This window comes from Variovorax sp. SPNA7 (genome assembly GCF_033807855.1).
GTDB lineage: Bacteria > Pseudomonadota > Gammaproteobacteria > Burkholderiales > Burkholderiaceae_C > Variovorax > Variovorax beijingensis.
This window is the reverse complement of sequence record NZ_CP138513.1, coordinates 5,209,332-5,250,000: the sequence shown is the minus strand read 5'-3', so window position 1 is coordinate 5,250,000 and position 40,669 is coordinate 5,209,332. Positions and strand designations below refer to the sequence as shown.

Annotated in this window: 31 protein-coding genes, 2 tRNA genes and 5 rRNA genes (2 of these 38 only partly in view); 19 read left to right on the top strand and 19 right to left on the bottom strand. The window is 64.6% G+C overall.

The genetic code is table 11. The features are described 5' to 3' along the window. From RZE77_RS24565 to rrf (RZE77_RS24535), 7 genes are all read left to right on the top strand, one after another. Window positions 1-2,521, top strand: a 23S ribosomal RNA gene (locus RZE77_RS24565) (it extends 352 nt beyond the left edge of the window). Window positions 2,522-2,649: 128 nt separating this feature from the next. Continuing rightward, window positions 2,650-2,762, top strand: a 5S ribosomal RNA gene (gene rrf, locus RZE77_RS24560). A 544-nt stretch (window positions 2,763-3,306) separates the two neighbouring features. After that, window positions 3,307-4,841 (top strand): 16S ribosomal RNA (locus RZE77_RS24555). A gap of 79 nt (window positions 4,842-4,920) precedes the next feature. Beyond that, window positions 4,921-4,997 (top strand) — tRNA-Ile (locus RZE77_RS24550). A 28-nt stretch (window positions 4,998-5,025) separates the two neighbouring features. Next, a tRNA-Ala gene (locus RZE77_RS24545) sits at window positions 5,026-5,101 on the top strand. A gap of 324 nt (window positions 5,102-5,425) precedes the next feature. Continuing rightward, window positions 5,426-8,298, top strand: a 23S ribosomal RNA gene (locus RZE77_RS24540). A gap of 128 nt (window positions 8,299-8,426) precedes the next feature. After that, a 5S ribosomal RNA gene (gene rrf / locus RZE77_RS24535) occupies window positions 8,427-8,539 on the top strand. Together the 16S, 23S and 5S rRNA genes with 2 tRNA genes alongside form the textbook arrangement of a ribosomal RNA operon. Before the next feature lie 109 nt (window positions 8,540-8,648). Here rrf (RZE77_RS24535) and RZE77_RS24530 read toward each other — a convergent pair. From RZE77_RS24530 to hppD, 5 genes are all read right to left on the bottom strand, one after another. Then, window positions 8,649-9,578: an MBL fold metallo-hydrolase gene (locus RZE77_RS24530; protein WP_319439660.1), complete on the bottom strand. Its 930-nt coding sequence runs from the start codon at window positions 9,576-9,578 to the stop codon at window positions 8,649-8,651. Beyond that, window positions 9,579-11,270, bottom strand: coding sequence for an AMP-binding protein (locus RZE77_RS24525; protein ID WP_319439659.1), 1,692 nt, complete (start codon window positions 11,268-11,270; stop codon window positions 9,579-9,581). It lies immediately after the preceding gene. 143 nt (window positions 11,271-11,413) lie between these two features. Continuing rightward, window positions 11,414-12,292 (bottom strand): phenylalanine 4-monooxygenase, encoded by an 879-nt coding sequence (phhA, locus tag RZE77_RS24520; RefSeq protein ID WP_319439658.1) that lies wholly within the window; start codon window positions 12,290-12,292, stop codon window positions 11,414-11,416. A gap of 17 nt (window positions 12,293-12,309) precedes the next feature. After that, the gene (locus RZE77_RS24515; protein WP_319439657.1) at window positions 12,310-13,110 is read right to left on the bottom strand and encodes a transporter substrate-binding domain-containing protein; all 801 of its coding nucleotides are present in this window, start codon (window positions 13,108-13,110) and stop codon (window positions 12,310-12,312) included. Between the two features lie 28 nt (window positions 13,111-13,138). Beyond that, window positions 13,139-14,266, bottom strand: a complete 1,128-nt coding sequence (gene hppD / locus RZE77_RS24510) for a 4-hydroxyphenylpyruvate dioxygenase (protein ID WP_319439656.1) — start codon at window positions 14,264-14,266, stop codon at window positions 13,139-13,141. A 155-nt stretch (window positions 14,267-14,421) separates the two neighbouring features. On the opposite strand from hppD, the gene RZE77_RS24505 reads away from it, so the two are divergent. The 4 genes from RZE77_RS24505 to lnt all read left to right on the top strand — a co-directional run bounded on the left by RZE77_RS24505 (window position 14,422) and on the right by lnt (window position 18,290). Beyond that, on the top strand, window positions 14,422-14,895 hold the full coding sequence (locus tag RZE77_RS24505; protein WP_015867526.1) for an Lrp/AsnC family transcriptional regulator: 474 nt from the start codon (window positions 14,422-14,424) through the stop codon (window positions 14,893-14,895). A gap of 109 nt (window positions 14,896-15,004) precedes the next feature. Further along, complete coding sequence (locus RZE77_RS24500) at window positions 15,005-15,733, top strand: GNAT family N-acetyltransferase (RefSeq protein WP_124958811.1); 729 nt, start codon at window positions 15,005-15,007, stop codon at window positions 15,731-15,733. 89 nt (window positions 15,734-15,822) lie between these two features. Then, complete coding sequence (locus RZE77_RS24495; protein WP_021012634.1) at window positions 15,823-16,701, top strand: HlyC/CorC family transporter; 879 nt, start codon at window positions 15,823-15,825, stop codon at window positions 16,699-16,701. Then, complete coding sequence (lnt, locus tag RZE77_RS24490) at window positions 16,701-18,290, top strand: apolipoprotein N-acyltransferase (RefSeq protein WP_405546489.1); 1,590 nt, start codon at window positions 16,701-16,703, stop codon at window positions 18,288-18,290. The genes RZE77_RS24495 and lnt overlap by 1 nt, the downstream gene beginning before the upstream one ends. A gap of 21 nt (window positions 18,291-18,311) precedes the next feature. On the opposite strand, the gene RZE77_RS24485 is transcribed toward lnt, so the two are convergent. The 8 genes from RZE77_RS24485 to RZE77_RS24450 form a co-directional block, all read right to left on the bottom strand. Continuing rightward, window positions 18,312-19,685 (bottom strand): FAD-binding oxidoreductase, encoded by a 1,374-nt coding sequence (locus RZE77_RS24485; protein ID WP_319439654.1) that lies wholly within the window; start codon window positions 19,683-19,685, stop codon window positions 18,312-18,314. Window positions 19,686-19,694: 9 nt separating this feature from the next. Beyond that, window positions 19,695-20,498 (bottom strand): ABC transporter permease, encoded by an 804-nt coding sequence (locus RZE77_RS24480; RefSeq protein WP_319439653.1) that lies wholly within the window; start codon window positions 20,496-20,498, stop codon window positions 19,695-19,697. Then, on the bottom strand, window positions 20,495-21,325 hold the full coding sequence (locus RZE77_RS24475) for an ABC transporter ATP-binding protein (protein ID WP_015867520.1): 831 nt from the start codon (window positions 21,323-21,325) through the stop codon (window positions 20,495-20,497). The genes RZE77_RS24480 and RZE77_RS24475 overlap by 4 nt, the downstream gene beginning before the upstream one ends. 11 nt (window positions 21,326-21,336) lie before the next feature. Then, the gene (locus RZE77_RS24470; RefSeq protein ID WP_319439652.1) at window positions 21,337-22,323 is read right to left on the bottom strand and encodes an ABC transporter substrate-binding protein; all 987 of its coding nucleotides are present in this window, start codon (window positions 22,321-22,323) and stop codon (window positions 21,337-21,339) included. A gap of 72 nt (window positions 22,324-22,395) precedes the next feature. Continuing rightward, window positions 22,396-23,259, bottom strand: coding sequence for a creatininase family protein (locus RZE77_RS24465; protein ID WP_319439651.1), 864 nt, complete (start codon window positions 23,257-23,259; stop codon window positions 22,396-22,398). Window positions 23,260-23,275: 16 nt separating this feature from the next. Next, the gene (locus tag RZE77_RS24460; RefSeq protein WP_319439650.1) at window positions 23,276-24,550 is read right to left on the bottom strand and encodes an amidohydrolase family protein; all 1,275 of its coding nucleotides are present in this window, start codon (window positions 24,548-24,550) and stop codon (window positions 23,276-23,278) included. Continuing rightward, on the bottom strand, window positions 24,547-25,134 hold the full coding sequence (locus RZE77_RS24455) for an NAD(P)H-dependent oxidoreductase (RefSeq protein ID WP_319427854.1): 588 nt from the start codon (window positions 25,132-25,134) through the stop codon (window positions 24,547-24,549). The genes RZE77_RS24460 and RZE77_RS24455 overlap by 4 nt, the downstream gene beginning before the upstream one ends. A gap of 106 nt (window positions 25,135-25,240) precedes the next feature. Beyond that, window positions 25,241-26,461, bottom strand: coding sequence for an MFS transporter (locus tag RZE77_RS24450; protein WP_319439649.1), 1,221 nt, complete (start codon window positions 26,459-26,461; stop codon window positions 25,241-25,243). Window positions 26,462-26,571: 110 nt separating this feature from the next. Between RZE77_RS24450 and RZE77_RS24445 the strand changes: the two genes are divergently transcribed. Further along, window positions 26,572-27,513: a LysR family transcriptional regulator gene (locus RZE77_RS24445; protein ID WP_319439648.1), complete on the top strand. Its 942-nt coding sequence runs from the start codon at window positions 26,572-26,574 to the stop codon at window positions 27,511-27,513. An 18-nt stretch (window positions 27,514-27,531) separates the two neighbouring features. On the opposite strand, the gene RZE77_RS24440 is transcribed toward RZE77_RS24445, so the two are convergent. After that, a complete protein-coding gene (locus RZE77_RS24440; protein WP_319439647.1) occupies window positions 27,532-28,386 on the bottom strand; it encodes a hypothetical protein in 855 nt (284 codons plus the stop codon). 123 nt (window positions 28,387-28,509) lie between these two features. On the opposite strand from RZE77_RS24440, the gene RZE77_RS24435 reads away from it, so the two are divergent. Further along, window positions 28,510-29,229 (top strand): carbonic anhydrase, encoded by a 720-nt coding sequence (locus tag RZE77_RS24435; RefSeq protein ID WP_319439646.1) that lies wholly within the window; start codon window positions 28,510-28,512, stop codon window positions 29,227-29,229. 26 nt (window positions 29,230-29,255) lie between these two features. Here the strand turns inward: RZE77_RS24435 and RZE77_RS24430 are convergent, their stop codons facing one another. Together RZE77_RS24430 and RZE77_RS24425 are read right to left on the bottom strand one after the other, a co-directional pair. Continuing rightward, window positions 29,256-30,386: a hypothetical protein gene (locus RZE77_RS24430; protein ID WP_319439645.1), complete on the bottom strand. Its 1,131-nt coding sequence runs from the start codon at window positions 30,384-30,386 to the stop codon at window positions 29,256-29,258. A gap of 156 nt (window positions 30,387-30,542) precedes the next feature. Further along, on the bottom strand, window positions 30,543-31,220 hold the full coding sequence (locus RZE77_RS24425; RefSeq protein WP_319427848.1) for a TetR family transcriptional regulator C-terminal domain-containing protein: 678 nt from the start codon (window positions 31,218-31,220) through the stop codon (window positions 30,543-30,545). Window positions 31,221-31,372: 152 nt separating this feature from the next. Here RZE77_RS24425 and RZE77_RS24420 point away from each other — a divergent pair, with 152 nt between their 5' ends. Further along, complete coding sequence (locus RZE77_RS24420) at window positions 31,373-32,443, top strand: asparaginase (RefSeq protein WP_319439644.1); 1,071 nt, start codon at window positions 31,373-31,375, stop codon at window positions 32,441-32,443. A 115-nt stretch (window positions 32,444-32,558) separates the two neighbouring features. Here the strand turns inward: RZE77_RS24420 and RZE77_RS24415 are convergent, their stop codons facing one another. Genes RZE77_RS24415 through RZE77_RS24405 form a run of 3 tightly spaced genes read right to left on the bottom strand, consistent with a single transcriptional unit; the run spans window position 32,559 to window position 35,177 of the window. Beyond that, on the bottom strand, window positions 32,559-33,380 hold the full coding sequence (locus RZE77_RS24415; RefSeq protein ID WP_319439643.1) for a phosphatase PAP2 family protein: 822 nt from the start codon (window positions 33,378-33,380) through the stop codon (window positions 32,559-32,561). Window positions 33,381-33,390: 10 nt separating this feature from the next. After that, complete coding sequence (locus tag RZE77_RS24410; protein ID WP_319439642.1) at window positions 33,391-34,215, bottom strand: metallophosphoesterase family protein; 825 nt, start codon at window positions 34,213-34,215, stop codon at window positions 33,391-33,393. Then, on the bottom strand, window positions 34,212-35,177 hold the full coding sequence (locus RZE77_RS24405) for a diacylglycerol/lipid kinase family protein (RefSeq protein WP_319439641.1): 966 nt from the start codon (window positions 35,175-35,177) through the stop codon (window positions 34,212-34,214). The genes RZE77_RS24410 and RZE77_RS24405 overlap by 4 nt, the downstream gene beginning before the upstream one ends. A 249-nt stretch (window positions 35,178-35,426) precedes the next feature. Here RZE77_RS24405 and glyQ point away from each other — a divergent pair, with 249 nt between their 5' ends. The 5 genes in view from glyQ to RZE77_RS24380 are tightly spaced (at most 37 nt apart) and all read left to right on the top strand, a layout consistent with a single transcriptional unit that may run on beyond the window. After that, window positions 35,427-36,332, top strand: a complete 906-nt coding sequence (gene glyQ, locus RZE77_RS24400; RefSeq protein ID WP_021012613.1) for a glycine--tRNA ligase subunit alpha — start codon at window positions 35,427-35,429, stop codon at window positions 36,330-36,332. A 3-nt stretch (window positions 36,333-36,335) separates the two neighbouring features. Beyond that, window positions 36,336-38,474: a glycine--tRNA ligase subunit beta gene (glyS, locus tag RZE77_RS24395; RefSeq protein WP_319439640.1), complete on the top strand. Its 2,139-nt coding sequence runs from the start codon at window positions 36,336-36,338 to the stop codon at window positions 38,472-38,474. 22 nt (window positions 38,475-38,496) lie between these two features. Beyond that, entirely contained in the window at window positions 38,497-39,090 is a 594-nt protein-coding gene (gmhB, locus tag RZE77_RS24390) for a D-glycero-beta-D-manno-heptose 1,7-bisphosphate 7-phosphatase (RefSeq protein ID WP_319439639.1), read from the top strand. Then, window positions 39,090-39,866, top strand: coding sequence for a lysophospholipid acyltransferase family protein (locus RZE77_RS24385; RefSeq protein ID WP_319439638.1), 777 nt, complete (start codon window positions 39,090-39,092; stop codon window positions 39,864-39,866). Before gmhB ends, RZE77_RS24385 begins: the two co-directional genes overlap by 1 nt. A 37-nt stretch (window positions 39,867-39,903) precedes the next feature. After that, window positions 39,904-40,669, top strand: partial view of a M48 family metallopeptidase gene (locus tag RZE77_RS24380; protein WP_319442407.1) — the 5' portion only. 188 nt of this gene lie beyond the right edge of the window; only the first 766 of its 954 coding nucleotides appear in the window; its start codon is at window positions 39,904-39,906; the stop codon falls past the right edge of the window.

Here is a 40,669-nt window from a genome sequence, read left to right as displayed (position 1 = left end):
GAGCTAACGACAAGTAGGGCGGGACACGAGAAATCCTGTCTGAATATGGGGGGACCATCCTCCAAGGCTAAATACTCATCATCGACCGATAGTGAACTAGTACCGTGAGGGAAAGGCGAAAAGAACCCCGGGAGGGGAGTGAAATAGATCCTGAAACCGCGTGCTTACAAAAAGTAGGAGCCTCGTAAGGGGTGACTGCGTACCTTTTGTATAATGGGTCAGCGACTTACATTCAGTGGCAAGGTTAACCGAATAGGGAAGCCGTAGAGAAATCGAGTCCGAATAGGGCGATCAGTCGCTGGGTGTAGACCCGAAACCAAGTGATCTATCCATGGCCAGGATGAAGGTGCCGTAACAGGTACTGGAGGTCCGAACCGACTAGTGTTGCAAAACTAGCGGATGAGCTGTGGATAGGGGTGAAAGGCTAAACAAACTTGGAAATAGCTGGTTCTCTCCGAAAACTATTTAGGTAGTGCCTCAAGTATTACCATCGGGGGTAGAGCACTGTTTTGGCTAGGGGGTCATGGCGACTTACCAAACCAAGGCAAACTCCGAATACCGATGAGTACAGCTTGGGAGACAGAGCACCGGGTGCTAACGTCCGGACTCAAGAGGGAAACAACCCAGACCGCCAGCTAAGGTCCCTAAAATTGGCTAAGTGGGAAACGAAGTGGGAAGGCTAAAACAGTCAGGATGTTGGCTTAGAAGCAGCCATCATTTAAAGAAAGCGTAATAGCTCACTGATCGAGTCGTCCTGCGCGGAAGATGTAACGGGGCTAAGCCAGTTACCGAAGCTGCGGATTTGCAATTTATTGCAAGTGGTAGGAGAGCGTTCTGTAAGCCTGTGAAGGTGCGTTGTAAAGCGTGCTGGAGGTATCAGAAGTGCGAATGCTGACATGAGTAGCGTTAAAGGGGGTGAAAAGCCCCCTCGCCGTAAGCGCAAGGTTTTCTACGCAACGTTCATCGGCGTAGAGTGAGTCGGCCCCTAAGGCGAGGCAGAGATGCGTAGCTGATGGGAAACAGGTCAATATTCCTGTACCGTTATATAGTGCGATGTGGGGACGGATCTTAATAGGTCATCCGGGTGTTGGATATCCCGGTTTAGTTGGATGTAGGCGTGCATTAGGCAAATCCGGTGCACATATACCGAGGCCAACGATCGAGCGAGCTTGCTCGCGAAGTGACTGAACGAGGTTCCAGGAAAAGCCACTAAGCTTCAGCTATATACGACCGTACCGCAAACCGACACTGGTGCGCGAGATGAGTATTCTAAGGCGCTTGAGAGAACTCAGGAGAAGGAACTCGGCAAATTGACACCGTAACTTCGGAAGAAGGTGTGCCCTATTAGTGTGTAGTGAACAACGAAGCATGAATGGGTTGCAAAAAATCGGTGGCTGCGACTGTTTATTAAAAACACAGCACTCTGCAAACACGAAAGTGGACGTATAGGGTGTGACGCCTGCCCGGTGCTGGAAGATTAAATGATGGGGTGCAAGCTCTTGATTGAAGTCCCAGTAAACGGCGGCCGTAACTATAACGGTCCTAAGGTAGCGAAATTCCTTGTCGGGTAAGTTCCGACCTGCACGAATGGCGTAACGATGGCCACACTGTCTCCTCCTGAGACTCAGCGAAGTTGAAATGTTTGTGATGATGCAATCTCCCCGCGGAAAGACGGAAAGACCCCATGAACCTTTACTGTAGCTTTGTATTGGACTTTGAACAGATCTGTGTAGGATAGGTGGGAGGCTTTGAAGCAGGGTCGCTAGATCTTGTGGAGCCAACGTTGAAATACCACCCTGGTGTGTTTGAGGTTCTAACCTAGGTCCATTATCTGGATCGGGGACAGTGCATGGTAGGCAGTTTGACTGGGGCGGTCTCCTCCCAAAGCGTAACGGAGGAGTTCGAAGGTACGCTAGTTACGGTCGGACATCGTGACGATAGTGCAATGGCATAAGCGTGCTTAACTGCGAGACTGACAAGTCGAGCAGATGCGAAAGCAGGACATAGTGATCCGGTGGTTCTGTATGGAAGGGCCATCGCTCAACGGATAAAAGGTACTCTGGGGATAACAGGCTGATACCGCCCAAGAGTTCATATCGACGGCGGTGTTTGGCACCTCGATGTCGGCTCATCTCATCCTGGGGCTGTAGCCGGTCCCAAGGGTATGGCTGTTCGCCATTTAAAGAGGTACGTGAGCTGGGTTTAAAACGTCGTGAGACAGTTTGGTCCCTATCTTCCGTGGGCGCTGCAGATTTGAGGAAGCCTGCTCCTAGTACGAGAGGACCGGAGTGGACACACCTCTGGTGTATCGGTTGTCACGCCAGTGGCATTGCCGAGTAGCTAAGTGTGGAAGAGATAACCGCTGAAAGCATCTAAGCGGGAAACTCGTTTCAAGATGAGATCTGCCGGGGCCTTGAGCCCCCTAAAGAGTCGTTCAAGACCAGGACGTTGATAGGTCAGGTGTGGAAGCGCAGTAATGCGTTAAGCTAACTGATACTAATTGCTCGTGCGGCTTGACCCTATAACTTTGATCAGTCAGATCAAGGTGTTATGCCAAGTTGACGCATTCAAAATAATTCGCCAAAAGCTGATTCCAAACTCTATGAATTCGTTTGATTGATCATGTGATCAGTCAGACAACAAGTTATGCCTGATGACCATAGCGACGTGGTACCACTCCTTCCCATCCCGAACAGGACAGTGAAACGCGTCAGCGCCGATGATAGTGCGGGTTCCCGTGTGAAAGTAGGTCATCGTCAGGCTCTTACAGCCAGGAAAAGCCCAACACGGTGTGTTGGGCTTTCCTTTTTGTGTGAGCACCCAAAAAGTGCTCACACAAAAGGGCAAGCGACGCAGCGTCTCCAGGGGCGTTGCGAGCAGCTCCAGGCAGCAGGCTCCCAGTGAGCGAGCTGCCAGGAGGCCAGAAGAAAAAAATCTTCTTCGAAGTTGACGCGGTTTGAAAAAACAGTGCATAATCGAAGGCTCCGCTGAAGCAGCTTCAGCGTCTCGCAGCGAAGGTTGCGGGGTGCAACAGGAAGTTGAAGAAAGCGAAAAAAGTTTGACGGTACTTAAAAAACCGTGATAGACTACAAGGCTTCGCTGATCACAGCAAGCAAGACGAAGAAAACGAAAGTTTGCTTCGGGGTTCGTTAAAAATTTACAGCCGATAAGCGTGGGCGTTTGAAGGTAATTGCGTAAGTTCTTCGGAACAAGTCGCAAGACTTAAAACGCTCATGAGAATAGAAGTGAAGTTCACTTCAATTCCGTTTTTATGAGTTGCTCGAAAGAGCGAAAAAAATCAAGATCGAACTATAGAGTTTGATCCTGGCTCAGATTGAACGCTGGCGGCATGCCTTACACATGCAAGTCGAACGGCAGCGCGGGAGCAATCCTGGCGGCGAGTGGCGAACGGGTGAGTAATACATCGGAACGTGCCCAATCGTGGGGGATAACGCAGCGAAAGCTGTGCTAATACCGCATACGATCTACGGATGAAAGCAGGGGATCGCAAGACCTTGCGCGAATGGAGCGGCCGATGGCAGATTAGGTAGTTGGTGAGGTAAAGGCTCACCAAGCCTTCGATCTGTAGCTGGTCTGAGAGGACGACCAGCCACACTGGGACTGAGACACGGCCCAGACTCCTACGGGAGGCAGCAGTGGGGAATTTTGGACAATGGGCGAAAGCCTGATCCAGCCATGCCGCGTGCAGGATGAAGGCCTTCGGGTTGTAAACTGCTTTTGTACGGAACGAAACGGCCTTTTCTAATAAAGAGGGCTAATGACGGTACCGTAAGAATAAGCACCGGCTAACTACGTGCCAGCAGCCGCGGTAATACGTAGGGTGCAAGCGTTAATCGGAATTACTGGGCGTAAAGCGTGCGCAGGCGGTAATGTAAGACAGTTGTGAAATCCCCGGGCTCAACCTGGGAACTGCATCTGTGACTGCATTGCTGGAGTACGGCAGAGGGGGATGGAATTCCGCGTGTAGCAGTGAAATGCGTAGATATGCGGAGGAACACCGATGGCGAAGGCAATCCCCTGGGCCTGTACTGACGCTCATGCACGAAAGCGTGGGGAGCAAACAGGATTAGATACCCTGGTAGTCCACGCCCTAAACGATGTCAACTGGTTGTTGGGTCTTCACTGACTCAGTAACGAAGCTAACGCGTGAAGTTGACCGCCTGGGGAGTACGGCCGCAAGGTTGAAACTCAAAGGAATTGACGGGGACCCGCACAAGCGGTGGATGATGTGGTTTAATTCGATGCAACGCGAAAAACCTTACCCACCTTTGACATGTACGGAATCCTTTAGAGATAGAGGAGTGCTCGAAAGAGAACCGTAACACAGGTGCTGCATGGCTGTCGTCAGCTCGTGTCGTGAGATGTTGGGTTAAGTCCCGCAACGAGCGCAACCCTTGTCATTAGTTGCTACATTTAGTTGGGCACTCTAATGAGACTGCCGGTGACAAACCGGAGGAAGGTGGGGATGACGTCAAGTCCTCATGGCCCTTATAGGTGGGGCTACACACGTCATACAATGGCTGGTACAAAGGGTTGCCAACCCGCGAGGGGGAGCTAATCCCATAAAACCAGTCGTAGTCCGGATCGCAGTCTGCAACTCGACTGCGTGAAGTCGGAATCGCTAGTAATCGTGGATCAGAATGTCACGGTGAATACGTTCCCGGGTCTTGTACACACCGCCCGTCACACCATGGGAGCGGGTTCTGCCAGAAGTAGTTAGCTTAACCGCAAGGAGGGCGATTACCACGGCAGGGTTCGTGACTGGGGTGAAGTCGTAACAAGGTAGCCGTATCGGAAGGTGCGGCTGGATCACCTCCTTTCTGGAAACAAGCAATTTAATTTAAACGCCCACACTTATCGGTTGTTGGAAGAAGTCGAAGTCTTCATTGATTCTCGATTGGGTCTGTAGCTCAGCTGGTTAGAGCACCGTCTTGATAAGGCGGGGGTCGTTGGTTCGAGCCCAACTAGACCCACCAAATCTTCTGATTTCTCGTGTGAGAGTTTGGGGGATTAGCTCAGCTGGGAGAGCACCTGCTTTGCAAGCAGGGGGTCGTCGGTTCGATCCCGTCATCCTCCACCAATAATGCGATACTTAAATTCAACACCAAAGCGGCTTCCTGTCTAGGCATGAGGCTTCTTTGTTGTTGATCGAGATCTCTTGATCAATCGGCTGTTCTTTAAAAATTCATAGAGTCGAATCAGCGTTGCTGATGGAAACTGCACATTCGTAAAGGTTTAGTGCAGACCGTGCCATCAGCAACATAGAATTTTTGATTGCGTCAAAAGAAACTTCAATTTCGAGTCAAATCGAATTTTGAATGTAACGGCATAACGCGTCAGGTGAAAGACCTGACATATTCCTTGTGATGATTTTGTAGTTTCGAAAGAAACGTCAAAGTTATAGGGTCAAGTGAATAAGAGCACGTGGTGGATGCCTTGGCGATGATAGGCGACGAAGGACGTGATAGCCTGCGATAAGCTTCGGGGAGCTGGCAAATTAGCTTTGATCCGGAGATTTCCGAATGGGGAAACCCACCGAAAGGTATCGCATGATGAATACATAGTCATGCGAGGCGAACCGGGTGAACTGAAACATCTCAGTAGCTCGAGGAAAAGACATCAACCGAGATTCCGAAAGTAGTGGCGAGCGAAATCGGAGAAGCCTGTTAGTGATAGCACAAGACATAACGGAACAGTTTGGAAAGACTGGCCATAGCGGGTGATAGCCCCGTACGTGAAATGACCTGTGTGGTACTGAGCTAACGACAAGTAGGGCGGGACACGAGAAATCCTGTCTGAATATGGGGGGACCATCCTCCAAGGCTAAATACTCATCATCGACCGATAGTGAACTAGTACCGTGAGGGAAAGGCGAAAAGAACCCCGGGAGGGGAGTGAAATAGATCCTGAAACCGCGTGCTTACAAAAAGTAGGAGCCTCGTAAGGGGTGACTGCGTACCTTTTGTATAATGGGTCAGCGACTTACATTCAGTGGCAAGGTTAACCGAATAGGGAAGCCGTAGAGAAATCGAGTCCGAATAGGGCGATCAGTCGCTGGGTGTAGACCCGAAACCAAGTGATCTATCCATGGCCAGGATGAAGGTGCCGTAACAGGTACTGGAGGTCCGAACCGACTAGTGTTGCAAAACTAGCGGATGAGCTGTGGATAGGGGTGAAAGGCTAAACAAACTTGGAAATAGCTGGTTCTCTCCGAAAACTATTTAGGTAGTGCCTCAAGTATTACCATCGGGGGTAGAGCACTGTTTTGGCTAGGGGGTCATGGCGACTTACCAAACCAAGGCAAACTCCGAATACCGATGAGTACAGCTTGGGAGACAGAGCACCGGGTGCTAACGTCCGGACTCAAGAGGGAAACAACCCAGACCGCCAGCTAAGGTCCCTAAAATTGGCTAAGTGGGAAACGAAGTGGGAAGGCTAAAACAGTCAGGATGTTGGCTTAGAAGCAGCCATCATTTAAAGAAAGCGTAATAGCTCACTGATCGAGTCGTCCTGCGCGGAAGATGTAACGGGGCTAAGCCAGTTACCGAAGCTGCGGATTTGCAATTTATTGCAAGTGGTAGGAGAGCGTTCTGTAAGCCTGTGAAGGTGCGTTGTAAAGCGTGCTGGAGGTATCAGAAGTGCGAATGCTGACATGAGTAGCGTTAAAGGGGGTGAAAAGCCCCCTCGCCGTAAGCGCAAGGTTTTCTACGCAACGTTCATCGGCGTAGAGTGAGTCGGCCCCTAAGGCGAGGCAGAGATGCGTAGCTGATGGGAAACAGGTCAATATTCCTGTACCGTTATATAGTGCGATGTGGGGACGGATCTTAATAGGTCATCCGGGTGTTGGATATCCCGGTTTAGTTGGATGTAGGCGTGCATTAGGCAAATCCGGTGCACATATACCGAGGCCAACGATCGAGCGAGCTTGCTCGCGAAGTGACTGAACGAGGTTCCAGGAAAAGCCACTAAGCTTCAGCTATATACGACCGTACCGCAAACCGACACTGGTGCGCGAGATGAGTATTCTAAGGCGCTTGAGAGAACTCAGGAGAAGGAACTCGGCAAATTGACACCGTAACTTCGGAAGAAGGTGTGCCCTATTAGTGTGTAGTGAACAACGAAGCATGAATGGGTTGCAAAAAATCGGTGGCTGCGACTGTTTATTAAAAACACAGCACTCTGCAAACACGAAAGTGGACGTATAGGGTGTGACGCCTGCCCGGTGCTGGAAGATTAAATGATGGGGTGCAAGCTCTTGATTGAAGTCCCAGTAAACGGCGGCCGTAACTATAACGGTCCTAAGGTAGCGAAATTCCTTGTCGGGTAAGTTCCGACCTGCACGAATGGCGTAACGATGGCCACACTGTCTCCTCCTGAGACTCAGCGAAGTTGAAATGTTTGTGATGATGCAATCTCCCCGCGGAAAGACGGAAAGACCCCATGAACCTTTACTGTAGCTTTGTATTGGACTTTGAACAGATCTGTGTAGGATAGGTGGGAGGCTTTGAAGCAGGGTCGCTAGATCTTGTGGAGCCAACGTTGAAATACCACCCTGGTGTGTTTGAGGTTCTAACCTAGGTCCATTATCTGGATCGGGGACAGTGCATGGTAGGCAGTTTGACTGGGGCGGTCTCCTCCCAAAGCGTAACGGAGGAGTTCGAAGGTACGCTAGTTACGGTCGGACATCGTGACGATAGTGCAATGGCATAAGCGTGCTTAACTGCGAGACTGACAAGTCGAGCAGATGCGAAAGCAGGACATAGTGATCCGGTGGTTCTGTATGGAAGGGCCATCGCTCAACGGATAAAAGGTACTCTGGGGATAACAGGCTGATACCGCCCAAGAGTTCATATCGACGGCGGTGTTTGGCACCTCGATGTCGGCTCATCTCATCCTGGGGCTGTAGCCGGTCCCAAGGGTATGGCTGTTCGCCATTTAAAGAGGTACGTGAGCTGGGTTTAAAACGTCGTGAGACAGTTTGGTCCCTATCTTCCGTGGGCGCTGCAGATTTGAGGAAGCCTGCTCCTAGTACGAGAGGACCGGAGTGGACACACCTCTGGTGTATCGGTTGTCACGCCAGTGGCATTGCCGAGTAGCTAAGTGTGGAAGAGATAACCGCTGAAAGCATCTAAGCGGGAAACTCGTTTCAAGATGAGATCTGCCGGGGCCTTGAGCCCCCTAAAGAGTCGTTCAAGACCAGGACGTTGATAGGTCAGGTGTGGAAGCGCAGTAATGCGTTAAGCTAACTGATACTAATTGCTCGTGCGGCTTGACCCTATAACTTTGATCAGTCAGATCAAGGTGTTATGCCAAGTTGACGCATTCAAAATAATTCGCCAAAAGCTGATTCCAAACTCTATGAATTCGTTTGATTGATCATGTGATCAGTCAGACAACAAGTTATGCCTGATGACCATAGCGACGTGGTACCACTCCTTCCCATCCCGAACAGGACAGTGAAACGCGTCAGCGCCGATGATAGTGCGGGTTCCCGTGTGAAAGTAGGTCATCGTCAGGCTCTTACAGCCAGGAAAAGCCCAACACGGTGTGTTGGGCTTTTTTCTTTGCAGCTTTAAAAAGCGCGTCATCTTTCGGTGGCGCGCTTTTTTTATTCCAGAAGGCAAAGATCAGATGTTGCGGATGCCTGAGGCGTCCATCTCGGCCGCCCCTGCGCCGATCAACTCGTGCAAGACATCCCCGGCCAATTGCTCCAATTCCGCATCGGCAAAGAAGCGCGAGCGAACGATATCCAGATACGACGTGCTGTGGACCCAGGTCTTCCAGTCGTCATGTGCAATGGACTGCACCTCCAGCAGCTTGAACTTCATGAGCACCTTGATGGCGTGCCGCGCGTGCTTCACGGGATCGCGTTGAAGGCCCTCGAGTCGGCGGCGCGCCGTGGCCAAGGCGTTGCCGACATCGCCGAAGACTCGGCCATGGCCGGGAATCACCTGCAGCGGTCCCAGCCTCTCGATCCGATCCAGCGTCGCAGCCAGGTCGCCGAACGACGGCTCGCCCGCAAGTTCAGGAAAGGCAACGCCAAAGCCGTTCTCCCACAGGGCATCCGCCGAGATCAGCGTCCGTGAAACGGGATCGAAGAGGATGATCGAGTGGGGATCGTGGCCAGGCGCGCCGTGCACCTGCCACGGGCTGTCGCCGAGCATGCATTCGGTCCCCGGCTGCAAGAGGCCGGTGAACCGGAATCGTGGACAGGCCTGTCCCGTCGCAAGAAAACTCAGACCGCCCTCATCCCACCGTTCCACCAAGGCCGCCTCGCCGGGCGGAATGTCCGTCCGGATCGCCGGGTAGCGGCCCTGCAGGGCCGCATTGCCACCGCAATGGTCGCTGTGCAGATGCGTATTCACGATCCGGTCGAGCGGCCGGCCGCCCAGCGCCGATTCGACCAGTGCCAGGGTCTGATCGGAATGCGTGGTGTACCCGGTGTCGACCAGCGCGGTTTCGCCGGTCCCGATGAACAGGATGTTGTTCGACGACAGCCAGCCGCGCTCGAAGACCACGAGATTCGCCGGCAGCCCGGCTGCGGCGCGATCGTTCATTCAGGCGCTCGCGCTGGTGCGCAACTCGCGCCGCAGGATCTTCCCGACATTGGTCTTCGGCAGCGAGTCGCGGAATTCGATGTGCTTGGGCCGCTTGTAGCCGGTGAGCTGTCCGTTGCAGTATTGCAGCACAGCCTCCTCGGTGAGCGCCGCATCCTTGCGCACGACAAAGACCTTGATCGCTTCGCCCTGCTTTTCGTCCGGCACACCGATGGCCGCGCACTCGACGACGCCGGGACACAGCGAAATGACGTTCTCCAGTTCGTTCGGAAAGACGTTGAAGCCGCTTACCAGGATCATGTCCTTCTTGCGGTCGACGATGCGGCTGTAGCCGTCCTCCTGCATGACGGCAATGTCGCCGGTGCGCATGAAGCCATCGGCCGTGAAGGCCGCGGCGGTCTCGGCGGGCTGGTTGTAGTAGCCGGCCATGACGTTGGGCCCCTTGATGCAGAGCTCGCCTGGCGCACCGACAGGCAGGGAGTTGCCTTCATCGTCCTTGATGGCGATCTCGATGCTCGGCAGCGGCAAGCCGATGGTGCCTGTGAAGCTGGTGTTCGACACCGGGTTGTTGGTGCCGATCGCGCAGGTCTCGCTCATGCCCCAGCCTTCGATCATCGGGCAGCCGGTGGCCTCGAACCAGCGCCGCGCCGTGCCTTCGGAGGCGGCCATTCCGCCCGCCTGCGAAACGAACAGCGTGGAGAAATCGATCGACTTGAACTCGGGGTGCATCAAGAGCGCATTGAAGAGCGTGTTCACCGCGGGCAGCATGTGGAAGGGACGCTTCTTGAGCACCGCGATGAACTTGTCGAAGTCGCGCGGATTGGGAATCAGCGTCATGTGCGAGCCCTGGCGGATGACCAGGAGGCAGAGCGTGAGCGCGAAGATGTGATAAAGCGGCAGCGCCGCGATGCTGTTGACCTTGGACAGGTCGCCCGCCCGCGACAGTGCCGGCGTGAACCAGGCCTCCGCCTGCAGCGTGGCCGCGACGATGTTGCGGTGGGTCAGCACCGCGCCCTTGGACAGGCCCGTCGTGCCGCCGGTGTATTGCAGGAATGCGATCGAATCGAGCGTGCTCTGGTCCGGCGCCAGCGCGCGCCCGCGCCCCTCCTCGATGACCTTGGAGAAAGGCGTGACGCTGCGGCCGTTGCCCAGGGGCAGCTTGTACGGCGGCACCATCTTCGCCAGGTGGCGGACCGCGACCGTGATCCAGGCGCCATAGAGTCCGCCGAGCAGGTCGCCCATCGAAGTGACGACCACGTGCTTGACGGGCGTGCGCTCGATCACCTGTTCCAGCGTCGCGGCGAAGTTCTCGAGGATGACGATGGCCGTGGCGCCCGAATCCTTGAGCTGGTGCTCGAGCTCGCGCGCCGTATAGAGCGGATTGACGTTGACGCAGGTGTAGCCGGCGCGAAGCACGCCGCACATCGTGACGGCGAACTGGGGCACGTTGGGCAGCATGATGGCGACCCGCGCGCCGGGCTCCAGGCCCAGCGACTGGAGCCAAGCGCCCAAGGCCTTCGACAAGGTGTCGAGCTCCCCATACGACATCCAGCGCTCCATGCAGACCGAGAACGGCCGCTCGGCATAGCGGGCAAAGGCCTCGTCGAACATGTGGGGGAGAGACCGGTACTGCCCGGGATCGATCTCGTGCGGCACGTCGGCCGGGTAGTTCTGTCGCGCGGATGTCTGCATGCAAGCTCCTTTTGCGCGGATTGTGGGAGCCAGACACATCTGGCCGCCAGCGGGCTTGTCCTAGGAGCAGCGCATGCGCTGTCGCGCACGTGATAGTGAACCGCAGCGCATGCTTGCCGCGGCAACCACTCGAAAAGCAGCGCTCAAGCCCGGCCGGACTCACCCGGCAGCAGCACCCCGGCCGGAATGTCGGGCAGGGCGTCGAGCGCCTGGTAGAGCGGCGTGAAGTCGGGTGCCGTGAGGTCGAAGAGCTGCGCGAAGCTCTCGATCACGAAGTAGTTGCTCTGGTAGGTGTCGATCTTGTAGCTCGTGCGCATGGTGCGCAGCAGGTCGAGCGGCAGCCGGTGCGGCTCGCCGCTGCGCACGGCATGCTGCAGTTCGCCGACGGAGCTCAGGATGCCGGCGCCATATGCGCGCAGGCCGTCGGGCTGGCGGATCAGGCCGAACTCGACCGTGTACCAATAGAGCCGCGCGAGCTTCTCGCCCGCGCCGAGCTCGTGCGCCTTGATGCCTCCCTGGCCGTAGCGCTGCACGTAGTCGGCAAAGACCGGGTCGAACAGCATCGGCACATGGCCGAACAGGTCGTGGAACACGTCGGGCTCGACGATGTAGTTGAACTCCTCGGGCTTGCGGATCCAGTCGGTCACCGGAAACTTGCGGTTTGCGAGCAAGGTGAAGAACGGCAGCTCGGGAATCAGCCCCGGCACCGCCACGATTTCCCAACCGGTGGCGCGGTGCAGCCGCTCGTTGATTTCCTCGAAGCGCGGGATGCGGTCCTTCACGCCCAGCAGCGGCAGCGCCTTGATGAATGCGTCGCAGGCGAGGCCCGGCAGCTGCGCGGCCTGCCGTTCGTAGAGCCGCTTGTAGGTCTCGTGGTCGGCCGGCGTATAGCTGGCCCAGTCCTGCGGGCAGGTGTAGTCGGCAAGCACCGCCCCGCCGCGCGAGTAGTCGCCGCGCGGCGGACGGTCCGAGGCGCCGTAGACGGCGGGCGTGACGACAGCGGCTGCTGCAGGAGTGTTCATGGGAATGCTCTCTCGGTTTACTTGAGCCAGCGGTTCATCACGCGCTGGAAGTCGCCGCCGGCTTGCTGCAGGTGCAGCCATTGGTCGACGTACGCCTTGAAGGCCACGTCGTCGCGCGGCAGCATCCAGGCCATTTCGCCGTACTGCAGCGGCTTGTCGGGGTTGATCGCGCACAGGCCCGGCTTGAGCTTCTGCTGCGTGATGGCTTCGGCCGATTCGGTCACGAACACGTCGGCGCGGTTGGCCAGGAGCTCGTCGAAGATCGTCACGTTCTCGCCGTGCAGCGTGAGCTTGGCCTGCTTGAAGTTGGCGCGCGCAAAACGTTCGTTGCTGCCGCCCGGATTGAAGATCACCCGGGTGGAAGGCTTGTCGATGTCGGCCACGCTCTGGTACTTGGCGACGTCGGCGCAGCGCGCAATGGGCGCCTTGCCGTTCACCATGTAGGGCGCGCTGAAGAAGGCGCGCTTCTGCCGGTCGGTGGTCACGGAAACACCGCCCACGGCAATGTCGCACTTGCCCGCGCTGAGGTCGGGCAGCAGGTTGGCCCAGGTGGTCTTGACCCATTCGGGCTTGGCGCCGAGGCTGGCGCTGAAGCCCGCCATGAGATCGACGTCGATGCCTTCGAACGAGCCATCGGCCTTCTGGAAGCTGAAGGGCTTGTAGTCGCCCGGCGTGCAGATGCGCAGCGCCGCCGCCTTCTGCACCGTGTCGAGGTGCGAGCTGGCCGCCGGGGCGGCCGGCGCCATGGCGCAGCCGGAAAGAAGAACAACGGCGGCTGCCGCGGTGAGGGTCAAGCCGATCGAGAACGTGCTGCGCATGGGGGCTCCTGGCCAGTGAAAAAGGCGCTTATTTTGCGGCCGACAGCACGCCGCGGCGCATCTGGTCGAGCTCGATGCTTTCGAACAGCGCCTTGAAGTTGCCGTTGCCGAAGCCGTCGTCGCCCTTGCGCTGGATGAACTCGAAGAAGATCGGCCCGAGCTGGTTTTCGCTGAAGATCTGCAGCAGCAGCGCGTCCTTCTTGCCGTCGATCAGGATCTTGCGCTTCTGCAGTTCGGCCACGCTTTCGCCATGGCCGGGAATGCGCTTGTCGACCAGCTCGTAGTAGGTGTCGATGGTGTCGAGCAGCTTGACGCCATTGGCGCGCAGTGCGTCGACGGTCTCGTACAGGTTGTCCGAGCCCATGGCGATGTGCTGGATGCCTTCGCCGCGGTACATGTCCAGGTATTCCTGGATCTGGCCGGCCTGCTCCTTGCCTTCTTCGTTGATCGGGATGCGGATCTTGCCGCAGGGGCTGGTCATGGCCTTGCTCTTCACGCCGGTGACCTGGCCTTCGATGTCGAAGTACTTGATCTCGCGGAAATTGAAGAGCTTCTCGTAGAAGCCGGCCCAGACGTTCATGCGGCCGCGGTACACGTTGTGCGTGAGGTGGTCGATGTAGGTGAGGCCGTTGCCCTTGGGCGCCAGCGCATCCTGCGAGGCCACGCCGGGCAGCGGCTCGAAGTCGACGTCGTAGAAACCGATGTTGCCGATGTCGCCCGGCTTCGCGCCGTTCTTGCCGGGCCAGCGGTCGACCAGGTAGATCAGGCTGTCGCCGATGCCCTTGATGGCGGGAATGTTCAATTCGCCCGGGCCCGCCTTGTCGGCGAAGCCCCATGCGCCGAGCGAGATCGCCCGTTCGTAGGCCTGCTTGGCGTCCTGCACGCGGAAGGCGATGGCGCAGACGCTCGGGCCGTGTTCGCGCGCAAAGCGCTGCGCGAACGAATCGGGCTCTGCGTTGACGATGAAATTGATCGTGCCCTGGCGGTACAGCAGCACGTTCTTGTGGCGGTGCCTGGCCACGGCCTTGAAGCCCATGCGCTCGAACACCTTGCCCATCGCGACCGGATCCGGGGCCGCGTATTCGATGAATTCGAAGCCGTCGGTTCCCATGGGGTTCTCCCAGGGCGTGAAGGGGGGCGCGTCGGTGTGGCTCATGGGAGTCTCCAGAAGTGGGGTTCGAATGGAAGAAAAAAGCGAACGGGTGGGCGAGAACGACCAGTGCTGCACTGTAGAGCGGATGCCACTCACGTTTTCAGCGTTATTGGGCGCCAAAGAGAGGCATGACGCAGTAAAACTGCGAAAATGACGCCATGGAAGCACTCGACAAGATTGATAGGCTCATTCTGCGCACGCTGCAAGCAGACGGGCGCGCCACCTACGACCAGATCGCCGAGCAGGTCAGCCTTTCCCCGAGCGCCGTGCTCCGGCGCGTCAAGCGGCTCGAGGAGAGCGGCGTCATCGACCGCTATGTCGCGCTCGTGCGCCCCGAGGTCATCGGCCTGGGCCTGACCGCCTATCTCAATGTGCGCCTCGAAAAGCACACCGAAACCCACAAGCGCAACCCCATGGACCTGTTCCGCGCCAGCGTCCAGACCTGGCCCGAAGTGGTCGAGTGCGCCGCCCTCACCGGCGAGATGGACTACCTGCTGCGCGTGGTGGTCGCCGACATGGGGCACTACAGCCGTTTCATCATGGACACCCTGCTCAAGCACCCCAGCGTGGAGGATTGCAAGACAAGCTTCGTGCTCGACCGTGTCAAGGCCACAACAGCCGTGCCGGTTTAGCCACCCGATGGTTGCGCGAACGACACGCTCTCTGGTATTGGTTCACAAATGTCGCTAGAAAGTACCCCTGCGGGCTTGGTGTTTAAGGGAAAACCCTTATATTTGAGCCATGCTTACCGCCAAGACCCTCCTGAAGGCGTCTCTCGGCCTCGGCTCTTTCCTGAAGGCGCCGATGGTTGAGGCGCAACCGCGCGCAGCCTCTGCGCCGCAACCCGTCATGGTGCCGATCCGCTCGATCGGCCCGCGCGAGCGCGACCGCATCGCGCAGCACCTGCTGGCGCTCACGCCGCACGACCGCTACCTGCGCTTCGGCTACGCCGCGGGCGACGAGCAGGTGCAGCGCTACGTCGACGGGCTCGATTTCGAGCGCGACGAGCTCTTCGGCATCTACAACCGCCGGCTCGACCTGATCGCGATGGCCCACCTCGCGTTCGCGCCGGACGAGCAGCACAGCGACTGCGCCGAATTCGGCGTGTCGGTGGCGGCGCATGCGCGCGGCCGCGGCTACGGGGCGCGCCTGTTCGAGCGGGCCGTGGTCGTGGCGCGCAACGAAGGCGTGGGCATGCTCTTCATCCATGCGCTGAGCGAAAACGCCGCCATGCTGAAGATCGCCCGCAACGCCGGCGCCACCGTGGTGCGCAGCGGCTCGGAATCGGAGGCGCACCTGCAGCTGCCGAGCGCCACCTTCGACAGCCGCATGAGCGAAATCGCGCTCGAGCAGTACGCGGCGGTCGACTACCACCTCAAGACCCGCGCCAAGCAGTTCTGGGCCTTCCTGGCCAGCCTGCAGGAAGTGCGCAGCGGCATGCGGGACGCGCGCAGCAAATCCGCGCCCTGAATACCTGAAAAGCGCCTGTGGCGGCCGCGCGGTAGAGCCTGTCACGCGCAATCCGGTATCCTTGTATCTCTTCAACTAAGCCTCCCGCAGTGGCCGAACCTCACCCTGAACGCGCACCCGTCGAACGGGAAGACAAGCGCGGCTTTCTCCAGAAGCTGGCCGAATTCATCCACCCCGGTCCCGATTCGCGCGACGAGCTGATCGAAACCCTCGCGGACGCCGAGGACAACGAGGTGATCGGCGCCGAGTCGCGCGTCATGCTCGAGGGCGTGCTGCGCATGGCCGACATGACGGCCGGCGACGTGATGGTCGCGGCTCCGCGCATGGACCTTGTGAACATCGACGCGCCCTTCGACGCGCTGCTGCACCTGGTCATCGACACCGCGCACTCGCGCTTCCCGGTGTACGAGGGCGAGAAGGAAAACATCATCGGCATCCTGCTCGCGAAGGACCTGCTCAAGCTGCAGCGCGCGCCGGGGCTCAACATCCGCGCACTGCTGCGCCCCGCCACCTTCGTTCCCGAGAGCAAGGGCCTGAACGACCTGCTGCGCGAGTTCCGCGGCAACCGCAACCACCTGGCCATCGTGATCGACGAGTTCGGCCGCGTGGCCGGCCTCATCACCATCGAGGACGTGCTCGAGCAGATCGTCGGCGAGATCGAGGACGAGTTCGACATTGCCGAGGACGAGGGCGACATCTTCGGCCTGGCCGACCACACCTACCGCGTTTCGGGCGACACGCCCATCGAGCGCGTGGCCGAGGCCTTCGGCATCGTCTTCGACGAAGAGCAGCTGAGCGAAGACTTCGACACCATCGGCGGGCTCATCGCGCACGAGATGGGCCACGTGCCCAAGCGCGGCGAACACCACGCGATCGGCGGCTTCGACTTCGTGGTGCTGCACACCAAGGGCGGGGCCGTGCGCTGGTTCAAGGTGTCCCCGGCCCGCGGCAGCGACGCGGCCGACTGATGCCGCTGCCGGCAGCGGCCACGCTCCGCACGTCTCCTGCCTTTTCCGCCATGGGCCTGCTGCGCCTGCTGGGCTTTGCCTTCGCGGGCCTCGCGCAGGCCGCGGCCATTGCCTGGCCCGTGAACGGCCGGCCGCTGTGGTGGCTGCAGCTCGTTTCGCTGGCGGCGCTCGTCGGCCTGCTGGACTGGCTGCGCGCCGAAGGTGCGGGCTGGCGCCGCGCCGGGCTGCATGGCTGGCTCTTCTCGACCGCCTGGCTCACCGGCAGCTTCTGGTGGCTCTTCATTTCGATGCACACCTATGGCGGGCTGGCGGCGCCGCTCGCGGCCATTGCGGTGCTGCTGCTGGCGGCCGCGCTCGGGCTGTACTACGCGGCGGCCTGTGCCTGGTTCGTCGTTCGCGGGCCGCGCGGGCCAGTGGCCGGGGCGCTGGTGTTCGCCGCGCTGTGGACGCTGGCCGAACTCGTGCGCGGCAGCTGGTTCACCGGCTTTCCCTGGGGTGCGGGCGGCTATGCGCACGTCGAGGGGCCGCTGGCGGCTTGGGCGCCGTGGATCGGCGTGTACGGCATCGGCGCGGTGGCCGCGCTGGTGGCCGCGCTGGTGGCGCTGACCCGGCCCGCGCCCGGCATCGCACTCGCGCAGGTCCTCGTACTTGTCGCCGCTGCATTCGCCGCGCCGCATCTCGCGGCACCGCTGTCCGGCGACGCGCAGGGCGCCAAGGGCTCGAGCGGCAAGCTGCAGCTCGCGCTGCTGCAGGGCAACATCCCGCAAGACGAAAAATTCATTCCGGGCGGCGGCATCGACCTGGCGCTGCGCTGGTATGGAGAACAGCTGCGCGATGCCAAGGCCTCGCTCGTGGTGACGCCCGAGACCGCGCTGCCACTGCTGCCGCAGCAACTGCCCGCGGGCTACCTGGATGCGATCCAGGCGCGCTACAGCCAGGGCACGCAGGCTGCCATCGTCGGCCTGCCGATGGGTGGCCAAGGCACCTACAGCAACGCGGTGCTCGGCTTCCAGCCCGGCGCGGCGCAGCCCTACAAGTACAGCAAGCACCACCTCGTTCCCTTCGGCGAATTCATTCCGCCGGGCTTTCGCTGGTTCATCCGCATGATGAACATCCCGCTCGGCGACTTCGCGCGCGGCGGCCTGGCGCAGGCGCCCTTTGCCTGGCAGGGCCAGCGCATCGCGCCGAACATCTGCTACGAAGACCTGTTCGGCGACGAGATCGGCGCCAACTTCAAGGACGAGGCCACGGCGCCGACCATCCTGCTCAACGTGAGCAACATCGCGTGGTTCGGCAACACGGTGGCCATCGACCAGCACCTGGCCATCTCGCGCATGCGCTCGCTCGAATTCGCGCGGCCGATGGTGCGTGCCACCAACACCGGCGCCACGGTGGTCATCGATGCCGAAGGCCGCGTCACGCACCAGCTACCGCGGCTCACGCGCGGCGTGCTCGAGGCGTCGGTCGAAGGCCGCACGGGGCTCACGCCCTTTGCGCGCTGGGTCGCGCCTTTCGGGCTGTGGCCGATCTGGATCGCGGCGATCGCCGTCGTGGCCATCGCCTTCGCGCTGCGCCGGCGCCGGGGCTGACCCGGCGGCGTCACGTGATCGTCAGGCGGCCGCCGGCACGGGCCTGACGGGCCAGTCGCGCAGCTTGCCCGGGTTCAGCAGGCCCATCGGGTCGAAGCGCTTCTTCATCTCGATGACCTCGGGCGGCAGCGCCCCGCCCGCCTTGCCGTCTTCCACGATGTTCACGTGCGGGTTGTTGATGTGCACGCCGTGCGCGCGGTGGATGCCGATGATCTCGGCGAGCCGCTCCTCGGTGCTGAAGCGCACCAGCTGCAGTCCGCTGCAGGTCATGAGCCCGGCCACGTTGCGGATGAACTCGGTGTGCATCATCACCTCGCCGCCCAGCAGTTGCTCCATCTCGATGATCTGCTCGACATGCCGGCCCGGCACGAAGCCGCTCTGCAGGTAGGTGAGCGACGGGTCGACCTTGAGCGCATGCAGCGTGGTGTGGTTCCAGGTGAATTCCATCAGCGTGCGGTTGCTCTTCTGCACCTCGGCCGCGGTCCGGCGGTAGCTCACGGTGCCGGCGTGCGCCTCGGCCAGCTGCAGCATGGCCGGCTCGCAGGATTCGGCCACCAGCGACAGCACCGTGTGGCAGCCTTTGGGCAGGTGCGCCGCGAGCTGCGCCAGGTGGTCCGGGATTGGCGCGGCGAAGAAGGCGATTTCCCGCTTCACGATGCCGGGCGCGTTCGCGAGCTTGTCGGCAAAGTGCAGCGCGTCGGCAAAATTGCCGAAGCTCACCAGCGTCTCGAGCCAGGGATGCGCGGGTGCCAGTGCGATTTCCAGCTCCAGCACCAGCCCATTGGTGCCCCAGAGGTGGTGCATGCGCATGGCTTCGGCACCGCGCAGCTCGATCACCTGCGGCTCGGCCTCGATGGTCATCGCGCGGATGCCGAGCACGTTGCCGGGCGCGCCCAGCGGCCCGTAGTTGATGGAGCCCACGCCGCCGAAGCCGCCGCCGAACAGGCCGCCGAGCGTGGCGCTGCGGTAGGTGGAGGGCATGCTGCGCATCTCCTGGCCCGAGGGCTTGGTCTGCTTCTCGAGCTCGCCCAGGCGGATGCCGGCCTGCGCGCGGGCCACGCCGGGCTGCACCCACAGGAAGGCGTTGTAGCCGGTCATGTCGAGCACCACGCCGCCCGCGAGCGGCGTGGTCTGGCCGTAGTTGCCGGTGCCGCTGCCGCGCAGCGTGATCGGCACGCCGCGGCGCGCGCAGGCGCCGACCACGGCGCGGATCTCGTCCTCGGTGCGCGGCCGCACGGCCACGTCGGCGCGCTTGTCCTTCAGTTGGCGGTTCAGCACCGGGCTGAACCACGAGAAGTCCTGCGACAGGCGCGTGACGCGGCCCTCGTCGGTGATCCAGTCGAGGCCGGGCAGTTCGAGCCGCAGCTCTTCGATGGCGGAAATGGAAGCGGTCATGGTCAAGGTTCAATCCTGGGAAAGTTCGCTCGCGTGCCACGAGCCCAGCGCCAGCTTGGTGAGCCAGGCCATCAGCACGAAGAGCGCGACGCCGGTCAGCGAGATCAGGAGCAGGGCCGCGAACATGCGCGGAATGTTCAGCTGGAAACCGGCCTGGAGGATCTGGTAGGCCAGGCCCGCGCCGGAGCCGCCGGTGCCGGCCACGAACTCGGCCACCACCGCGCCGATCAGCGCCAGGCCGCTCGAGATGCGCAGCCCGCCAAAGAAATACGGCAGCGCGCTCGGAATGCGCAGCCGCACCAGCTGCTGCCAGCGCGTCGCGCGGTTGAGCTTGAAGTAGCTCTGCAGGTCGGGGTCGATGCTGCGCAGGCCGAGCGTGGTGTTGCTGATGATCGGGAACAGCGCCACCAGCGCGGCGCACACCGTCATCGCCGCCACCGGGTTCTTCACCCAGATGATGATGAGCGGCGCCACCGCCACGATGGGCGTCACCTGCAGCAGCACCGCATACGGAAAGAGCGCGGTCTCGATGCGCTTGCTCTGCACGAACAGGAACGAGATCAGCACCCCGGCCACGGTGGCCAGCAGGAACGACAGCAGCGTGATCTTGAGCGTGACCAGGAGCGCATTGCCGAGCGGCGCCCAGTCGGTCACGAGCGTCTGCACCATGAGAAAGGGCGAGGGCACCAGGTAGGGCGGCAGCTCCATGGCGACCACCATCCATTGCCACAGCGCGACCAGCACCACGCCGATGAGCATGGGATAGAGCACGCGCTGCACGCGCGGCTGGCTCAGCAGGGGCGGGCTTTTCATCGTGCGTGCTCCTCGTCGGCCTGGCTCGCGCGCAGCAGGCTGTCCTGCAGGCGCCTGGCATGGCGCGCGAATTCCGGCGTCACCATGAAGTCGGGGGTGCGCGGATAAGGCTCGTCGATGTGGAACTGTTCCACCACGCGGCCCGGCCGTGCGGCCATCATCACCACGCGGGTCGACAGGAACACCGCCTCGTGGATCGAGTGCGTCACGAAGATCACCGTGAGTTTCTTCTTGCGCCAGAGGTCGAGCAGGTCGGCGTCGAGCTTGTGGCGCGTGATCTCGTCGAGCGCGCCGAAGGGCTCGTCCATCAGCAGCAGGTCGGGCTGCGTGACCAGGCCGCGCGCGATCGACACGCGCATCTGCATGCCGCCCGAGAGCGCGCGCGGCAGCGCATCGGCAAACTTCTCGAGCCCCACCAGCGCGAGCGACTCCATCACCCGCGCATCGGCCTCCTTGCGCGGCACGCCGGCCAGGTCGAGCGGCAGCCGCACGTTGGTGCGCACGCTGGCCCACGGCATCAGCGTGGCCGACTGGAACACGAAGGACAGCTTGTGCGGGCAGCTGTGGATCTCCGCCACGGGCTTGCGCCACACCAGGAGCCGCCCGTCGCTCGGCTCGAGCATGCCCGCCACCATCTTGAGCAGCGTGCTCTTGCCGCAGCCCGAAGGCCCGAGCAGCGTGACGAATTCGCCTTCGGCGATCGACAGGTCCACCGGCAGCAACGCCTGCGTGCCGTTGGGGTAGGTCTTCTCGGCCGAGAGCACTTCCACCGCGGGCACGGCAGGCGCCGCGGGCGGCGCGAGGGTGTGGGGTTCGATGCGGTTCATGGGTGGAAGGCTCAGGGCAGGACCTTGGCGTCTTTCACGAACTCGGTGGTGTAGGTCTTGGCGAGTTCCACCTTCGCCGGGTCGAGCAGCTTGGCGGCGACGAGAAAGTCGTAGCTCGCCTTGGAGCGCGCATCGGTGATCACGCCGATGCCGAGCTTGGCTGCATCGCCGCCGGTGACCATGCCCATCTCCTTGAGCTTGGCCACGCTGTAGGCCAGCTGGTCGTCGGTCATGTTGGGGTTGTCCTTCTTGATCAGCGCATTGGCGGGCGCCGGATCGGCGAGGTAGCTCTTCCAGCCCTCGGCCGAGGCCTTCACGAAGGCTTCCACCTGCTTGCTGCGGTCCTTCACGGTCTTTTCCATGCACGACACGGTGGTGGCGTAGGCCGGGAAGCCGTGGTCGCTGAACATCAGCACGGTGCTCTTCACGCCGGCCTTCTGGATCGCGTAGGGCTCGGAGGTCAGGTAGCCCTGCTGCGCGGCGTTCGGGTCGGCCACGAAGGGCTGGATGTTGAAGGTGTAGGGGCGCGTCTGTTCGTCCTTCAGGCCGAACCGGGCCTTGAGCCAGGGCCAGTAGCCGCGGTTGGCCTGCGCGCCGATCAGCAGCGTCTTGCCCTTGAGGTCCTCGAACTTCTTGACGTCGTCGTGCGCGATCAGCACCTGCGGGTCCTTCTGGAAGAAGGCCGCCACGTTGACCACCGGCACGCCGCCTTCGCGCACCTGCATCATCTGGATGTCGCTCGAACCCATGATGCAGTCGGCCTGGCCCGCGGCCATCATCTGCGTGATGTTGACCTGCGGGCCGCCCATCTTGATGGTCACGTCGAGGCCGTGCTTCTTGTAGATGCCCTGGGCCACCGCCTGGTAGAAGCCGCCGTGCTCGGCCTGCGCATACCAGTTGGTCATGTAGGTGAACTTGTCTTGCGCCTGGGCCGGTGCGGCAGCGGCGAACAGTGCGAGCGCGGCGGCGCCGGCCATGGAAAGAGCGAAGGAGCGCATGGTGGGAACCTCTCGAAGGCTGGTGAAGGAACGGGTGGAAAAAAGCGATGAAACCGATGCAAGTAGCGCGCCTCAGGCAGCCTCGAAGGACTGCTGGATGAAGCCCTGCTGGTGGCCGCGCTCCCAGGTGGCTTCCTCGCGCACCACCCAGCGCAGCGCATGCAGCTCGGTCAGCGCCTGCACCCAGCTGTCGGACAGCGTGTCCAGGATCTCCTGGCCCTGTTCGCGCGTGGCGCTGGTCGGGTCGCCGATCACGCCGCTCGGGCCGAAGTCGCGCGCGGTCCAGGCGCAGGCCGGGCGGCCGTCGGCCGACAGCAGCTTGATCGGAAACGGCGGCGGAAAGTTGGCGGCGGCGCGCTCCATGTGCACGGTGTCGGGCGCCAGCGCGAGCATCAGCGCGGTCTCGGAATGGCCGGCATGCATCGACAGGCGCTTTTCCTGCTCGCTGATCTGCCTGCTCGATGCGTTCGGCAGGCGCGACACGCCATGCGGCACCACCACGAAGTCGCCATGGCGCAGCCGCAGTTCGCGCGCCGCCATCTCCAGCACCTGGGGCTGGCCGCCGTGGCCGTTGGCGAACAGCAGCTTGCGGAAGCCCGCGCGGTAGACCGACTCGCCGATCTCGTTCACGGTCGACAAGAGCGTGGTGCCGGTCAGCGTCATGGTGCCCGGAAAGTGCAGGTGCTCTTCCGACTTGCCGTAGGTGATGGTGGGCAGCGCGAAGGCGCGAACCTCGGCCGGCAGCTTCTCGAGCGCCTTGCCCATCACGCCCGAGGCGATCACGCTGTCGACCGAGCACGGCAGGTGCGGGCCGTGCTGCTCGATGGCGCCGCAGGGCAGCACGATGACGGTGTTCTCGCGGTCGGGCAGCGCGGCGATTTCGGTCCAGCTCAGGTAGGGCAGGAAGCGGTGGGGCGGGATGTAGCCGTGGAGCATGGGAGTCCTTTGTTCGTCAGCGGGGAAGGAAGGGCGCCGCATCGCCATGCGTGACGCGGCCTTCGCGCAGCACCACGCGGGTGGCGCTGCGCGAGGGCCAGCCATGGCGGTCGGCCTGGGTGAACAGCACGAGGTCGGCCTTGGCGCCGGCCAGCGTGGGCGCCGCCGTGGCGGGGGCGCGCCGCAGCCAGTCGCCGCGGCACAGCGCCTGCGACCAGTCGTCGAAGGGATCGTCGAGCTGTGCGACGAGCGCGGCCGTACCCAGCGCCTCGACCGGGTCGAAGCTGCCGAGGCGGCAGAACGGGTCTTGCACGTTGTCGCTCGCAAACAGCAGCGGAATGCCGCGTTCGCGCGCTTCCTTCACCAGCGTGAGGCCGCGCAGGCGCGGCGTGCGGCCCGTCACCGCGTCCTGCAGCAGCAGGTTGGTGGCGGGCAGCGAGACGATGGTGATCGGCGCGCGTGCGACCGCATCGAGCGTGGCGAAGGCTTCAGCCTCGGGCTGCGCGGCCAGCGCGCAGACGTGGCCGCAGACCACGCGGCCTTCGAAGCCGATCTCGCGCAGGATGCGGGCGGTGGCCTGCAGGCCGGCCGCCGACGCATTCAGTTCTTCATCGACATGCAGGTCGACATCGAGATCGCAGGCCTGCGCCGCCACCAGCAGGTTGCGCAGCGCGTTCTCGCTCCAGTTGGTGGAATGCACGAAGCCCCCGAGCAGCGCATGCGGCCCCGTGGCCTTCACCTGCCTGGCAAGCCGCAGGGCCTGCGCAGCGTCCTCGAACAGCGGCAGCTTGATCAGGCTGACCTGCTCCAGCCGCACCCTGCCGGCCCATTCCTGCGCGAGCTCGGCCATCACGGGCCAGGCCAGCGGGACCGTATCGGGCTCCCACCAGTCGACATGCGTGCGCAACTGCGTGGTGCCGCATTCCCAGGCCCACTGCAGGCCGCGCGCGGCGCGCTCGTGCACGTCGGCGGGACTCCAGTGCACGCGGTCGGCCAGCATCGCGTCGATGGCGCCGAGCAGGCCGGGCTGCACCTTTTTCATGCGCGGCAGCGTGAAGGCCTTGTCCAGGTGCGTGTGGGCGTCGACAAAACCCGGCAGCACCAGCGTGCCGGCCAGGTCCCACGCTTCGGGGTGGGGCTCGCCCGGGCCGGAAGCGGGCCGCACCGACTGCACGCGGCCGGCCTCGAGCGCGATGTGCGCCAGCACCGGCACGCCGTCGCGCTCGGGCCAGCCGGCCGGCAGCAGCCAGCGCGGCAGGCGCGCATTGCCGAGCAGGGCGGGGGCCTTCATGCGAAGCGCGCCATCGCGGCGCCGACCCGTGCCATGAAGCGCTTGAGCTGGGGCTCGGTCGCCACGTTCATGTGGTAGTGGGCGTGGTAGTCCACGCGGGCGCGGCGGCCGGTGAGCCGCAGCATGTAGCGCGTGACGATCTTGCGCGGCGGATCGCCCATGTACCAGGCCATCCAGCGCGGCCGCCCGTAGGTGACCACGGCGCTGATGCGCTTGATGTGCGTGAGCATCGGCTTCACGTTCGCCGGATCGCTGATGTCGAAGGCCACGCCGGGCATGAAGAGCCGGTCGAAGTAGCCCTTGAGCATCGCCGGCAAGCCGAAGCACCAGGTCGGAAAGCAGAACACGATGCCCTCGGCCCACAGCAGCCGCTCCACATAGGGCTTGAGCGGCAGCTGGTTGCCCGGCACCTCGTGGTAGCCGAGCCGCTCTTCACGCGAGAGCACCGGGTTGAAGCCCTCGGCGTACAGGTCGCAGTCGTCCACCTCGTGCCCGGCCGCGCGCAGGTTCTTCAGCACCTCCTGGTGCAGGGCGGCGTGAAAGCTGGTTTCGACCGGATGGCAGTAGACGACGAGCACGCGCATGAATTTGACCGCTTAATCAGAGCAAGTGGTCAGGTTATGCAAGCGACGTGCCAGTCCGGATGCACCGGACTGGGGAGGCGGGGAGCGGTCCCGCGGCTTTGTGCGGCTACGCGGCCTTGCGCGGCCAGAGCCGCACCGCCAGCGCGGCAGCGGCCGTGCCGGTGGCCAGCCCCGTCACGCCGGCCCAGCCCCACTGCGCGAGCGCCAGCGCACCCAGCGCCGAGCCGGCCGCCATGCCGATGAACATGCTGGTGAACAGCACCGCATTGAGCCGGCTGCGCGCACCGGGCTCGATGCCGTAGACGATGGTCTGGTGCGCGATCAGCGCCGCCTGCATGCCCAGGTCGAAGCCGACCGCGGCGATCGCCAGCAGCCAGAGCTGCGCGTGCGGCGCCATCAGCGGCGCCAGGCCCATGGCGGCGAACGACGCCACCACCAGCCCGGCACCCAGTCGCGTCACCAATTCCGGCCCGCGGCGGTCGGCCAGCCGGCCGGCCAGCGGCGCCGCCAGCGCACCGGCCGCGCCGGCCAGGCCGAAGGCGCCCGCCGCCGCGCTGCCCAGGTGGAAGGGCGCGCCGTGCAGCATCACGGCCAGCGTCGACCAGAAGGCGCTGAATCCCACCGCCAGCAGCGCCTGGGCCAGCGCGGCGCGGCGCAGCATGCCGTGGCGCGACCACAGCGTGCCCAGCGAGCCGAGCAGCGCGGCGTAGGCCAGGTGCGTGGTGGGCCGGAAGCGTGGCAGCCCGCGCCAGGCGGCCGCGCCGATCAGCGCGATGCTGGCCGCCGCCGCAATGAACATCGCGCGCCAGCCGAAGTGCTCGGCCACGAAGCCGCTCACCACGCGCGACAGCAGGATGCCCAGCAGCAGCCCCGTCATCACCGTGCCCACGGTCTTGCCGCGCGTGGCCTCGGGTGCCAGCGTGGCGGCCGCGGGCACGATGTCCTGCGCCATGGTGGCCGCCAGGCCGATCGCCAGGCTGGCTGCGAGCAGCACGCCGATCGACGGCGCGGCGCCGGCCACCAGCAGCGCGGCGCACAGCGCGGCCGCCTTCATCAGCACGATGCGGCGCCGGTCGAAGCGGTCGCCCAGCGGCGCCAGCAGCAGGATGCCGAGCGCATAGCCCAACTGCGTGAGCGTGGGAATGAAACCGACGGACCGGGGGGAGGCACCGATGTCGGCGCCCAGCACGCCGAGCATCGGCTGGGCGTAGTAGAGCGACGCCACCGACAGGCCGGCGCCCGTGGCCAGCAGCAGGACCAGCGAGGCCGGCAGGTCGCGCTCTTCTGGTGCAGCACCCGGCGCATGCGCAGTTTGAATGGAGGACATGGTGTTAACCCTTGAATATCGAGCGAGGGTTGAAATGTGCACCTCAGAAGCTTGGCTTGGTAGTCCCGCGGATCGCACAATATCCATACGCTTCACGCATAAAGAAGGCCATGCCGACTCCATCCCCCACCGCCGACCGCATCGAGCTGATGCAGACCTTCGTCCATATCGTCGAGGCCGGCAGCCTCTCGGCCGCCGCGCTTCAGATGGGTGCGACGCAACCCACCGTGAGCCGCCGCCTGCAGGCGCTGGAGCGCTCGCTGGGCGTGCGGCTCCTGCGCCGGTCCACGCACGCCATGAAGCTCACTGAAGATGGCGAGCGCTGCTACGAGCGCGCCCGGGAGCTGATTGCCGACTGGCACGCCTTCGAGGCCGACCTGCGCGGCGTGGGCGACGAGCCCGAAGGCACGCTGCGCGTGGTGGCGCCGCATGCGCTGGGCCAGCTGCTGCTGGTCGGTCCGCTGGCCGACTACCTTCGCGCCTATCCGCGCGTGTCGGTCGAATGGCTGCTGAACGACCGCCGGCCCGACTTCATCGCCGAAGGCGTCGACTGCGCGATCCAGGTCGGCGAGCCGGCCGACACCCTGGCGGTGGCGATCAAGCTCTCCGAAGTGCCGCGCGTGGTGGTCGCCGCGCCCTCGGTGCTGGCCGGGCGCGCGCCGCCCGCGCATGCATCGGAGCTGGCCGAATTGCCGTGGCTCGCGCTGCGCACCTTCTATCGCAACGAGGTGCTGCTCACGCACCGCCCGACCGGCGAGGTCGCCCGGGTGCCGATCCGCCCGCGCATGAGCACCGACAGCCTCTATGCGCTGCAAAGCGCGGCCCGCATGGGCCTGGGTGCCTGCATGGCCTCGGCCTGGCTCGTGAACGAGGACATTGCCGCCGGCCGGCTGGTGCAACTCGTGCCTCAATGGCATGTGGCGCCGCTGCCGGTGTACCTGATCTATCCGCCGTCGCGCTTCCAGCCCGCGCGGCTGCGCCGCTTCATCGAGACCATGCGGCTCGCGCTGGCCGATCCGGCAGGCCGCGCCTGGGAGGCGGACGCGTCCTGAACGCGGCCGCGTGCGGCCTCAGCCGGCCCGCCGCGCCGCATGCGCGGCATCGGCGAACCACGACAGGAAGTGCAGCAGCCAGCTCGTCGCTTCGTCCAGGAAGCGCGGCGTGAGCCGTACCTGCGCGCGCCCCGCGTCGTGCGCCAGGTGGCCCGCCTCCGTCGCATCCTTCAGCAGGCTGCGCACGTGCGAGTGCGACAGGCCCAGCCCCTCGGCGAGTTCGCGTGCGCGCAGCGGGAAGGCCGCCGGGGGCGAGCCTTCCACCGGGTTGGCCTTGAAGTGGTCGCGCAGCAGCAGCATCGCGACCCGGCCGCCGCCGTCGCGCTCGTCGAACCAGCTCCAGCCGCCGAAGCGGCCGCGGTGCAGCGCCGCCTGGTCCAGGATGGTGCCGGCCCGGCTCACGAAGGCCGAGAAAAAGGCGTCGTCTGCGAGCCGGTCGGCATGGCCGGCGCCCAGCAGGCCGAGCGCCTCGCAGCAGCGCAGGTGGTGGGCGATCCAGGCGCGCAGGCCGGCAATCAGCCGCTCCTGCGGCACCAGGTAGCGCACGCGGCGGTCGCCGGGATCGGCCTCGGCCGCCACCATGCCCGTGAGCCGCAGCACGGCGACGAAGCTGGCCAGCGTGCGCGTGCCGCGGCTCGCGTGGCGCTGCAGCAGCGCCAGCGTGGGGCGCTCGGCGCCTTCCTCCTTCCAGCGGTAGTGCTGCACCACGATCCGGCCCGCCGCGTGCGACTGCATGGCGCGGCCGAAGATCTTGTTGATGAGCCGCTCGCCCCAGTGCATGCGCACGATCGCGTCGCAATACAGCGCCACGGCCTGGGCGCGGGCTTCATAGGAGATCGGGAGCGCCAGCTCGGGCGGCGGCAGGAAATCCATGCAATGTTTGGACTTTGTTGTTTTCGATACAGAGCGTAACAATTCGTGCGCCAGTGCGAAAGCCCCGGCATTTCCTGCCGGGTGACCCGGCGAACTCGACAACCACCAAGAACGGAGTTCCCCATGTGTGATTGCCTACCTTCCGCCGCGGTGCCGGCAACCTCGCGCCGCCGGCTGCTGAGCGGCGCGGCCGCTTTTGCCGCCCTGGCGTCCGGCGCCGATGCGTTCGCGGCCGACACGCCGCTGCCCGACAACCGCATCGGCGGCGATGCCGCGCTCCAGCGGCTGGTGCAGGGCAATCTGCGCTATGCGCAGGGCCGGCAGACGCAGCGCGATTTCAGCGTGGGCCGCGTGGCGCGCACCTCGGGCCAGAAGCCGTTCGCCGCGATCCTTGCCTGCGCAGACTCGCGCGTCGCGCCGGAACTGGCTTTCGACCAGGGCCCGGGCGATCTCTTCGTGGTGCGGCTGGCCGGCAACTTCGTCAACGACGATGCCATTGCCAGCATGGAATACGCGGCCAAGTTCCTCGACGTGCCGCTCATCATGGTGCTCGGCCACAGCAACTGCGGCGCCATCTCGGCCACCATCAAGGTGCTGCAGGAAAACGCCGTGCTGCCAGGGCACCTGCCGGGGCTGGTCGCGTCGATCCGGCCGGCCGTGGAAGCCGCGTCGCGCCGCAAGCCCGCGTCGCTGCTGGAGGCAGCCACCGAACAGAACGTGCGCCAGAGCGTGGCGCGCCTGGCCACTTCGGCGCCCATCCTCGGGGGCATGGCGTCCAGCGGCGCGGTCAAGGTCGTCGGCGGGATCTACGACCTGGCGACCGGCCGGGTCGGCCTGGTCTGACCGTCGCTGCGCCTCGCCCGGCGCACTCAGCTGCTGCCGTCCTCGATTTCCTTGCCGTCGGGCGACAGGCACAGCGGCCCGGTGCAGTTCAGCGACCTGAAGAAGATCGGTGAATCGGGAAGCCCGAAGTAGCGCAGCCCGATCGCGGTCTGGCTGTTCGCCTGCACCGCGTTGGCCTCCTGGATGTCGAAGACCGGGTCGGGGTTCTCGAGGAATTCGTACTCGAAGCTGCTCGATTGCGTCGTGTCCTTGAGATAGAAGATGAAGTCCTTGCTGTCTTCCATGAAGCGCGACTTCAGCAGCCGATAGCCCGTGGTGCCCTGCGCGCGGATCTGCGCCCTGACGTCTTCGACGGTCCCGCCGACCACGCTCAGCGGGCTGACGAGCGCCTTCAGGTCGTAGCGGGCTGCGCTGCCCTGGTCCTTGATGAAGAACTGCTGCGTCAGGCCCCTCAGCACCGGCGTCGCCCACGGCCTGAAGCCGTTGGCGCCCTGTGCATTCGCCAGGTTCACGAAATCGGCGGAGGTGGAGGGAATGTCGGCCGCCGCGTAGTCGTAGGTGGCCGACGATCCGGCGTCCTTGCGGTAGAGCACGGCGAACTCGGCGTTGTCGCTCGCGCTCAGGCCGATCATCCCGAGGATCTTGACGTACACCATGCCCTTCGCGCCCTGCTCCTTCATCTGCTGCAGCAGGCGCGGCAATCCGTCGCTCGACAGGATGTCGACTTCGAAGCGCTTGTATTCGTAGGTGTAGGTCGTCTCGACGTCCTTGACCATCATGAACTGGTCCTGCAGCGTGACGATGGTGCCGCCGGTCACGCCGTCGAGATAGCGATAGCCTGCGGCGCCTTCGCGATTGAGCAGCGCGATGTAGTCGTCGTAGCGCTTCTCGGCCGTCTCGGTGTCCGGGTTCCTGTCCTGCTGGAAGCTCAGGAACTTGTAGTGCGCACTGATCGGGGAGGGATTGGGCGAGGGATTCGGGTTCGGGTTGGGGTTCGGGGGCGGATTCGGGGCCGGGTCCGGACCGGGATCGGGTTGCTGGCCAGGCGGAATTCCGCCGATCGGCAGCCCGCTGTAGCCGCCACCACCACCGCCGCCGCCGCCGCAGGCCATCAGCAATGCCGTCGCGGCCACTGTCAAAAACAACTTCGTCTTCATGTTCTCCCGCCTCCTTCGTACGGGCTCGCCGCGACGGACCAGCCCGGCGGCGAGCGTGCGAAGTTACGTTCGCCGCCGCGGGCGAACCAGTGTCGAAAGTCACGAAGCGGCAGGGCTCGGCGTGCTGCGGATGCGGGCAGCCGGACGGAAGAGAACTTAAGTCTTGATGCCGCAGCCGCCCAGCACGAAAGCCACGAGCTCGCGCGCAATCGGCTCGCGGTCGATCGGCGCATCGGGCGGCAGGCCGAGCATCACGCGCGTCTGTATCGCGTAGTCGGCGTAGCTCTGGGTCATGGCCCAGATGTGCATCAGCAGCAGGCGCGCATCGAGCGGGCGCATCTGTCCGCGCGCGATCCAGCCGTTGATGATGTCGACCTTCTTTTGTGTCCAGGCCTGCGCGTTGGGCCAGTAGCGGTCGAGGTTGCGGCCGCCGTCGAGCACCTCGCGCGTGAAGATGCGCGAGATCTCGGGGTTGTCGAAGGCGTGGTCGAGCTTCTTGCGGATGTAGTCGCCCAGCACGGTGGCCGGGTCGCTGGCGTCCTCGAACGAGAACACCACCTTCCAGGCATGCAGCACCTGCATCAGCAGCTCTTCATAGAGCTCTTCCTTGCCGGCGATGTAGTAGTGCAGCTGGGGCTTGGTGAGGCCGGCGCGGGCGGCAATGGCCTGGGTGGACGTGCCCTTCAGGCCATGCAGGCTGAACTCGGCCACGGCCGCGGTGCGGATCGCCGCCATGATGCGCTCGCGCCCCGGCCGCGCGCGCGACAGCGGGCCGTCGGGTGCGGGCATTTCCTGGGCGGTACTCGGGGACAGGGCGGCGGGATCGGCGTTCATGGCATGGCGGATGTGCGGCGGTGCGCCCGGCGATGGTAATCCTTGGCGCATGGCCGCATGCCATGCCGGCATGGAAGCGCAAGGCATGCGGGCACGGTTCATGTATCTTCTCGCCGCTTCCAGAAATTCATCCAAGACAAGGAGTTCCCTTCATGTACCTTTCCCCCCGTTTCCGTGCCTTCGCGGCCGGTGCCGCGCTGCTTGCGGCCAGCGCCCTGGCGCAAGCCCAGCAGGCGCTGCCCAATGTGGTGATCCTGGCCACCGGCGGCACCATTGCGGGCGCCGGCGCCTCGGCCGTCAACAGCGCCACCTACGCGGCCGCCAAGGTCGGCGTCGAGAAGCTGATCGCCGGCCTGCCCGAACTCTCCAAGATCGCCAACGTGCGCGGCGAGCAGGTGTTCCAGGTCGCTTCCGAAAGCCTCACCAACGACAACCTGCTGACGCTCGCCAAGCGCGTCTCGGCGCTGTCGAAGCAGGCGGACGTGGACGGCATCGTCATCACCCACGGCACCGACACGCTGGAAGAAACCGCCTTCTTCCTCACGCTCACCGTGCGCACCAGCAAGCCGATCATCGTGGTCGGCTCGATGCGCCCGGGCACGGCCCTGTCGGCCGATGGCGCGCTCAACCTGTACGACGCGGTGAGCGTGGCCGGCAGCAAGGACGCGGCAGGCAAGGGCGTGCTGGTGACGATGAACGACAACATCGACAGCGGACGCGACGTGAGCAAGAACGTCAACATCAAGACCAGCGCCTTTTCGAGCCAGTGGGGCCCGCTCGGCATGGTGGTCGAGGGCAAGAACTACTGGTTCCGCGCGCCGGTGAAGCGCCACACCATGAGTTCGGAGTTCGACATCGACGCAATCAATGCGCTGCCGGCGGTGGAGATCGCGATGGGCTACGAGGGCGTCTCGTCCATTGCCATCGATGCGTTCGCCAAGAGCGGCGTGAAGGCGATCATCCATGGCGGCACGGGCAACGGCTCGGTGGCCAACCGCATCGTGCCCAACCTGCAGAAGGCGCGCAGCGACGGCGTGATCGTGATCCGCAGCTCGCGCGTGGCCGACGGCTTCGTGATCCGCAATGCCGAGCAGCCCGACGACAAGTACGACTGGGTGGTGGCGCACGACCTGCGCCCGCAGAAGGCGCGCATCCTGGCGATGGTTGCTCTCACCAAGACCAGCGACACCAAAGAGCTCCAGCGCATCTTCTGGGAGTATTGACCCACCCCCGAAGCGGCTCACTTCGTGTAGCCGCCTCCCCCTCGAGGGGGCAACACCAGCGGCCCGGCGAAGCCGGTTCCGCGGTGTTCCTGGCGAAGTCCTTCTGGATACCTGCTCAGGGACGGATGCGCCGGCGCTTGCGGTGCCGCGCGTATTCGAGGCTGCTCACGCACACGAGCAGCCAGGCCAGGCCGGTCAGCAGGCCGGCCGCCACGTCGCTTGCGAAATGCACCTGCAAGAACACGCGGCTGCACGCAATGGTGACGATGGCGGCGGCGGCCGCCATGGCCGCCGGCACATGCCAGCGCGCCGGCAACAGGCGCAGCGCCAGATACAGCAGCATGCCGTAGCTCACGATCGCGCCCGCGCTGTGGCCGCTCGGAAAGCTGAAGCTCGTCTCCAGCGCCAGCCCGTGGTCGTGCAGCGGCCGCGCGCGCGCGAAGATGCGCTTGAGCGCCGGATTCAGCAGCACGATGCCGCCGAGCGCCATGATCCAGCCCAGCGCCAGGCCATGGTGCGCGCGGCGCCACAGCAGCAGGCCCACCGCCAGGCAGATCGGTGCCAGCAACTCGGCGTCGCCCAGGTGCGTGAGCCAGCTGAAAGCCACGAGCGCCGCCCAGGGCACGTGATCGCCGACCGCATCGGCCAGCGCCTGGTCGGCCAGGCCCAGCAGGCGCCCGTCGCCGAGCTTCGATGCAAGGTAAGCCACCAGGCTGGCCGCCCCGAGGATCGAGAGGAAGCCGATGGCCAGCCCGGCGGCGAGCCGCGGCTCGTCGGGCTCTTCGGTCGACGATCTCCTGATGCGCCGCCGCTTCAGCGCCCGGCAGGCCATGGCGGCGCCGAGCACCGAGACGGCAAGAGCGCCTGCAAACCAGGCGAGCGAATGTTCGCCCAACTGGCGGGCGAGAAGAACGAGGGCAGGGGCTTCCATCGGCATGCGGCGCACCCTAAGCGGCCACCGCGGCGCTGGCAAGCGGAAGCCGCAAAACCTTGGCGCACACGAAGGCCTTGTCGGCTGCCGAATGGTCCCAGCGCTCGGCCTGGCACACGCGGCCATCTTCCGGCCCGCCCAGGCGCAGCACGTTCACCGAATTGGGATGGCCCGCGCGCACGCGCGACGACACGGCCGTGCCGGCCTGTACCGCCCATGCGGTGCGCGGGCAGCCGGCGTACGCACCGTGCAGCGAACGCACGAACGGCAGGTGGATGTGGCCGCCCAGGATCAGGTCGGCGCCGGCCGCGCACCAGCGCGCGACGGCGGCTTCGCGCCCGTGCAGCCGGTTTCGCATGTCTTCCTGCCGCGTCACCATCACCGGCTGGTGCGTGACCACCACGCGCAATTGCGAAGGCAAGGCACCCGCCAGCCGCGCCGCCACCCGCTCGATCTGCCCGGGCGAGACCTCGCCGTCCGCATGCCGCCACCAGCGCGTGGTGTTGACCGCCACCACCAGCCAGTCGGCGGATTCGAACACCGGCTCCAGGTCGGTGCCGAAGGCGCCGGCGTAGCGTTCATAAGGCGAGAACAGGCGGGCCCCCAGCTGGAACAGCGGAATGTCGTGGTTGCCCGGAATGGCCACCACGGCCGGTGCGGCCAGCCGGTCGACGAAGGCGCGCGCGGCCGCGAACTGCCTGCGCGTGGCGCGCTGCGTGATGTCGCCCGAGAGCACCACCACCTGCGGCGCCAGGGCCTGCGCGAGCCGCTCGAGCGCGGCCATGACATCGGGCTGCTCGGTGCCGAAATGCGTGTCGGAGATCTGCAGCAGGCAGCTCATTGCTTCGCGGCCTCCAGCTCGGGCGCGACGTCGGGCCGCACCAGCCACAGCGGCTCGGGCGAGACCCGGAACAGCAGCGGCATCTCGGCCCAGGCGATCTCGCCGTCGGCGGCCACCTTCACGCGGCGCGGCGGGCGCAGCCGGCCGGCCTTCACCGTCATCGACTCGAACGGAAAGCTCAGCACCTCGTCGGCGCTCCCCAGCCGGCCGAGCGCGCCGCGCACCAGCAGGCCGGGCATGGCCAGCACGCCCACCGGTTTCAGCGCAACGGCGGCCAACTGGCCGTTCTCGGGCGCATCGGCATGCTCGATGCCCACCTGCAGCAGCTGCAGCGGGTTGTTGCCCACGAAAAGCGTCGTCGTGCGGATGTCGCGCTCCAACCCGTGCGAGGCGATGCGCAGGTTCCAGTGCCGGTGGCCTCGCATCACGGTGAGCAGGCCGGCGAAGAATGCGACCCAGCGGCTGCGGCCGTAGCGCACCTTGTAGCTTTCGCGTTCCTCCAGCAGCTCGGCATACAGGCCCAGGCTGGCATTCACCAGGAAGATGCGGTCATTGACCAGCCCCACCTGCACCGGCCGCGGCTGCTCGGCCAGCAGCACCTGCAGCGCCTGCGCCGTGTCGCGCGGAATGCCATGGGCGCGGCTGAAGTAGTTGAAGGTGCCCTGCGGCAGCACGCCGAAGGCCAGCCCGCTGCCGAGCGTGGCCCGCGCCACCGTGTTGATGGTGCCGTCGCCGCCCGCGGCCACCACCACCCCGTCCACGGCGCGGGCGCGCTCCACCGCCTCGCGTGCCAGCGCCTGCACTGTCGTGCGCTTGTCGACCAGGAAGATGCGCAGCCTGCGGCCGGCCGCGGCGCAGCCCGCCTCGATGATTTCGCGGGTTTCGGCGGCGTCCGCACTGCCTGAGCCGGCGTTGAGAACAATGAACAGGGGAGAGCTCGGACCGAGGGGAGACGGCTGCATGTCGATGGAAACCGGAAAAAGGAGGGAAAGAGCCCGGTGGGCTGCGAAAGTTCGGGCGCGAGGGGCAGGAAGCCCGGGAAAGACGCGGTGCGCGCCCCCGCTCCGCGGTTGTCGCACGGCCGGCCGGCTCGCGCAGGCGGCCGGCATCCCGGCTTGCTGTGGGAGAGCGGCCCTCCGCCCGTAAAATCGTCTGCTTTCGCGGTGCTTCATCGCGCTACCGTCCAACGCCCGGTCACGCCGGCCTGCTTCATGTTGACCTTCCAGCAAATCATTCTCAAACTGCAGTCGTACTGGGCCGACAAGGGCTGTGCGCTGCTGCAACCCTACGACATGGAAGTGGGCGCGGGCACCTCGCACACCGCCACCTTCCTGCGCGCGCTCGGCCCCGAGCCCTGGAAGGCCGCCTACGTGCAGCCCAGCCGCCGCCCCAAGGACGGCCGCTACGGCGAGAACCCCAACCGCCTGCAGCACTACTACCAGTACCAGGTGGTGCTCAAGCCCGCGCCCAGCAACATCCTGGAGCTGTACCTCGGCAGCCTCGAGGCGCTGGGCTTCGACCTCAAGAAGAACGACATCCGCTTCGTCGAAGACGACTGGGAGAATCCCACGCTCGGCGCCTGGGGCCTGGGCTGGGAAGTCTGGCTCAACGGCATGGAAGTGACGCAGTTCACCTATTTCCAGCAGGTCGGCGGCATCGACTGCAAGCCGATCACCGGCGAGATCACCTACGGCCTGGAGCGCCTGGCCATGTACCTGCAGGGCGTGGACAACGTCTACAACCTCACCTGGACCGAGGGCCTGAGCTACGGCGACGTCTACAAGCAGAACGAGGTCGAGCAGTCGACCTACAACTTCGAGCACAGCGACGCCGAATTTTTGTTCACCGCCTTCGCGGCGCACGAGAAGCAGGCCAGGCACCTCATGACCGAGCAGCTCGCGCTGCCGGCCTATGAGCAGGTGCTCAAGGCCGCGCACAGCTTCAACCTGCTCGACGCGCGCGGCGCGATCAGCGTGACCGAGCGCGCGGCCTACATCGGCCGCATCCGCAATCTCGCGCGCAGCGTGGCGCAAAGCTACTACGAGAGCCGCGAGCGGCTCGGTTTTCCGATGGCGCCTCGCGAGTGGGTTGCACAAATCACGAAGAAGGCGGCCTGAGCGATGACGAGCGTGCAAAAGAACCTGTTGGTCGAACTCTTCGTCGAAGAGCTGCCGCCCAAGGCGCTGAAGAAACTCGGCGATGCCTTCGCCGGCGTGCTGCGCGACCAGCTCGTGGCCCAGGGGCTCGCCGAGCCCGCTTCGGTGCTCACGGCCTACGCGTCGCCGCGCCGCCTTGCTGCGCACCTCACGCATGTGGCCGAGCGCGCCGCCGACAAGGCCGTCTCGCAAAAGCTCATGCCCGTGGCCGTGGGGCTCGACGCCTCGGGCCAGCCCACGCCCGCGCTGCTCAAGCGGCTGGCCGCGCTGGGCGCCGACGCATCGGCCGTGCCCGGCCTGAAGCGCGCGATGGACGGCAAGGCCGAAGCGCTGTTCTACGAAAGCACCGCCAAGGGCGCAACGCTGGCCGAAGGCCTGCAGAAGGCGCTGGCCGAAGCCATTGCCAAGCTGCCGATTCCCAAGGTGATGAGCTACCAGCTCGAAAGCGGCTGCGAGCTGCCCGGCTGGAGCAGCGTGAGCTTCGTGCGCCCCGCGCATGGCCTGGTGGCGCTGCATGGCGATGCCGTGGTGCCGGTCGAAGCGCTCGGCCTGAAGGCCGGCCGCGAAACCCACGGCCACCGCTTCGAGGCGGCCGTCGATCCTGTCGTACTGCGCGACGCCAACAGCTATGCGCTGCAGATGCAGGACGACGGCGCGGTCATCGCGAGCTTCGAAGCGCGCCGCACCGAGATCGCGCGCCAGCTTGCGGCCGCAGCCGTGCGGGTCGGCGGCGCCGCCGTGCCGATCCATGACGATGCACTGCTCGACGAAGTGACCGCGCTGGTCGAGCGGCCCAACGTGCTGGTCTGCAGCTTCGAGCGCGAATTCCTCGAAGTGCCGCAGGAGTGCCTCATCCTCACGATGAAGGCCAACCAGAAGTACTTTCCGCTGCTCGACGCCTCGATCCGGCTCACCAACAAGTTCCTGGTGGTCAGCAACATCAGCCCGGAAGACGCGAGCGCGGTGGTCGGCGGCAACGAGCGCGTGGTGCGCCCGCGCCTGGCCGACGCCAAGTTCTTCTTCGACCAGGACCGCAGGAAGTCGCTGGCCTCGCGCGTCGAGTCGCTGGGCAAGGTGGTCTATCACAACAAGCTCGGCACCCAGGGCGAGCGCGTCGAACGCGTGATGCGCATTGCGCGCGGCATGGCCGAAAAGCTCGGCGGCGCCGCGCTCATCGCGCATGCCGTGCAGGCCGCGCAACTGGCCAAGGCCGACCTCGTGACCGACATGGTCGGCGAGTTCCCGGAGTTGCAGGGCACCATGGGCCGCTACTACGCGCTGCACGACGGCCTCTCTGCCGAAGTGGCCGACGCGATCGAAGACCACTACAAGCCGCGCTTTGCCGGCGACGAGCTGCCGCGCAACAGCGTGGGCCTGGTGGTCGCGCTGGCCGACAAGCTCGAGACGCTGGTCGGCATGTTCGGCATCGGCAACCTGCCCACCGGTGACCGCGACCCCTTTGCGCTGCGCCGCCATGCGCTCGGCGTGATCCGCATGCTGATCGAGAAAGACCTGCCGCTGAAGCTCGACGCGCTGCTGCAGGACGCCGCCGCGCAGTTCAAGGACATCGACGGCTTCGACACCGGCAAGGCCACGGCCGAGCTGCAGGACTTCATCCTCGACCGCCTGGCCGGTAGCCTGCGCGAGCAGGGCGCCAGCGCGCAGGAAGTCGACGCCGTGCTGGCGCCGCGGCCGCAGCGCCTGGGCGAGGTGCCCAAGCTGCTGGCGGCGGTGCGCGCCTTTGCCGCGCTGCCCGCCGCCGCTGCGCTGGCCGCCGCCAACAAGCGCATCGGCAACATCCTCAAGAAGGCGCCCGAGGCCGACGCGCACGTCAGCGAGCTGCTGCTGCAGGAGCCCGCCGAGAAGGCGCTGCATGCCGCCATGGCCGAGGTCGTGCCCGCCGCCAACGCCCAGTTCGATGCCGGCGACTACACCGCTTCGCTGCAGACCCTGGCCGCGCTGCGCGAGCCGGTCGATGCCTTCTTCGACGGCGTGATGGTCAATGCCGAACAGGCCGACCTGCGCCTCAACCGGCTGGGCCTGCTGATGTCGCTGCACGCCGCGATGAACCGCGTGGCGCAGCTCGAGCGGCTGGCTGCCTGATCATCCCCCCGGCGACCTCACGATGGGCGGCACTGCCATGAAACTCGTCATCCTCGACCGCAACGGCACGATCAACGTGCACCGCGAAGACTTCGTCAAGAGCGACATCGAGTGGACGCCGCTGCCCGGTGCGCTCGAGGCCGTGGCGCGGCTCAACCATGCGGGCTGGCACGTGGTGGTCGCGTCCAACCAGTCGGGCCTGGGCCGCGGGCTGTTCGACATGGCCTCGCTCAACGCCATGCACGCCAAGATGCACAAGATGCTCGCGGCCGTGGGCGGGCGGGTCGATGCGGTCTTCTATTGCCCGCACAGCCCCGACGAGGGCTGCGAATGCCGCAAGCCCGCGCCGGGGCTGTTCCGCCAGATCGGCGACCGCTACGGCATCGACCTGAAGGACGTGCCCACCGCGGGCGACAGCCTGCGCGACCTGCAGGCCGGCGCGGCCGCCGGCTGCGAGCCGCACCTGCTGCTCACCGGCATGGGCGCGGCCTGCCGCGGCGTCAGTCCGCTGCCCCCCGAATACCCGGCGAACACCCTGGTTCACGAGAACCTCGCCGCCTTTGTCGACTTTTTGCTTGCGCGCGAAGCGCAGGCTGCACTGCAGGTGGCTGTCTGATGGCATTTATCCGTTCCGTTCTCCATGCCCTGTGGATGCTCGTCACCGTGGTGCCCTGGGGCATCATCATGTGCGTCAGTTCGCTCTGGAAGCGCGGCATACCGCTCTACTGGATGGCGGTGCAGTGGCTCAGCTGGGCCATCGGCGGCGCGCGCGTGCTGCTGGGCATCCAGACGCGTGTGACCGGCATGGAAAACCTGCCCGCCGACAAGCTGGCCGGCGCGGTCCTGCTGGTGAAGCACCAGTCGACCTTCGAGACCTTCCTGATGCCCACGCTGATGCCGCATCCGCTGGCCTTCGTGTTCAAGAAGGAACTGATCTACGTGCCCTTCTTCGGCTGGGCGATGGCCCGGCTCGACATGATCCACATCGACCGCAGCCAGCGCGCACAGGCCTTCAACAAGGTGGTGAACCAGGGCCGCAAGCTGCTCGCGCAGGGCATCTGGATCATCATGTTTCCCGAGGGCACCCGCATTCCGCGCGGCCAGAAGGGCACCTACAAAAGCGGCGGCACGCGCCTCGCATGCGAGACCGGCGTGCCGGTGATCCCGGTGGCCGTCACCTCGGCCAAGGTCTGGCCGCGCAAGGCCTTCATCAAGCGCCCCGGCGTGGTCGACGTGTCGATCGGCCCGGCCATTCCCAGCGTGGGCCGCAAGCCCGATGAGCTGATGCGCGAGGTCGAGGCCTGGATCGAATCCGAGATGCGCCGGCTCGACCCCGAGGCGTACCGCGACAGCCTGCCGCTGCCGCAGGCGCCGCAGGAAGCGCTGAAGTAAAAAAGAGCCCGAGATGCGGGGACTGCTTCAGTTCACGATGGACCTGTTCGAAGGGCTGGGCAACGAGTTTGCGCCGGCCAAGCCGAGCGAGCCGCGCGGCAAGAAGGTCCGGAAAAAGGCGGCGCCACCGGTCGTGCCCACGCCACCGGTGACCGATGTACAGCAAGGCAGGGCCGGGGACGCCGGTCCCGCATTGCCTGCCGTCCCGCTGCGCGACACGCTCACGCTTGCAAGCTTCATGCACCCGCAGGCCACGCGCGAAGCGGTGCTCGGGTCGGCGCGCGTGGCCTACGAGTTCAAGCGCGGCAAACGCAAGACCATCGGCTTCGTGGTCGGCGCCGAAGGCCTGTCGGTGCGCGCGCCGCGCTGGGTCACGCTGCGCGACGTCGATGCCGCCATCCAGGAAAAGGCCGGCTGGATCCTGCGCAAGCTGCTGGAGACGCAGCAGCGCCACGCACGCGTCGAGGCCACGCGCATCGACTGGAAGGATGGCGCGGAGTTTCCCTTCATGGGCGAGACGGTCGTGATCCGCCTCGATCCGAAGCACGGCTTTGCAAGCGTGGGCGGCACGCTCGATGCGAGCGATGACGGCGCCGGGCCGCGCACTTTGCGCCTGGCCGTGGCGCAGAACGCCGAGGCTTCGCAGATCCGCGATGCCGCGCAGGCCTGGCTCATGCGGCAAGCGCGCCGGCTGTTCATCGAGCGGCTCGACCACTTCGCGCCTCGGCTGGGAGTGCGGTGGCAGAAGCTGTCGCTGTCGAACGCCGCGACTCGCTGGGGGAGCGCGAGCGCGGATGGGTCGA

Excerpts from the sequence above, each read along its gene's own strand:
- RZE77_RS24530 (WP_319439660.1), bottom strand. The coding sequence starts at position 9,578 with ATGAACGATCGCGCCGCAGCCGGGCTGCCGGCGAATCTCGTGGTCTTC.
- RZE77_RS24525 (WP_319439659.1), bottom strand. The coding sequence starts at position 11,270 with ATGCAGACATCCGCGCGACAGAACTACCCGGCCGACGTGCCGCACGAG.
- phhA (WP_319439658.1), bottom strand. The coding sequence starts at position 12,292 with ATGAACACTCCTGCAGCAGCCGCTGTCGTCACGCCCGCCGTCTACGGC.
- RZE77_RS24515 (WP_319439657.1), bottom strand. The coding sequence starts at position 13,110 with ATGCGCAGCACGTTCTCGATCGGCTTGACCCTCACCGCGGCAGCCGCC.
- hppD (WP_319439656.1), bottom strand. The coding sequence starts at position 14,266 with ATGAGCCACACCGACGCGCCCCCCTTCACGCCCTGGGAGAACCCCATG.
- RZE77_RS24505 (WP_015867526.1), top strand. The coding sequence starts at position 14,422 with ATGGAAGCACTCGACAAGATTGATAGGCTCATTCTGCGCACGCTGCAA.
- RZE77_RS24500 (WP_124958811.1), top strand. The coding sequence starts at position 15,005 with ATGCTTACCGCCAAGACCCTCCTGAAGGCGTCTCTCGGCCTCGGCTCT.
- lnt (WP_405546489.1), top strand. The coding sequence starts at position 16,701 with ATGCCGCTGCCGGCAGCGGCCACGCTCCGCACGTCTCCTGCCTTTTCC.
- RZE77_RS24485 (WP_319439654.1), bottom strand. The coding sequence starts at position 19,685 with ATGACCGCTTCCATTTCCGCCATCGAAGAGCTGCGGCTCGAACTGCCC.
- RZE77_RS24480 (WP_319439653.1), bottom strand. The coding sequence starts at position 20,498 with ATGAAAAGCCCGCCCCTGCTGAGCCAGCCGCGCGTGCAGCGCGTGCTC.
- RZE77_RS24475 (WP_015867520.1), bottom strand. The coding sequence starts at position 21,325 with ATGAACCGCATCGAACCCCACACCCTCGCGCCGCCCGCGGCGCCTGCC.
- RZE77_RS24470 (WP_319439652.1), bottom strand. The coding sequence starts at position 22,323 with ATGCGCTCCTTCGCTCTTTCCATGGCCGGCGCCGCCGCGCTCGCACTG.
- RZE77_RS24465 (WP_319439651.1), bottom strand. The coding sequence starts at position 23,259 with ATGCTCCACGGCTACATCCCGCCCCACCGCTTCCTGCCCTACCTGAGC.
- RZE77_RS24460 (WP_319439650.1), bottom strand. The coding sequence starts at position 24,550 with ATGAAGGCCCCCGCCCTGCTCGGCAATGCGCGCCTGCCGCGCTGGCTG.
- RZE77_RS24455 (WP_319427854.1), bottom strand. The coding sequence starts at position 25,134 with ATGCGCGTGCTCGTCGTCTACTGCCATCCGGTCGAAACCAGCTTTCAC.
- RZE77_RS24450 (WP_319439649.1), bottom strand. The coding sequence starts at position 26,461 with ATGTCCTCCATTCAAACTGCGCATGCGCCGGGTGCTGCACCAGAAGAG.
- RZE77_RS24445 (WP_319439648.1), top strand. The coding sequence starts at position 26,572 with ATGCCGACTCCATCCCCCACCGCCGACCGCATCGAGCTGATGCAGACC.
- RZE77_RS24440 (WP_319439647.1), bottom strand. The coding sequence starts at position 28,386 with ATGGATTTCCTGCCGCCGCCCGAGCTGGCGCTCCCGATCTCCTATGAA.
- RZE77_RS24435 (WP_319439646.1), top strand. The coding sequence starts at position 28,510 with ATGTGTGATTGCCTACCTTCCGCCGCGGTGCCGGCAACCTCGCGCCGC.
- RZE77_RS24430 (WP_319439645.1), bottom strand. The coding sequence starts at position 30,386 with ATGAAGACGAAGTTGTTTTTGACAGTGGCCGCGACGGCATTGCTGATG.
- RZE77_RS24425 (WP_319427848.1), bottom strand. The coding sequence starts at position 31,220 with ATGAACGCCGATCCCGCCGCCCTGTCCCCGAGTACCGCCCAGGAAATG.
- RZE77_RS24420 (WP_319439644.1), top strand. The coding sequence starts at position 31,373 with ATGTACCTTTCCCCCCGTTTCCGTGCCTTCGCGGCCGGTGCCGCGCTG.
- RZE77_RS24415 (WP_319439643.1), bottom strand. The coding sequence starts at position 33,380 with ATGCCGATGGAAGCCCCTGCCCTCGTTCTTCTCGCCCGCCAGTTGGGC.
- RZE77_RS24410 (WP_319439642.1), bottom strand. The coding sequence starts at position 34,215 with ATGAGCTGCCTGCTGCAGATCTCCGACACGCATTTCGGCACCGAGCAG.
- RZE77_RS24405 (WP_319439641.1), bottom strand. The coding sequence starts at position 35,177 with ATGCAGCCGTCTCCCCTCGGTCCGAGCTCTCCCCTGTTCATTGTTCTC.
- glyQ (WP_021012613.1), top strand. The coding sequence starts at position 35,427 with ATGTTGACCTTCCAGCAAATCATTCTCAAACTGCAGTCGTACTGGGCC.
- glyS (WP_319439640.1), top strand. The coding sequence starts at position 36,336 with ATGACGAGCGTGCAAAAGAACCTGTTGGTCGAACTCTTCGTCGAAGAG.
- gmhB (WP_319439639.1), top strand. The coding sequence starts at position 38,497 with ATGGGCGGCACTGCCATGAAACTCGTCATCCTCGACCGCAACGGCACG.
- RZE77_RS24385 (WP_319439638.1), top strand. The coding sequence starts at position 39,090 with ATGGCATTTATCCGTTCCGTTCTCCATGCCCTGTGGATGCTCGTCACC.